The organism is Pseudomonas sp. CC6-YY-74 (genome assembly GCF_002025205.1).
Classification (GTDB): domain Bacteria; phylum Pseudomonadota; class Gammaproteobacteria; order Pseudomonadales; family Pseudomonadaceae; genus Aquipseudomonas; species Aquipseudomonas paeninsulae.
The window spans coordinates 2,188,553-2,245,282 of sequence record NZ_CP019947.1 but is presented as its reverse complement, the minus strand read 5'-3'; the positions used below and the strand labels follow the sequence as shown (position 1 = coordinate 2,245,282).

The 56,730-nt window shown below is 62.4% G+C and carries 52 protein-coding genes and 1 pseudogene (2 of these 53 only partly in view); 26 read left to right on the top strand and 27 right to left on the bottom strand.

The genetic code is table 11. From position 1 onward, the window contains the following. Positions 1-1,073: the 3' portion of an O-succinylhomoserine sulfhydrylase gene (locus B2D37_RS10265; protein WP_079202589.1), read on the top strand. It extends 139 nt beyond the left edge of the window; only the last 1,073 of its 1,212 coding nucleotides appear in the window; its start codon lies beyond the left edge, outside the window; the stop codon is at positions 1,071-1,073. A gap of 438 nt (positions 1,074-1,511) precedes the next feature. Here the strand turns inward: B2D37_RS10265 and B2D37_RS10260 are convergent, their stop codons facing one another. The 6 genes from B2D37_RS10260 to B2D37_RS10235 form a co-directional block, all read right to left on the bottom strand. Then, on the bottom strand, positions 1,512-2,165 hold the full coding sequence (locus tag B2D37_RS10260) for an HAD family phosphatase (RefSeq protein WP_079202588.1): 654 nt from the start codon (positions 2,163-2,165) through the stop codon (positions 1,512-1,514). After that, entirely contained in the window at positions 2,165-3,154 is a 990-nt protein-coding gene (locus tag B2D37_RS10255; protein WP_079202587.1) for an ABC transporter ATP-binding protein, read from the bottom strand. Before B2D37_RS10255 ends, B2D37_RS10260 begins: the two co-directional genes overlap by 1 nt. Further along, on the bottom strand, positions 3,151-3,948 hold the full coding sequence (locus tag B2D37_RS10250; RefSeq protein ID WP_079202586.1) for an ABC transporter permease: 798 nt from the start codon (positions 3,946-3,948) through the stop codon (positions 3,151-3,153). Before B2D37_RS10250 ends, B2D37_RS10255 begins: the two co-directional genes overlap by 4 nt. Beyond that, complete coding sequence (locus tag B2D37_RS10245; RefSeq protein WP_079202585.1) at positions 3,935-4,849, bottom strand: ABC transporter permease subunit; 915 nt, start codon at positions 4,847-4,849, stop codon at positions 3,935-3,937. The genes B2D37_RS10250 and B2D37_RS10245 overlap by 14 nt, the downstream gene beginning before the upstream one ends. Further along, entirely contained in the window at positions 4,846-5,652 is an 807-nt protein-coding gene (locus B2D37_RS10240; protein WP_079202584.1) for an alkaline phosphatase family protein, read from the bottom strand. Before B2D37_RS10240 ends, B2D37_RS10245 begins: the two co-directional genes overlap by 4 nt. Positions 5,653-5,752: 100 nt before the next feature. Next, positions 5,753-6,811, bottom strand: coding sequence for an ABC transporter substrate-binding protein (locus B2D37_RS10235; protein WP_079202583.1), 1,059 nt, complete (start codon positions 6,809-6,811; stop codon positions 5,753-5,755). Positions 6,812-7,136: 325 nt separating this feature from the next. On the opposite strand from B2D37_RS10235, the gene B2D37_RS10230 reads away from it, so the two are divergent. Then, complete coding sequence (locus B2D37_RS10230) at positions 7,137-7,853, top strand: UTRA domain-containing protein (protein WP_079202582.1); 717 nt, start codon at positions 7,137-7,139, stop codon at positions 7,851-7,853. Between the two features lie 5 nt (positions 7,854-7,858). Here B2D37_RS10230 and B2D37_RS10225 read toward each other — a convergent pair whose 3' ends face one another. Continuing rightward, the gene (locus tag B2D37_RS10225) at positions 7,859-8,656 is read right to left on the bottom strand and encodes an MBL fold metallo-hydrolase (protein WP_079204959.1); all 798 of its coding nucleotides are present in this window, start codon (positions 8,654-8,656) and stop codon (positions 7,859-7,861) included. 84 nt (positions 8,657-8,740) lie between these two features. Here B2D37_RS10225 and B2D37_RS10220 point away from each other — a divergent pair, with 84 nt between their 5' ends. Beyond that, a complete protein-coding gene (locus B2D37_RS10220; protein WP_079202581.1) occupies positions 8,741-9,703 on the top strand; it encodes a GlxA family transcriptional regulator in 963 nt (320 codons plus the stop codon). Positions 9,704-9,735: 32 nt separating this feature from the next. Here B2D37_RS10220 and B2D37_RS10215 read toward each other — a convergent pair whose 3' ends face one another. The 4 genes from B2D37_RS10215 to B2D37_RS10200 form a co-directional block, all read right to left on the bottom strand. Beyond that, positions 9,736-11,025, bottom strand: coding sequence for a M18 family aminopeptidase (locus tag B2D37_RS10215; RefSeq protein WP_079202580.1), 1,290 nt, complete (start codon positions 11,023-11,025; stop codon positions 9,736-9,738). A gap of 72 nt (positions 11,026-11,097) precedes the next feature. Further along, positions 11,098-11,808 carry a 4'-phosphopantetheinyl transferase gene (locus B2D37_RS10210; protein ID WP_079204958.1) on the bottom strand — a complete coding sequence of 237 codons (711 nt, stop codon included), beginning with the start codon at positions 11,806-11,808 and terminating at the stop codon, positions 11,098-11,100. 434 nt (positions 11,809-12,242) lie between these two features. Beyond that, the gene (locus B2D37_RS10205; protein ID WP_079202579.1) at positions 12,243-13,280 is read right to left on the bottom strand and encodes an AraC family transcriptional regulator; all 1,038 of its coding nucleotides are present in this window, start codon (positions 13,278-13,280) and stop codon (positions 12,243-12,245) included. Then, on the bottom strand, positions 13,277-14,221 hold the full coding sequence (locus tag B2D37_RS10200) for a hydrolase (protein ID WP_154067073.1): 945 nt from the start codon (positions 14,219-14,221) through the stop codon (positions 13,277-13,279). The genes B2D37_RS10205 and B2D37_RS10200 overlap by 4 nt, the downstream gene beginning before the upstream one ends. 183 nt (positions 14,222-14,404) lie before the next feature. Here B2D37_RS10200 and B2D37_RS10195 point away from each other — a divergent pair, with 183 nt between their 5' ends. From B2D37_RS10195 to B2D37_RS10175, 5 genes are all read left to right on the top strand, one after another. After that, positions 14,405-16,438, top strand: coding sequence for an NADPH-dependent 2,4-dienoyl-CoA reductase (locus tag B2D37_RS10195; RefSeq protein WP_079202578.1), 2,034 nt, complete (start codon positions 14,405-14,407; stop codon positions 16,436-16,438). Further along, positions 16,435-16,884, top strand: coding sequence for a nuclear transport factor 2 family protein (locus B2D37_RS10190; RefSeq protein ID WP_079202577.1), 450 nt, complete (start codon positions 16,435-16,437; stop codon positions 16,882-16,884). Before B2D37_RS10195 ends, B2D37_RS10190 begins: the two co-directional genes overlap by 4 nt. Positions 16,885-17,150: 266 nt before the next feature. Next, positions 17,151-18,521: a chromosome partitioning protein ParA gene (locus B2D37_RS10185; protein ID WP_079202576.1), complete on the top strand. Its 1,371-nt coding sequence runs from the start codon at positions 17,151-17,153 to the stop codon at positions 18,519-18,521. Between the two features lie 3 nt (positions 18,522-18,524). Next, entirely contained in the window at positions 18,525-19,472 is a 948-nt protein-coding gene (locus B2D37_RS10180) for a 1-aminocyclopropane-1-carboxylate deaminase/D-cysteine desulfhydrase (RefSeq protein ID WP_079202575.1), read from the top strand. A 95-nt stretch (positions 19,473-19,567) separates the two neighbouring features. After that, positions 19,568-20,650 (top strand): cyclic nucleotide-binding domain-containing protein, encoded by a 1,083-nt coding sequence (locus B2D37_RS10175; protein ID WP_256573168.1) that lies wholly within the window; start codon positions 19,568-19,570, stop codon positions 20,648-20,650. Positions 20,651-20,724: 74 nt separating this feature from the next. Here the strand turns inward: B2D37_RS10175 and B2D37_RS10170 are convergent, their stop codons facing one another. Beyond that, positions 20,725-21,684 (bottom strand): DUF1853 family protein, encoded by a 960-nt coding sequence (locus B2D37_RS10170; RefSeq protein WP_079202573.1) that lies wholly within the window; start codon positions 21,682-21,684, stop codon positions 20,725-20,727. A 142-nt stretch (positions 21,685-21,826) separates the two neighbouring features. On the opposite strand from B2D37_RS10170, the gene B2D37_RS10165 reads away from it, so the two are divergent. The 8 genes from B2D37_RS10165 to B2D37_RS10130 all read left to right on the top strand — a co-directional run bounded on the left by B2D37_RS10165 (position 21,827) and on the right by B2D37_RS10130 (position 32,500). After that, positions 21,827-22,717 carry an NAD(+) kinase gene (locus B2D37_RS10165; RefSeq protein ID WP_079202572.1) on the top strand — a complete coding sequence of 297 codons (891 nt, stop codon included), beginning with the start codon at positions 21,827-21,829 and terminating at the stop codon, positions 22,715-22,717. Then, a complete protein-coding gene (locus tag B2D37_RS10160; protein WP_079202571.1) occupies positions 22,718-23,692 on the top strand; it encodes a metallophosphoesterase in 975 nt (324 codons plus the stop codon). Further along, on the top strand, positions 23,689-24,549 hold the full coding sequence (locus B2D37_RS10155; protein WP_079202570.1) for a rhomboid family intramembrane serine protease: 861 nt from the start codon (positions 23,689-23,691) through the stop codon (positions 24,547-24,549). The genes B2D37_RS10160 and B2D37_RS10155 overlap by 4 nt, the downstream gene beginning before the upstream one ends. A gap of 76 nt (positions 24,550-24,625) precedes the next feature. Then, on the top strand, positions 24,626-24,889 hold the full coding sequence (locus B2D37_RS10150) for a YeaC family protein (RefSeq protein WP_079202569.1): 264 nt from the start codon (positions 24,626-24,628) through the stop codon (positions 24,887-24,889). After that, entirely contained in the window at positions 24,889-25,725 is an 837-nt protein-coding gene (locus B2D37_RS10145; RefSeq protein ID WP_079202568.1) for a DUF2797 domain-containing protein, read from the top strand. Before B2D37_RS10150 ends, B2D37_RS10145 begins: the two co-directional genes overlap by 1 nt. Before the next feature lie 46 nt (positions 25,726-25,771). Beyond that, the gene (pepN, locus tag B2D37_RS10140; RefSeq protein ID WP_079202567.1) at positions 25,772-28,432 is read left to right on the top strand and encodes an aminopeptidase N; all 2,661 of its coding nucleotides are present in this window, start codon (positions 25,772-25,774) and stop codon (positions 28,430-28,432) included. 615 nt (positions 28,433-29,047) lie between these two features. Beyond that, the gene (locus B2D37_RS10135) at positions 29,048-30,127 is read left to right on the top strand and encodes a YCF48-related protein (protein ID WP_079202566.1); all 1,080 of its coding nucleotides are present in this window, start codon (positions 29,048-29,050) and stop codon (positions 30,125-30,127) included. An 18-nt stretch (positions 30,128-30,145) separates the two neighbouring features. Further along, positions 30,146-32,500 carry an RND family transporter gene (locus B2D37_RS10130; protein ID WP_079202565.1) on the top strand — a complete coding sequence of 785 codons (2,355 nt, stop codon included), beginning with the start codon at positions 30,146-30,148 and terminating at the stop codon, positions 32,498-32,500. A 169-nt stretch (positions 32,501-32,669) separates the two neighbouring features. Here B2D37_RS10130 and B2D37_RS10125 read toward each other — a convergent pair whose 3' ends face one another. From B2D37_RS10125 to B2D37_RS10095, 7 genes are all read right to left on the bottom strand, one after another. Further along, positions 32,670-33,494: an NAD(P)-dependent oxidoreductase gene (locus B2D37_RS10125; protein ID WP_079202564.1), complete on the bottom strand. Its 825-nt coding sequence runs from the start codon at positions 33,492-33,494 to the stop codon at positions 32,670-32,672. Positions 33,495-33,586: 92 nt separating this feature from the next. After that, positions 33,587-35,575, bottom strand: a complete 1,989-nt coding sequence (locus B2D37_RS10120; protein ID WP_079202563.1) for an acetyl/propionyl/methylcrotonyl-CoA carboxylase subunit alpha — start codon at positions 35,573-35,575, stop codon at positions 33,587-33,589. Between the two features lie 120 nt (positions 35,576-35,695). Next, positions 35,696-36,496, bottom strand: a complete 801-nt coding sequence (locus B2D37_RS10115; protein ID WP_079202562.1) for an enoyl-CoA hydratase/isomerase family protein — start codon at positions 36,494-36,496, stop codon at positions 35,696-35,698. Between the two features lie 124 nt (positions 36,497-36,620). Then, on the bottom strand, positions 36,621-37,781 hold the full coding sequence (atuD, locus tag B2D37_RS10110; protein ID WP_079202561.1) for a citronellyl-CoA dehydrogenase: 1,161 nt from the start codon (positions 37,779-37,781) through the stop codon (positions 36,621-36,623). A gap of 90 nt (positions 37,782-37,871) precedes the next feature. Continuing rightward, the gene (gene atuC / locus B2D37_RS10105; protein ID WP_079202560.1) at positions 37,872-39,488 is read right to left on the bottom strand and encodes a geranyl-CoA carboxylase subunit beta; all 1,617 of its coding nucleotides are present in this window, start codon (positions 39,486-39,488) and stop codon (positions 37,872-37,874) included. Positions 39,489-39,493: 5 nt separating this feature from the next. Continuing rightward, the gene (locus B2D37_RS10100) at positions 39,494-40,363 is read right to left on the bottom strand and encodes an SDR family oxidoreductase (protein ID WP_079202559.1); all 870 of its coding nucleotides are present in this window, start codon (positions 40,361-40,363) and stop codon (positions 39,494-39,496) included. Positions 40,364-40,489: 126 nt separating this feature from the next. Further along, the gene (locus B2D37_RS10095; protein ID WP_079202558.1) at positions 40,490-42,277 is read right to left on the bottom strand and encodes an acyclic terpene utilization AtuA family protein; all 1,788 of its coding nucleotides are present in this window, start codon (positions 42,275-42,277) and stop codon (positions 40,490-40,492) included. Positions 42,278-42,497: 220 nt separating this feature from the next. On the opposite strand from B2D37_RS10095, the gene B2D37_RS10090 reads away from it, so the two are divergent. The 3 genes from B2D37_RS10090 to B2D37_RS10080 all read left to right on the top strand — a co-directional run bounded on the left by B2D37_RS10090 (position 42,498) and on the right by B2D37_RS10080 (position 44,912). Continuing rightward, a complete protein-coding gene (locus B2D37_RS10090) occupies positions 42,498-43,121 on the top strand; it encodes a TetR/AcrR family transcriptional regulator (RefSeq protein WP_079202557.1) in 624 nt (207 codons plus the stop codon). 172 nt (positions 43,122-43,293) lie between these two features. Next, the gene (locus tag B2D37_RS10085) at positions 43,294-44,019 is read left to right on the top strand and encodes an ABC transporter substrate-binding protein (RefSeq protein ID WP_079204956.1); all 726 of its coding nucleotides are present in this window, start codon (positions 43,294-43,296) and stop codon (positions 44,017-44,019) included. A gap of 98 nt (positions 44,020-44,117) precedes the next feature. Beyond that, positions 44,118-44,912 (top strand): transporter substrate-binding domain-containing protein, encoded by a 795-nt coding sequence (locus B2D37_RS10080; RefSeq protein ID WP_256573199.1) that lies wholly within the window; start codon positions 44,118-44,120, stop codon positions 44,910-44,912. Here the strand turns inward: B2D37_RS10080 and B2D37_RS10075 are convergent. From B2D37_RS10075 to B2D37_RS10065, 3 genes are all read right to left on the bottom strand, one after another. Beyond that, positions 44,863-45,621 carry a CPBP family intramembrane glutamic endopeptidase gene (locus B2D37_RS10075; RefSeq protein ID WP_079202556.1) on the bottom strand — a complete coding sequence of 253 codons (759 nt, stop codon included), beginning with the start codon at positions 45,619-45,621 and terminating at the stop codon, positions 44,863-44,865. The genes B2D37_RS10080 and B2D37_RS10075 overlap by 50 nt on opposite strands. Before the next feature lie 49 nt (positions 45,622-45,670). After that, positions 45,671-46,969 (bottom strand): hypothetical protein, encoded by a 1,299-nt coding sequence (locus B2D37_RS10070; protein ID WP_079202555.1) that lies wholly within the window; start codon positions 46,967-46,969, stop codon positions 45,671-45,673. Positions 46,970-47,036: 67 nt separating this feature from the next. Continuing rightward, positions 47,037-47,213 carry a DUF2897 family protein gene (locus B2D37_RS10065; RefSeq protein ID WP_079202554.1) on the bottom strand — a complete coding sequence of 59 codons (177 nt, stop codon included), beginning with the start codon at positions 47,211-47,213 and terminating at the stop codon, positions 47,037-47,039. A 297-nt stretch (positions 47,214-47,510) separates the two neighbouring features. Between B2D37_RS10065 and B2D37_RS23640 the strand changes: the two genes are divergently transcribed. From B2D37_RS23640 to B2D37_RS23625, 4 genes and pseudogenes are all read left to right on the top strand, one after another. Then, entirely contained in the window at positions 47,511-47,822 is a 312-nt protein-coding gene (locus tag B2D37_RS23640) for a CBS domain-containing protein (protein ID WP_079202553.1), read from the top strand. A gap of 69 nt (positions 47,823-47,891) precedes the next feature. Beyond that, on the top strand, positions 47,892-48,071 hold the full coding sequence (locus B2D37_RS23635) for a hypothetical protein (protein WP_079202552.1): 180 nt from the start codon (positions 47,892-47,894) through the stop codon (positions 48,069-48,071). After that, positions 48,068-48,418 carry a hypothetical protein gene (locus B2D37_RS23630; RefSeq protein ID WP_079202551.1) on the top strand — a complete coding sequence of 117 codons (351 nt, stop codon included), beginning with the start codon at positions 48,068-48,070 and terminating at the stop codon, positions 48,416-48,418. The genes B2D37_RS23635 and B2D37_RS23630 overlap by 4 nt, the downstream gene beginning before the upstream one ends. A gap of 63 nt (positions 48,419-48,481) precedes the next feature. Further along, positions 48,482-48,721: pseudogene (locus tag B2D37_RS23625) on the top strand (response regulator); the annotation flags it as partial. A 22-nt stretch (positions 48,722-48,743) separates the two neighbouring features. On the opposite strand, the gene B2D37_RS10040 reads toward B2D37_RS23625, so the two are convergent. Beyond that, on the bottom strand, positions 48,744-50,090 hold the full coding sequence (locus B2D37_RS10040) for a class II 3-deoxy-7-phosphoheptulonate synthase (RefSeq protein WP_079202550.1): 1,347 nt from the start codon (positions 50,088-50,090) through the stop codon (positions 48,744-48,746). A gap of 261 nt (positions 50,091-50,351) precedes the next feature. Here B2D37_RS10040 and B2D37_RS10035 point away from each other — a divergent pair, with 261 nt between their 5' ends. Further along, complete coding sequence (locus B2D37_RS10035; protein WP_371915437.1) at positions 50,352-51,125, top strand: spermidine synthase; 774 nt, start codon at positions 50,352-50,354, stop codon at positions 51,123-51,125. A 6-nt stretch (positions 51,126-51,131) separates the two neighbouring features. Here B2D37_RS10035 and B2D37_RS10030 read toward each other — a convergent pair whose 3' ends face one another. Then, on the bottom strand, positions 51,132-51,923 hold the full coding sequence (locus tag B2D37_RS10030; RefSeq protein WP_079202549.1) for a crotonase/enoyl-CoA hydratase family protein: 792 nt from the start codon (positions 51,921-51,923) through the stop codon (positions 51,132-51,134). Positions 51,924-52,353: 430 nt separating this feature from the next. Between B2D37_RS10030 and B2D37_RS10025 the strand changes: the two genes are divergently transcribed. After that, positions 52,354-54,051, top strand: coding sequence for a DEAD/DEAH box helicase (locus tag B2D37_RS10025; RefSeq protein WP_177345208.1), 1,698 nt, complete (start codon positions 52,354-52,356; stop codon positions 54,049-54,051). A gap of 92 nt (positions 54,052-54,143) precedes the next feature. Here the strand turns inward: B2D37_RS10025 and B2D37_RS10020 are convergent, their stop codons facing one another. Together B2D37_RS10020 and B2D37_RS10015 are read right to left on the bottom strand one after the other, a co-directional pair. Further along, positions 54,144-54,365 (bottom strand): hypothetical protein, encoded by a 222-nt coding sequence (locus tag B2D37_RS10020; protein WP_079204953.1) that lies wholly within the window; start codon positions 54,363-54,365, stop codon positions 54,144-54,146. Positions 54,366-54,529: 164 nt separating this feature from the next. Then, positions 54,530-55,297, bottom strand: coding sequence for a class III extradiol ring-cleavage dioxygenase (locus B2D37_RS10015; RefSeq protein WP_079202547.1), 768 nt, complete (start codon positions 55,295-55,297; stop codon positions 54,530-54,532). 102 nt (positions 55,298-55,399) lie between these two features. Here B2D37_RS10015 and B2D37_RS10010 point away from each other — a divergent pair, with 102 nt between their 5' ends. After that, positions 55,400-56,056 carry a thiopurine S-methyltransferase gene (locus tag B2D37_RS10010; RefSeq protein WP_079202546.1) on the top strand — a complete coding sequence of 219 codons (657 nt, stop codon included), beginning with the start codon at positions 55,400-55,402 and terminating at the stop codon, positions 56,054-56,056. 132 nt (positions 56,057-56,188) lie between these two features. On the opposite strand, the gene htpX is transcribed toward B2D37_RS10010, so the two are convergent. Then, positions 56,189-56,730, bottom strand: the 3' portion of a protein-coding gene (gene htpX, locus B2D37_RS10005) for a protease HtpX (protein ID WP_079202545.1). Its footprint extends 331 nt past the window's final position; the window shows 542 of its 873 coding nt (coding positions 332-873); the start codon falls outside the window, past its right edge; it ends in the stop codon at positions 56,189-56,191.

The window sequence follows — 56,730 nt, the reverse complement described above, 5'->3', positions numbered from 1 at the left end:
TGTTCCGCACCGCTGCCGATGCTGCCGCCCGCTTTGCCGGGGAAGTACCGGGCAACGTCTACTCGCGTTACACCAACCCCACGGTGCGCGCCTTCGAGGAGCGCATCGCCGCGCTGGAAGGTGCCGAGCAAGCCGTGGCGACCTCGTCCGGCATGTCGGCGATCCTGGCCATGGTCATGAGCTTATGCAGTGCTGGGGACCATGTCCTGGTCTCGCGCAGTGTATTTGGCTCGACCATCAGTCTGTTCGAGAAATACCTCAAGCGTTTCGGTGTGCAGGTCGATTATGTGCCGCTGGCCGATTTGCACGCCTGGAGCGCTGCGTTCAAGCCCAACACCAAGCTGCTGTTCGTCGAGTCACCATCCAATCCGCTGGCCGAACTGGTGGATATCCGCGCGCTGGCGGAAATAGCCCACAGCAAGGGCGCTCTGCTAGCGGTGGATAACTGCTTTTGCACACCAGCGCTGCAGCAGCCGCTCAAGCTGGGGGCGGATATTGTCATGCATTCGGCGACCAAGTACATCGATGGCCAAGGCCGCAGCATGGGTGGCGTGGTGGCAGGCAAGGCGGAGTTGATGAAGGAGATGGTCGGATTTCTGCGTACCGCAGGGCCGACCCTCAGCCCGTTCAACGCCTGGATCTTTCTCAAGGGATTGGAAACGCTGCGTGTGCGTATGCAGGCGCATTGCGCCAGCTCTCAGCAGTTGGCCGAGTGGCTGGAACAGCAGCCGGGTATCGAGCATGTCTACTACTCGGGGCTGCCCAGCCACCCGCAGCATGAGTTGGCCAAGCGCCAGCAGAGCGGCTTCGGCGCGGTGGTCAGTTTCGAAGTCAAGGGCGGCAAGGATGCGGCCTGGCGCTTTATCGATGCGACGCGGGTGATATCGATCACCACCAATCTGGGCGATACCAAAACCACCATCGCTCACCCCGCGACCACTTCCCATGGTCGTCTGTCGCCGGCCGAGCGCGCCAGCGCCGGTATCCGCGACAATCTGATTCGGGTGGCCGTGGGTCTGGAGGACATCGTCGACCTCAAGGCCGATCTGGCTCGCGGGCTGGCGGCGCTCTAACCGGCCGTAGATAGGGCCAGAGCGCTTTGGTTCTGGCCAAATGCCGATCATGTTCTTCCTGCAGGCCTCAGCGCTGGTGAAGAAACCAATTCCTCTCGCAGTTAGGCGAAAATAGCCGCTTCGGCTGTGGGTGGCGATTTCGGCAAGCAATGGCGAGGCGTTCCGGCAGTTGTAGCGGAACCTCCGGGCTCGCCCAAGGCCAGCGCGACATCGAGTTCGGCGGATGCACCGCCAGGCCTCCACCGAGAAGAGCGCCGATGCGCTCAACCTCGGCGGCAATAGCACCCGTGCCGAAGCCGTTATCCTTGGTTTCGACGGCCGCTTGATCACGACCTGACCGACAGCCTCAGCGCCTAGCTCAGGCTGACTACGACCTGATCAACGATCAGGCCAATAGCATTGCGCTGCACTTGGCCGCAAGGCGGGCTCGGCAGTTAGTCAGTGCCAGCTCAGAATCGGCCAGCCGACCTGTTCGGCATGCTGGCGCAGCACCAGGTCCGGGTTGACCGCGTGCGGTTTGCTGACCAGTTGTAGCAGCGGCAGGTCATTGCGCGAGTCGGAGTAGAAGTAGGCGCCGTCCAGGCTTTCACCCTGTTGTTCGAGCCAGACCTGCAGGCGCGTGACTTTGCCCTCGCGGTAGGTCAGCACCCCTTGGGTGCGGCCGCTGTAGGTGCCGTGTTGCTCTTCGAGGTCGATGGCCAGCACATCCTTGACCTTGAGGCGCGCGGCGATGGCGCTGACCAAAAAGTGCGCGGAAGCAGAGATGATCAGAATGCGGTCACCGGCGGCGCGGTGGTTGGCCAGGCAGCGGGTGGCGTCGCTGTAGAGCAGCGGTTCGATCACATCCTCGACATAGGGCTCGACGACGAAGGCGACTTCCTCGGCGCTGCGCCCGACCAGGGGCGAGAGGCTGAAGGTCATGTAATCCTCCATGGCCAGTTTACCTTCGGCATAGAGCGCCATCAGTTCATGGTCTTTCTGGATAAAACTCTCGCCGTCAACCCAGCCGAGCTTGGCCATTTCCGCGCTCCACAGGCTGGCGCAGTCACCGTGAATCAGGGTTTCGTCCAGATCGAAGATTGCCAGGGCCATTACGCCACCTCCCGGATCGCGTCGGCTTCGATGGTCAGCGCAATACGTTGGCCGCGGCCGTGCATGTCCTCGATCGAGCGGTTCAATACATCGACCAGCAACTCGACGCCACGTGCTTCGACACGGTAACGGATGACGTTGCCGAGCAGGCTGTGGCTGCGGATGTGCCCTTCGATGACGCCTTCGCCGCCGAGGCGGATAGCCTCCGGGCGAATGGCGATGCGACTGCCGATCGGCCGGCCGAGCAGGCGGCTGGCGGCATCGGCGTCAAGCAGGTTGTAGTTGCCGATAAAGCCGGCGGCGAAGGCATCGATTGGCGCGGTGTAGAGGGTTTCCGCATCGCCGCTCTGGACGATCTTGCCGGCATTCATCAGAAAGATCCGGTCAGACATGACCAAGGCTTCTTCCTGGTCGTGGGTGACGAAGATGGTGGTTAGGCCGAGGTCCTGCTGGATGGCGCGGATCTGTTCGCGCAGGTGTTTGCGGATGCGTGCATCCAGGGCTGACAAAGGTTCGTCGAGCAGCAACAGGCGCGGGCGGGTCACCAGGGAGCGGGCCAGGGCCACACGTTGGCATTGGCCGCCGGACAGCTGATGCGGGTAGCGCGCGGCAAAGTCGCCGAGTTCGACCATGTCCAGGGCTTCCTGCACACGCTGGACGCTTTCCTCCTTGCCGACCTTCTGCATGCGTAGGCCGAAGGCGACGTTCTGCTGCACGGTCATATTGGGGAACAGCGCGTAGCTCTGGAATACCATGCCGATGCCGCGCTTCTGCGGCGCTTGCGGCACCAGGTCTTCGTCATCGAGGAGGATCTGCCCACCACCCACTTCAGTGAGACCGGCGATGCAGCGCAGCAGGGTGGACTTGCCGCAGCCGGAGGGGCCGAGCAGGGTGACGAATTCGCCCTTGTCGATTTCGCAGTTGATATCGCTGAAGATCGAGATATCGCCATAGCTTTTGTGCAGGCTCTGGATGCTCAGGTAACTCATGACTTGTCCTTGTTCAGGCGGTTGGCGGCCCAGGTGAAGAGCAGCACGAAGAAGAAGTAGGAAATCACCAGGGCGCTGTTGAAGTGGCCGCTGCTGTTTTTCATGTTGTTGAGGTAGACCTGCAGGGTTTCATAGCGGGTGCCGACCAGCATGTTGGCGAACACGAACTCGCCGAACAGGAAGCTGAAGGAGAGGAACAGCGACACCATCAGGCCCTTGCGCAGGTTGGGCAGTACCACCAGAAATGCCGCCTTCCAAGTGCTGGCGCCGAGCAGGTGGGCGGCGTCCATCAGGTCCGGCAGGTTGATCGCCTGCAGGTTGTTGGTGATCGCCCGGTACATGAAGGGCAGGGCGATGGTGAAGTAGCAGCCGACCAGAATCCACGGTGTGCCGGTCATCGCCAGCGGCCCCGAGCCATACAGCTGCAACAGGCCCACCGAGGACACCACCGGCGGCACGGCGAAGGGCAGCAGGATCAGGATATTCATCAGCCCGTCGAGCTTGGGGAAGTGGTAATGCACCACGAACAGCAGCGGCAGAATCAACACCACCGACAGCGCCAGGGCGCCAAAGCACACCAGCAGCGACCGGCCGAAGGCGTTGAGGAAACGCTGATCGCTCCACAGCGCCAGGTACCACTTGAAGGTCAGGCCATCGGGCAGGATGCTCGCCGACCAACTGGTGGACAACGAATAGAGCAGGGTGCCGGCCAGCGGCGTCAGCAGAATCAGAAACAGCAGCCAGACCACTATGCGGTGGTAAAGCGCCGCTGGCGCAGGGTTAGCGCGAGACATGCTTGCTCCTCTTCAGCAACAGTTGATGGGCCACGGTGATCACTGCCATCAGGCCGACCAATATCATCGCCAGGGCGCTGGCCAGGTTCGGGTCGAGGGAAATGTCGCCCGAAACCAGGCCGGCGATGCGGATCGGCATCACGTTGAAGTTACCGGTGGTCAGGTAGTACACGGTGGCGTAGGCGCCCAAGGCATTGGCCAGGAGGATGACGAAGGTGCCGAGCAGCGCCGGGGTCAGCACCGGCAGGCCGATATGCCGCCAGAAGTCCCAGGTGTTGGCGCCGAGCAGTGCGGCCGATTCGCGCCAGTCCTCGCGCAGGGCGTCGAAGGCCGGGTACAGCAGCAATACGCCGAGGGGGATCTGGAAGTAGGTGTAGAGCACGATCAGGCCGTCCTTCGAGTAGAGGTTGAAGCTCTCGATTAGGCCGATCTTGATCAGTAGCAGGGTCAGCGCGCCGTTGAAACCGAGCAGAATGATGAAGGCGAAGGCCAGCGGTACGCCGGCAAAGTTGCTGGTCATGTTGGAGAAGGCCATGACGAAATCGCGCAGCTTGGAATCCACCTGATGCAGTGAATAGCTGCCGAGGATGGCAATGCTCATGCCGAACAGGCTCGACCAGAAGGAAATCTGCAGGCTGTGTTTGATCGCCTGCAGGTAGAACCTGGAATTGAACACCTTGGCGAAATTGGCCAGGCCCCAGCCTTCGGCGCTGTTCAGGCTGTTGACCGCCACCCACACCAGCGGCGCGATCTGGAATAGCAGAAAAAACCCGGCGAAGGGCAGCAGGCACAGTGCCGCCAACCATTTGCCCTTGAGCCGTGGCGATAGTCGAGCGCGCGGCGCGGCTATCGGCTGCGCTGCGCCGGGTAGCTTGGCGCTTCGTTCGAGTGAGGCGCTCATTTCAATAGTTCTCTGCAAACGGGTTTGTCGTGGGCCGCGCCGAGCAGCTCACAGATGGTGCCGCACAGCTCGGTCTGCTTCGGCCGGGCGTCGAGGTTCAGGCTGAAGGCGGAGCCCAGCACGAACAGCGGCACTTCGCGTTCCTCGACGAGCAGGCCGTTGTGCGAGCGGTCGTTGTTCATGCCGTGGTCGGCGGTGACCAACACCTGGTAGCCGGCATCGAGCCAGCCTTGCAGGTAGTCGGCGAGCAGGATGTCGGCGACCCGCGCGCTGTTGCGGTATTGCGCGCTGTCGAGGCCGTGCTTGTGGCCGGCATCGTCGATGTTCATCGGGTGCACCAGGAGCAAGTTCGGGCTGTGGCGCCGGCGCAGGCTTTCCGCGTCGGCGAACAGATGGGAATCGGGGTAGTGATCGGCGTAATAGAAATGGCCGTGCTGGATCGGCAGGTCGAGGTTATCGGTATGGCGGTCGCGGACGGCGTCGAAGGGCGCGCGGTTATACAGCTCGCTGACCCAGTGATAGGCCGCCGCGGCGGTGCTCAGGCCGGCAGCGCGGGCGTAGTGGAACAGGCTGCGCTGATTGGACAGGCGTACCACCTGATTGTGCACCACGCCACTGTCGATTGGCCTGACGCCGGTGAGGATGCATTCGTACAGCGGACGGGACAGTGAGGGCAGCTCGCATTCGAGCTTGTACAAGGCTGCGCGTTCGGCGCCGCAGTAGGCCTGCAGATGCCCCAGCGCATGCCGGGCCACCTCGTAATTCAGGCCATCCAGTACCACCAGGATGACGTTGTGCTTCATGGCAATCTCGATGGTTGCGTAGGATGGGTTGAGCTTGCGATACCCATCAAGGTGCGTGAAACATGGGTATCGCCGGCTCAACCCATCCTACGGCTGCTTATTACTCCATATTGATGATGACGTTTTCCTGCCATTGTTGCGGCAAGGCCTTGGAAGTGGCTTCCCAGGCGGCGGCATCCTTGATCGGCTGGACCTTGGCGTATTGCTCGTTAGGCAGCAGCTTGGCCTGAACCTCGGCCGGCAGGGTCAGGTGCTCGGCGCGGATCGGCCGGGCGTTGCCCTTGGCCAGGTTGATCTGGCCGGCGTCGCTGAGGATGTACTCGCGCGCCAGTTTGGCGGCGTTGGGGTTCTTCGCGTACTTGTTGATGATGGTGGTGTAGCCGGAGATCACCGAGCCGTCGGACGGAATCAGCACCTCGAAGCGACTCGGGTCGATCTGGTCGCGATAGCTCAGACCGTTGAAGTCCCAGACCACGCCGACTTCCACTTCGCCTTTTTCCAGGGTCTGGATGGTCGGGTTGGCCAGCGACAAGCGGCCCTGCTCGGCGATGGCGGCGAAGAAGTCCAGGCCCGGCTGAATGTTAGTCTCGTCACCGCCGTTGGCGATGGCCGCGGCCAGTACGCCATTGACCGCTTGGGCGGCGGCGCTGACGTCGCCGATGGCGATACGGTACTTACCGGTTTTCAGGTCGGCCCAGCTTTTCGGCACATCCTTGACCAGCTGCTTGTTGACGATAAAGGCGATGGAACCGGTGTAGGCGAGCATCCAGTGGCCGTCGGCGTCCTTGGCCCAGCTCGGAATCTGTTCCCATGTGCTCGGTTTGTAGGCTTGGGTAACACCTTGCTGTACCGCAATGGGGCCGAACGCCGCACCAACGTCGCCGATATCGGCACTGGCGTTATCTTTCTCGGCGGCGAATTTGGCGATCTCCTGGGCCGAGCTCATGTCGGTGTCCATGTGCTTGAGGCCGTAGAGCTTCTCCAGGTCCACCCAGGTGTCTTTCCAGTTGGCCCAGCTGTCCGGCATGCCCACGCTGTTTACCGCTCCTTCTGCGCGTGCGGCTTGTTCCAGCGCTTGCAGATCCGTGTCGGCAGCCATGGCCGAGGTTGCCAGGGCAATGGCCGAGCCCATCAATGAAGCTAGCAGCAATTGTTTCATTGGAAACTCCTTTGCGGTGAGAGTGTTGGTCTAGATCAGCAAGACCCACGCCAATGTAGGCCCGACAAATGACAGTTTTATGATTGCCGGTTCCTCGCGGATGTCCAGGTGCTTGGCGAGTCCGTGCAGAACAAGCGTAGACCATGAATAAGTGGCTGATTTTGTAGTGCACGTTGTGGTTTTCTGCTGGTATGGGGGGGCTTGCTAGTCTGCTGTCATCGGCCGGTCATCTAGACTGCCTAGCCTTGCAACATGATTGCTGTGGGTTAACGCGCTAGTTCATGCCCTGGAGTGGGGCTGGACTAGTCCAAAAGGGGAAGTATTGATGCGCGATGCAGCGCCGCGTGCGGTCACCACCATCTGTCGGGCCTTGCAAGAACAGATCGAGCATGGCTTGTTGGCGTCCGGCAGCCAGTTGCCGGCCGAGCGCAAGCTCAGTGAGGTCTTCGATACCACACGGATTACCCTGCGTGAGGCGCTCGGTCAGTTGGAGGCTCAGGGGCTGGTGTACCGCGAGGAGCGGCGCGGCTGGTTCGTCTCGCCGCCGCGGCTGGCCTACAACCCGCTGGTGCGCTCGCATTTTCATGCGATGGTCGCCGGGCAGAGGCGGGTGCCGGCCACCGAGGTGCTCTCGGCGCGGCTGATGCCGGCGTCGGTGGAAATCTGCGAGCTGCTGGAATTGCCGGCGTTGTCCAGCGTGATCCAGATTCGCCGGGCACGGCGCATCGACGGACGCCTGGTGCTGTATGTCGAGCACTACCTCAATCCGAGCTATTTCCCCGGCGTACTCGACTTCGACCTGACCCTGTCGCTGACCGAACTGTATGCCAGCGAATACGCCATTCATTACGGCCGGGTGCGTTTTGACATGGTACCCACCGCTCTGCACAGCGAAGCCGCGGCCGCGCTGAAAGTGGCGGTGGGTAGCCCGGCGTTGCGCATCGTACGGATCAACCGCGATCAGCACGGCCGTCTGATCGATTGCGATCTGGAGTTCTGGCGCCACGACGCCCTGCACGTCAGCGTCGAGGTGCCGGAGTGAGCCGGCTATACCGCGACCCGCTGTTGTACCTGCGCCGAGAACTCCAGGGTTTGCCCATCCAGCGGCACCCGTAAACGCTTGCCAAGGCCTTGCTCAACAGCCGCTTGCAACAGCCCGATGCGGGTCACCGGGCAATGGTCGAGGGCTTCCAGATGGTTGGCAATGACAATACCCTTGCTCAGGTGCAGCGCCGCGAGGATGTCCGCCTGGCCCATGATGATCTCGCCGCCGACATCAAAACACGCCCCGCCGGCCGGCAGCACGCTGACCGCCGGTGCCAGCTCGGCCAGGCATTGGCGCACCATGGGGGTGAGCAGGGTGTCGCCGGCTATATAAAGGCTGGGTTCTCCGGGTATCTGGATGAAGTAACCGTAACCATGGGCCATCAGGCGACCGATCCAGCCCTCGCCATGCAGGCAAGGGATCGCCTGGATGCTGCCATTGAAGAAGGCGCCGCCTGCTTGGCCAGGTAGCACCTGCACATTCAGCCGGCGTTTGTGCAGGTAGTCCGCATCCTCCGCCATGCACAGCACGGGGATATCGCCAGTGCGTAACCAGTGGATGGCGGCGCGGTCGAGATGGTCGAAATGGCCTTTCTGGCAATGGGTGATCAGGCAGTGGGTCACGCGTTGCAATTGTTCGTCGGCATTGTCCGGCAGTTCGACCAGCGGGTTGCGCCGATGTCGCGCGAGGTACTTGAGGGTTGGCAATTGTCCCTTGGCTGCCAGCATGGGGTCGACCAGCAGGCGCACCTCGCCAAACTCGACGATTAGGGTGGCATTACGCAGTTGAGTGATTTTCATGGCGAACTCCGGCATAGGAGTTGTCATTGTAAAAATCGCGGCGCGAGATAAAGATGGCGAGGATTGCCATAAAGCGGACATTTCATGCCTATTCAGAAAGTCGGTCTGTTGCTGTATCCCGGTTGCATGCCCGCGGGCCTGTTCGCCTTCGCCGACCTGCTGGTGGCCGCCAATCGGCGTGTTGGCCAGCCGCGTTTTCAGCTGTGCTGGGTGGGGCTGGATAGCCAGCCGGTGGATTGCGCCCAGGGCATGCGCTTGCAGCCGGAAAGCAGCCTGACGGAGGCGGCTTGTACAGCGGTGCTGATCCCCGGGCTCTGGGCGGATTCGCAGGCGGCGATCGTCCGGGCGCTGGAAACCAATAGCGGCTTGATTCGCGCCCTGGCTCAGTTACCGCGCACGACACAACTGTGGAGCTACTGCACCGGCGTATGCCTGCTGGCGCAGAGCGGGCGTTTGAATGGCGAGCCGGCGACTGCCACCTGGTGGCTGGCGCCGAGCCTGCAAACGTGCTTTCCCAAGGTGGATTGGCAATTCGAGCGGAGCCAGGTCGGCAATCGCCTGAGCATGACGGCATCCGGCGTCAGCGGTTACTTGCCGATTGCCCGAGCGCTGATAGAGCAGCAGATGGGCGAGGCGATCTATCGCGATATCGCCAGGCTGATGGTGTTGCCACGGCCCGAACCGGCCACCTCGGTGTTGCGCCGCATCGATTTGATGGAGAACGCCGACCCCTTGTTACGCCGATTGCACCTGTTGGTGGAGCGCTTGCCGGTGCAGCAACTGAGCGTGCAGCGCCTCGCCGACGAACTCGCGGTTTCCGCGCGTACGCTGGCGCGCAAAGTCCAGACGCTGACGGGCAATGCGGTGTCGGATCAGGTGCGCCTGATAAAGCTCAATCAGGCTGGGGAGCGGCTGATCGTGACGAGCGAGTCGATCAGCCGCATCAGCGATGCACTGGGCTACAGCGACGAATCCAGTTTCCGCCGGACCTTCAAACAGGTCACCGGGATGACCCCGGCGGCCTACCGGCAGCAGTTCAAGCACTAGCAGGTAGTTTTGCAACAGCCTGCTAGCAGTGTTCAGGGCAGCTCGGCGCTGGCGTAGAAGGCCGTCAGCACCTTGACCAGGTGCGCCAGGTCGTGGCTGCCGGCCAGTTCGCGGATCGAGTGCATGGCGAAGGTCGGCAGGCCGATATCCACGGTGCGCACGCCCAGCTGGCTGGCTGTGATCGGGCCGATGGTCGAGCCGCAGCCCATATCGCTGCGGGTCACGAAGCTTTGCACCGGCACTTCGTTTTCCAGGCACAGATGGCGGAAGAAACCGGCGGTTTCGCTGCTGGTGGCGTAGCGCTGGTTGCTGTTGATCTTGATCACCGGGCCGGCGTTGAGCTTGGGGCCGTGGTTGTCGTCGTGCTTGTCCGGGTAGTTGGGGTGCACCGCGTGGGCATTGTCGGCGGAGACCAGCAGCGAGCGTTGGAGGCTGCGCACGAAACCGTCGCCCTCCGGCAGTACGCGGCGCAGCACCTGTTCGAGCATCGGCCCGTCGGCGCCGCAGGCCGAGCTGGAACCGACCTCTTCATGGTCGGTACACACCAGCACGCAGCTTTCTTGTTCCGGGGCGGCAAGCAGGGCTTGCAGGCCGGCGTAGCAGGACAGCAGGTTATCCAGGCGCGCACCGGCGATGAAGTCGCCGTTCAGGCCGATCACCGCGGCGCTCTGGGTGTCGTAGAAGCTCAGCTCGAAGTCGAGCACCGCATCGGCACTGAAGTCGTGCTCGCGCGCCAGTTGCTCGGTGAGCAAGGCGCGGAAGTCCGCCGCCTCGCTGCCGGCGAGCTGGGCCAGAATCGGCGGCAGTTCGTTCTGCGGGTTGATCGCCCAGCCCTGATTGGCCTCGCGGTTGAGGTGGATGGCCAGATTGGGGATCACCGCGATCGGCAGTTGGAAATCGATCAGCTGGCTTTCCACCTTGCCGTCACGCCGGTAGGTCACCCGTCCGGCCAGGGACAGGTCGCGGTCAAACCAGGGCGCGAGCAATGCGCCGCCGTAGATTTCCACGCCGAGCTGGAAGAAGCCCTGGCGCTGCAGTTCCGGCTGCGGCTTGACCCGCAGGCAGGGGCTGTCGGTGTGGGCGCCAACCAGGCGAATACCGCCTTCCAGCGGTGAGCGCTGGCCCAGCTTGAAGGCGATCAGCGAGGAGTCGTTGCGGGTGACGTAATAACGCCCGCCGGCTTCGGTATGCCAGGGCTCTCGTTCGTCGAGGTGCAGGTAGCCGGCAGCTTCCAGGCGCTGGGCCAGGCTCGCGGTGGCATGAAAGGGGGTGGGCGAGGCCTTGAGAAAGTCGATCAGGCCTTGATTGAGTTCTTTGCGCATGGGGCACTCCTGGCGGCAATGGCTGGAGTTTATCGGATTTGCCCGGCGGATTGGGCCGGGCTCTGCAAGGGATCAGGCGGGGATGGCAACCAGACTGAGCAGATAACCGTCGAACTCGACGAACTGGCCATCCAGTTCGCTGCCCGCCGGCCAGTCGCCGCTCAGCTCGATCAGCAGGCGCAGTCGCGCGCTGCCGTCGGCGTGGCAACTCAGCAGCTCGGCGTCCTGGAAGTAGAAACGCTGTAAGACCAAGGGGTAGAGCGCCTTGAACAGGCTTTCCTTGAACGAGAAGGTCAGGCTGATGCGTTCTGCGCGCTGCTCGGGGGTCAGGCCCTGCAACTGCTGCAATTCGCCGGGGGTGAGGATTTCTCCGGCCAGGCGTTCGGCGCGTGCCGGCGCCAGCCTGCGCTCCACATCCAGGCCCAGGCCGCGCCAGGCGCTGGCGTGCGCAACCATGGCGGCGGCCCAACCGCTGCCGTGGGTGATCGAGCCGCTAATCTCGGCGGGCCACTGTGGCGCGCGGTCGGCGCCGACCGCCGGCACCGCGGCTATGCCGGTCACCCGGCGCAGGGCTTCGCGTGCGCACAGGCGGCCGGCGAGGTATTCGGCCTGGCGTTTGGCCACGCCGTTGACGGCCGCGATGCCGCTGCGGTCGAAGTCGCCGGCGTCGAGCCGCGCGGGATCGAAGCGCGTACTGATCAGCTGTACGCCGGGCAGCGCCCGGGGCAGAGGCCAGTGATCGCTCAGCGTGGTGCAGCAGGGGGGCAAGTAGAGGTCGCTCATGCCGGCATTCTGCCGGTTGCCGTGGCGGCCTGCCAGCGGCATGCGGGTTACATTTCTTTGCACGGCGACAACAAAGCTACACCCATGGCTACGTGGATCTTTGTCAGACTGGCGGCTGCGTTGCTTCGGCAGCGCTGGTGAGGTTGTTGTTGCGCGCGGCGTGGGCCGGGTGCGACTTTTCTCTGAGAATGAGCACGGGAGCCCGATTGGGCTCCCGTTTTTTTTATTGCCTGCGACCAACTGTCATCTTGTCTTCATCTTTCCTCTTTAGCTTGATTGGCCTGTGCCTTTATCGGCCAAAGCATCAAGCGGGAGGAACCACCAATGGATGACTATCAAGAAGAGCTGCTCGAGTCTCGCGCCTTTGACCAGGACGACGCCGAACCGGTTGAAGACGCCACCGAGATTTAATCCCAGTCGCCTGTCACAGGCGGTTAACCGGCCTGGCGTTGGGCGCGGCGGAATTCGCCCGGGGTCTGCTGGTTCCAGCGTTTGAAGGCGCGCTGGAAAGCCTCGGCCGAGGCGAAACCGAGTAGGTAGGCGATTTCGCCGAAGGCCAGTTCGGTGTCGCGGATATAGGCCATGGCCAGGTCGCGGCGGGTTTCGTTGAGGATGGTGCGAAATTGCGTGCCTTCCTCGGCCAGCTTGCGCCGCAGGGTCCAGGTTGGCAGTTGCAGATTCGCGGCGACTTCCTGCAGGTCGGGCTCGCGTCCGTGCAGCAGCGGTCCGAGCATGCGGGTGATGCGCTCGCGCAGGCTGCGGGTGCGGGTCAGGTGCTCAAGTTCGCGTTCACAGATTGCCAGCAACTGGTGCCAGGTACTCGGGCAGTGCTCGGAATTGCGCAGGTTGAGCGTGGCCTGCTGCAGGCGCAGTTGGTTGTGCTCGCCAGCAAACTCCACCGGACAGTCGAACAGCTCGCTGTACTGCGCGCTGTAACTGGGTGCGGGAAACTCGATCTGAACTTTTTCCACGAGCAGGCGCTGATTGGCCAGGCTGCCCAGTTGCTGGGCCCAGCCGGCCAGCACCGAGTCGATGACGAAGCGGTTGTAGGCGTTGTACGGGCTGATCGAATAGAAGCGCAGCCAGGCCCCCTGGGCGTCTTCGTGGAGGCTGGACTGACCGCGATAATTGGACGCATACAGTGGCTCGAAGCGGATCAGCGCCCGGGCTGCTTCACGCACGGTTGGTGCCTGGGCTGCGGTGACGCCGGCCAAGCCCACCTGGCTGAGGCGGCTCAGTTGGCCCATCAGCAAGCCGAGGCCGGGTTCGCCGGTCAGTTGAATGGCCGCATGACCCAGGCGCATGTAGCGCGGAATTGACAGGCGCGCCCTGGGCTCGGCCAGTCTGGCCGGGTCGAGGCCATAGTTGTCGAGCAGTGGTTGTGGATCCCGGCCAAGCTGGCGCACGGCATCGTCCAGACTGTGGATGAAGCCGACCGAGAGGTCGCCGAGGCGAACTCGCTGCGGTTTCACTCGTGGGCTATCCAGATGTTCAACAGATGACTGCCTGGCGCCGGACTGGCTTGCTCGACCTCGCGGGGGATCAGCAGGATGTTCCGCGAGGCCCCGCCAATCGGCCAGTCCAGCTTGCCGCGCAGGAACAGCGCTGGGCTGCTCATGTCGCCGTCGACCAGGTGCACAGTGCTCTGCGGATAGCCGGGGCGCCAGTCGCGCTCGACCCGGTAATGCACGGCGCCGACGCTGAGGCGTTGCGCCGCAGTGGCGTCGGCTCGCCAAGGCCAGGGCTCAAGGTGGGGGCTGCCCTGGATCGTGCCTTGTGGGGAAAACACCAGGCTGAGGTTGCGCAGCGGACCTTCGCCGCTGCGCAGTCGGCCGTCTTCCACGCGCGGCTCGGGCAGCAGGATCGAGCCGGCCAGCAGGGTAACCTGGTACTCGCGGGCGAGACCGGCGAACAGTTGCTGGTAGTCATCGGCCATCTGCTCGGCTTTCATCCGCAGTAGGGCTTCGTCCAGGCGCTCGGCATCCAGATTCAACAGCAGCGCCTTGATGGCCAACAGCGGGTTACCGAGCAGCAGCCAGTCGCGCACTTCCTGGCGACTGCGGGCCTGGTAGAACTCGACTTTCTCGCCGCGTGCCAGCAACCAGGTGCCGATATGCTCGGGCAGTACCACCAGGGTGTCGGGGCCGAGCAGGCCGGCGTCGCGAGCGTTATCCAGGGCGGCGGCGAGTTTCAGGCGCAGGTGGGCTGGGCTCTGGTAATCCATCGGGTAGAGCTGCGGGCGGATCAACAGCAGATTGCCGCGCGCCTGCGCCGGAGCTGGCTCGCTGCTGATCGAGCTGCGCAGGTCGGACAGGTAGTGGGCGTCGGGACGCCGTTCGGCCCAGAGCAGGAATGCCAGCAGGCAGCCAGCGACGAACAGGGTGACGAGCAATATCGATAGTTTACGGATCATGGCTACAGGGTAGGTCGATGAGTGGGGGGCTGCCAAGTGGCGGAGTTAATTTTGATCATCATTTTGTAATTTTTGGTCATTGAGGCGCCGGAGCCAGCTCTTTATTGTCTGGTTCATACCGACCGTGGTCCAGTTGAAACCACGGCATTCCGTGAAATGCACACGCTCGATGTGGAGACTTCCATGACTGCACGCTATCCGAACCTGCTGGCCCCGCTGGATCTGGGCTTCACCACCCTGCGTAACCGCACCCTGATGGGCTCCATGCACACCGGTCTGGAAGAGAAGCCGGGTGGCTTCGAGCGGATGGCCGCCTATTTCGCCGAACGTGCCCGTGGCGGCGTCGGCCTGATGGTCACCGGCGGCATCGGCCCCAACGAGGAAGGTGGCGTTTACTCCGGGGCGGCCAAGCTGACCACCGCCGAAGAGGCGCACAAGCACAGGATCGTCACCCAGGCCGTGCACGAGGCGGGCGGCAAGATCTGCATGCAGATCCTGCATGCCGGGCGCTATGCCTACAGCCCCAAGTCGGTGGCGCCGAGCGCCATCCAGGCGCCGATCAATCCGTTCAAGCCCAAAGAGCTGGACGAAGAGGGCATCGAGAAGCAGATCCAGGACTTCGTCACCTGCTCGCTGCTGGCCCAGCAGGCCGAGTATGACGGCGTCGAGATCATGGGGTCGGAAGGCTACTTCATCAACCAGTTCCTTGCCGCCCACACCAACCACCGCAGCGACCGCTGGGGCGGCAGCTACGCCAACCGCATGCGCCTGGCGGTGGAGATCGTCCGCCGCGTGCGCGAGGCGGTGGGGGCGAATTTCATTATTATTTATCGCTTGTCGATGCTCGACCTGGTCGAAGGCGGCAGCAGCTGGGACGAGATCGTTTTGCTGGCCAAGGCCGTCGAGCAGGCTGGCGCAACCCTGATCAACACCGGCATCGGCTGGCATGAAGCGCGCATTCCGACCATCGCCACCAAGGTGCCGCGTGCAGCCTTCACCAAGGTCACCGCCAAGCTGCGCGGCGAGGTCAAGATCCCGCTGATCACCACCAACCGCATCAATACCCCGGAAATTGCCGAGCAGGTGCTGGCCGAAGGCGACGCCGACATGGTCTCCATGGCCCGCCCGTTCCTCGCCGACCCGGAGTTCGTTAACAAGGCCGCCGCCGGCCGCGCGGACGAGATCAACACCTGCATCGGCTGCAATCAGGCCTGCCTGGATCACACCTTCGGCGGCAAGCTGACCAGTTGCCTGGTTAACCCGCGCGCCTGTCACGAGACCGAACTCAATTACATTGCCACTACCCAGGTGAAGAAGATCGCCGTGGTCGGTGCCGGCCCTGCTGGCCTGGCTGCCGCCACCGTGGCCGCCGAGCGTGGCCACAGCGTGACCCTGTTCGATTCGGCCAGCGAAATCGGCGGCCAGTTCAACGTAGCCAAGCGCGTGCCGGGCAAGGAAGAGTTCTTCGAAACCCTGCGCTATTTCAAGCGCAAGCTGGAAACCACGGGCGTCGATCTGCACCTGAATACCCGGGTCAGTGCCGAGGAATTGGCCAAGGGCGGTTTCGACGAGGTCATCCTGGCCACCGGCATTGCCCCGCGCACGCCGGCGATTAGCGGTGTGGATCACCCCAAGGTGATCAACTACCTGGATGCCATTCTCGAGCGCAAGCCGGTTGGCCAGCAGGTCGCAGTAATCGGGGCCGGTGGTATCGGCTTCGACGTCTCAGAATTCATCACCCATCAGGGCGAGGCCACTAGCCTCAATCGCGAGGCCTTCTGGAAGGAGTGGGGGATCGACACCCAACTGCAAGCCCGTGGCGGCGTCGCCGGGATCCAGGCTCAGCCCCATGCCGCGGCGCGTCAGGTATTCCTGCTGCAGCGCAAGAAGTCCAAAGTCGGCGACGGCCTGGGCAAGACCACTGGCTGGATTCACCGTGCCGGTCTGAAGAACAAGAACGTGCAGATGCTCAATTCTGTCGAGTACCTCAAGGTCGATGACGAGGGGCTGCACATCCGTATTGGCGAGGGCGAACCGCAGGTGCTGGCGGTGGATACCGTGATCCTGTGCGCAGGCCAGGATCCGCTGCGCGAGTTGCAGGACGGGCTGGTCGCAACCGGGCAACGCGTGCACCTGATCGGCGGTGCCGATGTGGCTAGCGAGTTGGACGCCAAACGGGCGATCGATCAGGGCTCGCGTCTGGCTGCGCAGCTATGACCGGCGCGGCGAACACGACTGCAGCGCTGGCCGTGCAACCGGCGGTGGCCGAGGCACTGGATAAATGGCATGCCATGATTGCTGCCGCTGATCTGAGTGAGTTGCCGACGCTGCTGCATCCGCAGGCGGTATTTCGTTCGCCCATGGCCTTCAAACCCTATCTGGGCGCTCCGCTGGTGAGCTTGATTCTCGGCACGGTAGTCAAGGTCTTCGAAGACTTCCATTACCATCGCCAACTGGTCAGCGTCGATGGCCTCGATGTGGTGCTGGAGTTCGCTGCCAAGGTGGGTGGCCGCGAGCTTAAGGGTATAGATATGATCCGCTTCGATGAGCAGGGAAAGATTGTCGAATTCGAGGTGATGATCCGGCCAATGAGCGGCTTGCAAGTGTTGGGCGATGAAATGGGCAGACGTTTGGCGCCATTGTTGTCCGGCCAAACGTCCTAACCGATTGCACCAAACCCATCACAGTTTTGCTCTGCCGCAGGCTCGTTCGAGCTTGGCGGCCGAGCGACTGCCAACCCAGTCACATTGCTGGTGTCGGCTTTTCCCCTAGACTTGCCTGAATATAGGAATAGCGGCTGTATAGTGGGTTTCTTCTTGCTTGTCAGGCATCTCGCGAAAGCTTGGCAAACGGTTGTGAGCAGAGCGTTCGTGTGATTGCTCGTTACCTGCGTTAGCTGATTCCAGCGTATTGGCCTAGAGGGGAACCGATGAGCATGCAGAACAAGCCGCAGATGGTTGAGGCCGTGATGTTCTTCAGTGAGCGCGGTGATATCTGCAAGCAGATGTTCTTTGCCGAGTTCGAGGCCTTGCTCGATGGTGTGGTCAATATGCCGGCGTTCGCCGATCAGCAGCTGCGTATTGCCTATGTGGCGATCAATTCGCGCCTGTTGATCCGTGCGGCGGTGTTCTTCTATCTGGACTTTGACGAAAAAGGCGCGCCAGACTCGGGCTGGAATATTCCCCTGCAGCATCTGTCCGAGCGTGCCGGGCGTGGCCCCGACCTCGGTGCCGGACCGATTCGGCTGGCCTGCCGCAGTCAGTGTCCGGTGTCCTGGCACCAAATGCACCTGTGGGATCCGAATCTGGCACCTGGGCACAATGACCTGGTGCTGCTACGTGACGCCGTCAAGCGCAACAACCTGGGCTTACTGGTCGAGGATGACAGCGCCTTGGCGATTGCACCCGAGCGCCTGCACATGGCGTCGGAAGACAAGTGGTATGCACCCGATGCTGCCGCGGAAGTGGCCAATAAAGTCGCCGAGACGATGGAGCAGGAGCACCGACTGAAGACCGCCCAGCTGATCAAGCAGCAGCGGTTGCGCATCAGCAGCCTGAGCCAGCAACGCGAAGAGGAAGTGGCCAAGCTCAAGTTGGCCAATGAACAACAATGCGAAAGTCTTCAGGCGCAGGCGAGCGAGCTGCGCCAGGCGTTGCGCCAACAGCAAGAGTTGAACGCTACTCTCAAGGCGCAATTGACGGTTCAGGCGGCCAGCATGCAGTCGGTCCGCGAGGAAATGACCGAGAAAATGCGCGGGCTGGAGCGTCATGGCCGGACTGAGGGCGAGATTTTGCGGGTGCAGTTCGAGAATGAACTGCAAGCCAAAATCGCCTCTGCGGTGGCCGAATACAAAGAGCAAGTCGCCATTCGCGATGTCGAACTCGCCTACCGCAATGAGCAGGACGCGCAGTCGCGTGAGGAGGTCGAGCGGCTCAAGCGTCAGTACGACGAACTGGTCGGCCAGGGCGGCGAGCAGATTCTCGAGCGCCTGGCCATGCTCGGTGTGGTCTTCGTGGTCTATCACCCTGGCGCCGGGCACCTGACCATTCCCTTGCAGGACATCGGCAGCTATCGGGACAATCCCATGGCCTATGCCGCGGCCAAGTGTTTCGTTTCCGAAGTGCAGTACCGCCAGTGGCTGGCGCACTACCAGCAACCGAGTTGCGAGGCCGCACTGCCCAGTGGTCAGCGTTGCGCCATCCCGATCGATCGGATCGACACCCCGAGCCGCTTCACCGTCGGTAATTCCAACTGCTGCGAGCGGCATAAGGCCGGTAGCCGCTTGCGCACAGTCGGTTAGGTCTTGCCACTCGTTGACCCCGACTGGGCGCCCAAGGTAGCGCTCGAGCCCTTGCATCTGGATTGGCTGGCGGCAGCCGAGGTCGAGCTGGCAGTGTTGCGCCTGGATCTGATCGATCCGCTGATCAGTGGCAACAAATGGTTCAAGCTGGCGCCCTACCTGCAAGCAGCCAGCGCGGTCGGTGCCGAAGGGCTGATCAGTCTCGGCGGCGCACATTCCAACCATCTGCACGCGCTGGCCGCTGCGGGCAAACGCTTCGACTTTCCCACGGTTGGTTTGCTCCGCGGCACGCCGCAGGACACGCCTACCGTGCGCGATCTGCAGCGCTTCGGCATGCAGCTGCACTGGCTCGGCTATGGTGGCTATCGCGCCCGCCATCAGCCAGGTTTCTGGGAACCCTGGCGTGAGCGTTATTGCACCCTGTATCCGGTGCCTGAGGGCGGCGGTGGTTTGCCGGGGGCCATGGGTTGTAGTGGTTTGGTGAGCCAGGCGCAGGAACAACTGAGTGTGCTCGGTTGGGCGGATTATCACGGCTGGTGGCTGGCTGCGGGTACGGGAACGACCCTGGCGGGCCTGGTGCTGGGCGAGGCTGGTGCTCATCCGGTCTACGGCGCCGTGGCGGTGCCTGCCGATCATGGCGTGGCGCAAAACGTGCGGGCGCTTCTCGACGAGGCGAGTGCAGCGGATGGCGGCTATCAGTTGCTGGATGCCAGTCGCGGTGGTTTTGCCAAGGTCGATGCGGCGTTGCTGGAATTTCTTCGAGCCAGTGAAGCGGCCAGTGGGATGGTGTTGGAACCGCTGTATACCGCCAAGGCGCTAATGGCGTTGCGCCAGCGCGTCGAGGCCGGTTACTTTGAGCGCGGCAGTCGTCTGCTGTTCGTGCATACCGGCGGCTTGCAAGGGCGCGCCGCGGCGTTGCGCCAGCCTGAGACGGAGCATGCAAATCGGTGAAAAAACCCTCGCTACGAAGTTGGCAATTTGCGCACCCTCAGAGTCTTGACCAGCGGAGCCTGGATACCCATGAGTAGCCCCTGAAGCCTGAACAGTTGCGCAGTTTTACGCCGCTTAATGTGCTGTCCGAACAGCAGTGGCGGGAGCTGCGCAGTCAGTTGCTACCGCAGCCGCTGCTGGCCGGGCAGCTGCTCTTTCGCCACGGCGACCAGGCGGCCCTGACTTACTATCTGCTCGCTGGAGAGTTGCTGCTGCAGACGCCCAATGGTCAGCAGCAACGTCTGATCGCCGGCAGTGAGGCCAGTTGTCACCCGCTGTCGCCCAGCTTGCCGCGTCTGCATGAAGCGCGTGCCGTAACCGATGCCAGCCTGCTGGCGGTAGACACGGCAACGCTCAACCGGCTGCTGACCTGGCGGCTGGCCTATCAGGATTTGCTCCTCGAACTTGGCCAGAACCATGCCGATGTGGAGTGGCTGGAGCGTCTTCTGCAGAATCCCATATTTGCCAAGGTGCCGCCGAGCAACGTGCGCACCATGCTTGGACGTCTACAGCGCATCGAGCTGGCGGCGGGCACGACCCTGTTGCGTGAGGGGGAGCCTGGCGATTGCTGTTATTTCCTCGAAAGCGGTCGCGCCGAAGTGATTCGCGGTGCCGCTAGCGAGCAGCAGGTGTTGGCCGAGCTGGAAGTGGGTGCTTGTTTTGGTGAAGAAGCCCTGCTCGCCGATCGCCCACGCAATGCCACAGTGACCCTGCTCGACGATGGCGTGGTGTTGCGCCTCTATCGCCAGGACTTCTTCTCGTTGCTCAAGGCCCCGGTGGTCGATGAAGTCTCGCTGGGCGAAGCGGCACGCCTGCTGGCGGCCGGTGCACAGTGGCTGGATGTGCGCCTGCAAGAGGAATACGAGCAGGCCCATGCCTTGGAATCCCTGCATATGCCCTTGCAGCTCCTGCGCCTGAAGGCGCGGCTGCTGGATAAAGCGCGTACCTATCTGTGCTATTGCGACAGTGGTAAACGCAGCGCCAGTGCGGTGTTCTTGCTGGCGCAGCTGGGCTTCAGTGCCTACGCGCTGCGCGCGGGCTTGGATGTGCTGCCGGCGGTGCAGCGCGATGCCTTGATGTGCGAAAGCGGTTCGGGTTACCTGGCACGTTCCGGCGGACGTACCGAACGCAGCCGCTAATCAGGATTGACGCGGGACGCCGCCGGCACCCGGCTCGGCGTCAGTGGTTGACGATTGCCCTGGAGTCGCGCGGGCTATTTTCCAGCAGCGTCAAGGGTTGCTGACGGCCAGTCATCGCTGACCAGAAACACCCGCTCTACCTCCTGCCAGTCGCCCTGTGGGCTGCGCTGCAGCCCTACCAGTAATTGCGCCTTGGCCTGCGGCTGCAGGGCGTGCAGCCAGTCTTGCAGGGTCTCGGCGGACCACCGCTCGGCACGCTCGACTCGCGCAGGTGCCAGCCAGGCTGCGCGTGGCAAAGGCTGCCAGCAGCCGTCGGTGTTCTGTGCGGCGAAACCAGGCCAGTCACGCCGGTGCAGCCAGCGGCCAGTCAAGTGCTGCGGGTTGGCGTCCAGAGGTGGCGCGCAGGGTTTTTCCCAGGGGTAGAACAAGTACCCGCCGAGCCAGAGCGCCGCCTGGGCAGTGCACAGGTTGAGTTCCGCCAGCGCCGGGCGTGCTGCGCCGCGTGCCGACATGGGCAGCTGGTGCTGGCTGAGATGGTCGAGCTTGATATCCAGGCGATCATGGCAGCCTGGACCAATCCAGTGAGCGAGTTCGGCGCCGCTTTGCCGTTGCGGGCCGAGATAGAATTTGATCGCCAGTTCCAGGTGGTGCACGCCTTCCTCATCGCGCAACAGCAAGTCGAGTTCGCCGAGGGTCTGCCCGTTTTCGCGGATCGGCAGGTTGGCCGCCAGCACTTCGATGCCGGGGGCGGCGTGCAGGGCGAATTGCCAGAGACGTTCGTAATACAGGCCCAGGCGTCGCACCGAACTCTGCGCCAGCCAGTTGAGCAAACTGCCAGGGTCGCGGTCGAGGCGGGTCAGCCAGTCGGCCAGCGCTCCAGGCGCGCGGCTCCATGGGCTGGCGCTGAGTGGGTGGCGTTGCGGCCATGGTAGGCTGCTCAGCAGCGGCGGTGACAGCAGCACCCAGGCCAAATCCCGCACCACGGGTTGGCGCAATTGCTGCTGCAGGTCGGTCAACGCGGGAAAAGGCATCATCACCCGAGCATAGCGCCAAATCCATGCGTGGCGGTGGTTAAGCGTGCGCGGGTTGGCTTGGCGCAAATGCCGCGAGTTTGCCGCTGCCGCAGGCTTTCGCCCATAATCGAGACTGTCTAGATCCAGAGCCTGCGGGAGCACCATGGAGCAATTTCGTAATATCGGCATCATCGGCCGTCTGGGTAGCACCCAGGTGCTGGAGACCGTGCGCCGGCTGAAGAGGTTTCTGATCGACCGTCATCTGCATGTGATTCTCGAAGACACCATTGCCGAAGTGCTGCCAGGTCATGGCTTGCAAACCTCCTCGCGGAAAATTCTTGGTGAGGTCTGCGATCTGGTTATCGTCGTCGGCGGCGATGGCAGCATGCTCGGCGCCGCCCGTGCACTGGCGCGGCACAAGGTGCCGGTGCTGGGGGTAAACCGCGGCAGCCTGGGCTTTCTCACCGATATCCGTCCGGATGAACTGGAACTCAAGGTCGCCCAGGTGCTGGAAGGCAACTACCTGACCGAGAACCGTTTCTTGCTGGAGGCTGAGGTGCGTCGCCATGGCGAAGCGATCGGTCAGGGCGATGCGCTCAACGACGTGGTGCTGCACCCGGGTAAATCGACGCGGATGATCGAGTTCGAGTTGTTCATCGATGGCCAGTTCGTCTGCAGTCAGAAAGCCGATGGCCTGATCGTCGCCACGCCGACCGGCTCCACGGCCTATGCGCTGTCCGCCGGCGGGCCAATCATGCACCCCAAGCTGGATGCCATGGTCATCGTGCCGATGTACCCGCATACGTTGTCCAGCCGGCCGATTGTGGTGGATGGCAACAGCGAGCTGAAAATCGTCGTGTCCAAGGATATGCAGATCTACCCGCAGGTTTCCTGCGATGGGCAGAATCACTTCACCTGCGCCCCCGGCGATACTGTCACGGTAAGCAAGAAGCCGCAGAAGCTGTGTCTGATCCATCCGCTCGATCACAACTACTACGAGGTCTGCCGCAACAAGTTGGGTTGGGGCAGTCGGCTCGGGGGCGGGGGAGGCTGAATGCACCTTGATCCCGCACGTGGCTATGACCTGATTGGTGACATTCACGGTTGTGCGCTTACCCTTGAACGCCTGCTCGATACCCTCGGTTATCGGCGCCAGGGCGGTGTCTGGCGACATCCGCAGCGCATGGCGATTTTTCTCGGTGATCTGGTCGATCGCGGTCCGCGTATCCGTGAAGCCCTGCATCTGGTCCATGACATGGTGCAGGCCGGCGAGGCGCTGTGCATCATGGGCAATCATGAATTCTATGCCCTCGGCTGGAGCACCCTGGCCGCGCCCGGCAGTGGTCAGCACTATGTGCGCGAGCATACGCCGCGGCATGCCCGGCTGATCAAGGAGACCCTGGAGCAGTTCGCGGCCTATCCCGCGGAGTGGTCCGAGTTTCTTGCCTGGTTCTACGAGTTGCCGTTGTTCATCGATGCCGGACATTTTCGCGTGGTGCATGCCTGCTGGGACGCCGGCCTGATCGAGCCGTTGCGCGCACAGTTTCCCGACGCGTGCATCGACGAGCATTTCCTGCAGGCCTCGGCCGTGCCGGGTAGTTTTGCCAATACCGCCCTGGATCGTCTGCTGCGCGGCACCGACATGCGCCTGCCGCACGGCCTGACCTTGACCAGCGGTGAGGGCTTCACCCGTGCGCATTTTCGCACCAAATTCTGGGAGGAAGATCCGCAGACCTACGGCGATATCGTCTTCCAGCCCGATGCCTTGCCGGCGTTGGCCGCACAAACGCCGCTGAGCGAACTGCAAAAAAACGAGTTGCTGCGCTATGGCGCCGATCAGCCACTGCTGTTCGTCGGTCACTATTGGCGCAGCGGCAAGCCGGCACCGATCCGTCCCAACCTGGTCTGTCTGGATTACAGCGCGGTGTTGAACGGCAAGCTGGTGGCTTACCGGCTGGATCAGGAAACGCGCCTGGATCCGCACAAGTTCGTCTCGGTCGACGTACAGCGCTCGCAGGCGCCGCGATGAGCCCGGTTGCCGTCTTGCGTCTGCCGATCCAGACCGATCTCAGTGGTTTCATCGTCCTGTTGCGGCGTTTGCAGGTGCCGCACCGGGTCTCCGAGGAAGCTGGCGAACAGGTGTTGTGGGTGCCGGGCGAGTTGGACGAACAGGTGCGCGATCTGTATCTGCGCTACCCGCAGGGCGATGCGGCGCTGCAGGCGCCTGCAGCGCCGCAGGCTGCGGCGGGGGTTGTCGAGCAGTTGCGCGACAGCCCGCTGACGGCCGGCATGCTGGGGCTGACCCTGCTGGTGGCCGCGCTGACCGCGCTAGGCGACAACTTCGCGGCGATCCGCTGGTTGAGCTTCGTCGATTTCCGCATTCAGGGCGATTACATCTATTTCAGTTACCTGGCCGAAATGCTCGAAACGCGGCAGTGGTGGCGCCTGATCACGCCGATGCTGATCCATTTCGGCCTGCTGCACCTGACGATGAACGCGCTCTGGTACTGGGTGCTGGGGCGGCGCATCGAGGCGCGCCAGGGGCCGTGGATGCTGCTCGGGCTGACGCTGCTGTTCAGCCTGGCATCCAACCTTGCCCAGTACAGCTTTTCCGGACCGGCCTTGTTTGGCGGCTTGTCCGGCGTGCTCTACGGCCTGTTGGGGCACTGCTGGCTGTTTCAGCTGCTGGCGCCGAATGCCGAGTATCGCCTGCCGCGTGGCGTGCTGGTGATGATGCTGGCCTGGCTGCTGATCTGCATGACGGGCATCTTCGAACTGCTGCAGTTTGGCGCGATTGCCAATGCCGCCCATGTTGGCGGCTTGCTCGCCGGTTGCGCTACCGGTCTGCTCGGTGGAGTGCTGGCGCGTCAGCGCGCTGACAGATGATTGCACTGGCCTGCGCCAAGCGCTCGCGGGCGCCTGGCGCAGCCGGTAAACTGCGGCTTTGTATTCGGAGGTATCCATGTCGTCCTTTCTCCAAGCAATTGAAAATATCACCCCGCAAATTCATCAGAGCCTGAAGTTGGCCCTGGAAATCGGCAAGTGGCCCGATGGGCGCAAGCTGACCCTGGAGCAAAAGGAACTGACTCTGCAGGCGCTGATCGCCTGGGAAGCCCGTAATCTCCCCGAGGATCAACGTATCGGTTACATGGGCGAGCAGGCCTGCGGCTCCAAATCCGAGCCGGCACCTAACCTGCTGTTCAAGTCCGCGGATGCCCTGCACTGATGGCTGAGTTGGCACGCGGTGCCCTGAGCAAGATGGCGGTGCGTCTGGATGCGCCTGTGCAGTACGTCTTTCGTCTGGACGATCAAGAGGTGGCGGTCAATCCATTGATCGGCAAGACCTTGCGCCTCGAGTACCTGGGCGCTATCCATTGCAGCCACTGCGGGCGCAAGACCAAGACCAGTTTCAGCCAGGGCTACTGCTACCCCTGCATGAAGAAGCTGGCGCAGTGCGATATCTGCATCATGAGTCCGGAGCGCTGCCACTACGACGCCGGCACCTGCCGCGAGCCGAGCTGGGGCGAGCAGTTCTGCATGACCGATCATGTGGTCTACCTGGCCAATTCCTCGGGCGTGAAGGTCGGGATCACCCGTGCCACGCAGATTCCGACCCGTTGGATGGACCAGGGCGCGAGCCAGGCATTGCCGATTTTTCGGGTGGCAACCCGTCAGCAGTCGGGCTTCGTCGAGGATCTGCTGCGCACACAGGTCGCGGACAAGACCAACTGGCGCGCCTTGCTCAAGGGCGACGCCGCGCCGGTCGATCTGCCGGCGATTCGTGATCAGCTGTTCGCCAGTTGTGGCGCGGGGCTTACCGAGTTGCAGCAGCGCTTCGGCATTCAGGCGATTCAGCCACTGAGCGATCAACAGCCGGTGGACATCCGTTACCCGATCGAGGCCTACCCGGCCAAGATCAGCAGCTTCAACCTGGACAAGAATCCGCTTGCCGAAGGTACCCTGCTCGGCATCAAGGGCCAGTACCTGATGTTCGACACCGGCGTGATCAATATCCGCAAATACACCAGCTATCAGTTGGCCGTCCACCAACTGGCCGACTGACCACCACTTGCAGCTTGCAGCTTGCGGCTGCCTCGAAGAGGCCACCATGCGCACCGAACAACCGAAGATGATTTACCTCAAGGACTATCAGGCGCCTGACTACCTGATCGACGAGACGCACCTGACCTTCGAGTTGTTCGAGGATCACACGCTGGTGCATGCGCAGCTGGTGATGCGGCGCAATCCGGCCTGTGCGGTCGGCGACCTGCCGGCGCTGATACTGGACGGCCAGGAGCTGGAGCTGCTCAGCCTGTCCCTCGATGGTAAAACGCTGGCTGCTGGCGATTACCAGCTCAGCGCCAGCCACCTGAGCCTGCAGCCCAGGAGTGCCAGTTTCGTCATCGACAGCAGCGTGCGCATCCACCCAGAGCGCAATACCGCCCTGGAGGGGCTGTACAAGTCCGGCAGCATGTTCTGCACCCAATGCGAGGCCGAGGGCTTCCGCAAGATCACTTACTACCTCGATCGCCCAGACGTGATGAGCAAGTTCACCACCACCCTGAGCGCCGAGCAGCATAGCTACCCGGTGCTGTTGTCCAACGGCAACCCGATTGCCAGCGGCCCGGAAGAGGGCGGTAGGCACTGGGCGACCTGGCAGGATCCGTTCATGAAGCCGGCCTACCTGTTCGCCCTGGTGGCCGGCGACCTCTGGTGCGTGGAAGACAGCTTCACCACCCTGAGTGCGCGCGAGGTGGCGCTGCGCATCTATGTCGAGCCGGAAAACGTCGACAAGGTGCAGCACGCCATGGACAGCCTGAAGAAGGCGATGAAGTGGGACGAGCAGGTCTATGGCCGCGAGTACGACCTGGACATCTTCATGATCGTCGCGGTCAACGACTTCAACATGGGCGCCATGGAGAACAAGGGCCTCAACATCTTCAACTCCAGCTGCGTGCTGGCCAAGGCCGATACCGCCACCGACGGCGCCCATCAGCGGGTCGAGGCGGTGGTGGCGCACGAGTATTTCCACAACTGGTCGGGCAACCGGGTGACCTGTCGCGACTGGTTCCAGCTGTCGCTCAAGGAAGGCTTTACCGTGTTCCGTGACGCCGAGTTCAGTGCCGACATGAACTCGCACACGGTCAAGCGCATCGAGGACGTGGCCTACCTGCGCACCCATCAGTTCGCCGAGGATGCCGGCCCCATGGCCCATCCGGTGCGGCCCGAGGCCTTCATGGAGATTTCCAACTTCTACACCCTGACCGTTTACGAGAAGGGTTCGGAAGTGGTGCGCATGATCCGCACCCTGGTCGGCGCCGAGGGCTTCCGCCAGGGCAGCGACCTGTACTTCGAGCGCCACGATGGCCAGGCCGTGACCTGCGATGACTTCATCAAGGCCATGGAAGATGCCAATGCTGTCGATCTGAGTCAGTTCAAACGCTGGTACAGCCAGGGTGGTACGCCGCGTTTGGCCGTCAGCGAGGCTTACGATGCCGCCGCCAAGACCTACAGCTTGACCTTCCGCCAGAGCTGTCCGGCCACGCCGGGGCAGCGCGACAAACAGCCCTTCGTGATCCCCGTGGAACTGGGACTGCTCGGCGCACAGGGCCAGGCATTGCCGCTGCGTCTGGCCGGTGAAGCCGGCGCCGGCGCGGCGTCGCGGGTGATCTCGATCACCGCGGCCGAGCAGGTGGTGACCTTTGTCGATGTTGCCGAGCACCCGCTGCCCTCGTTGCTGCGTGGTTTCTCCGCGCCGGTCAAACTGAGTTTCCCTTACAGCCGCGATCAGTTGATGTTCCTCATGCAGCACGACACCGACGGCTTCAACCGCTGGGAAGCCGGTCAGCAGTTGTCCGTGCAGGTGTTGCAGGAGTTGATCGGCCAGCATCAGCGCGGCGAGCCTTTGCAGCTGGACCAGCGTCTGGTCAGCGCACTGCGCAGCGTGTTGGAGAACGATCGGCTGGATCAGGCCATGGTCGCCGAGCTGCTCTCGTTGCCGGGGGCGGCTTACCTCAGCGAAATCAGCGAAGTGGCCGATGTCGATGCCATCCATGGCGCCCGCGAATTCGCCCGCAAGCAACTGGCCGACGCATTGTTCGATCTGCTGTGGCTGCGTTACCAGGCCAATCGCGAGCTTTCGCGCAGCACTGCCTACGTCGCCGAGGCCGAGCACTTCGCCCGCCGCAGCCTGCAGAACATTGCGCTGTCCTACCTGATGCTCAGCGGCAAGCCCGAGGTGCTGGCGGTTTGTCTGGAACAGTTGGAGGTGTGCGACAACATGACCGAGCGCCTGGCGGCTGTGGCGGTGCTGGTCAATTCGCCGTTCGAGGAGGAAAAAGCCAAGGCGCTGGCCAGCTTCGCCGACTTCTTCAAGGACAACCCGTTGGTCATGGATCAGTGGTTCAGTGTCCAGGCTGCCTGCAGCCTGCCGGGCGCCTTGGCGCGGGTGCAGCAACTGATGGAACACCCAGCCTTTACCCTGAAAAACCCGAACAAGGTGCGCGCCCTGATCGGGGCATTCACTGGGCAGAACCCGGTCAATTTTCATCAGGTCGACGGCAGCGGCTACCGCTTCCTGGCCGATCAGGTGATTACCCTGAATGCCCTCAACCCGCAGATCGCCGCGCGGCTGCTCGGGCCGTTAACCCGCTGGGGTAAATACGACGACGCTCGTCAGGCCTTGATGAAGGCCGAGTTGCAGAGGGTTCTCGCCTCTGGCGAGCTGTCCAGCGATGTGTTCGAGGTGGTCAGCAAGAGCCTCGCTTAATACCTGCGCTAGCGCCCTGAAAGTCTTATCGGTCGCTGACCGGTAAGACTTTTTAGATGAAATATCCGCACGTCCAGCTTTTGCGCAGTAGAACAGCGTTAAGTCCGGCAGGCTCCTAGGTATTGGCTTAATCGAACGCGTCGGCCGGCACTTGGCTGTAATTGATGTTTTGCCGTGTTTTGTTCATGGCCGATGGGCTATTTGCGGAAAAAGGCCACAAAAGCAGCACAGATCTGTCTACGGTGTAGCGCCGACGACACCGAACTGTTCAGTGGCACCCCAGGTCTCTACGACTGGGCGCGGCCCTTACCACAGCAACAAGGTCACCAGTCCCGAGGTCGGCTGCAGGTCGGACATTTGAAATCGGCGGTCACGCGCAACGAGTTACACCGGCCCTGCGTCGTCGCAGTACACGCTGATGTTCGTGTAGTGTTGGCAAAAGGCCGCTACAGTGATGGCGGCCTTTGTGCATCAGTCAGTCGAATAAACTGTCAATCACGCGGGCTGGCCTTAACAAAACATAACGTCACGCCGATTGTCAGGCCTTTCGAAAGCTCGCTAGCATAGGCGGTCTGTTAAAAAGCAGTACCACAATAACAACAAGGGGGAAGGTATATGAGTGAGCCCGTCAAGCGGCGCACCCGGACCGGTCTGTTCAACGCACCGGCGTTGTGCTTCTACTCGCCGCTGGCTAAAGCGCTCTCGCTCTGCAGTGTGCTGTCCATGCTGATTTTCGCTGCCGCGCCATTGCAGGCGCAAACCGCCACCGATGCCGCCGTCCGTTACTCGATCGAATCGCCGAAAGCCCAGGAAAAACTGCTGCTGGATGTCACCCGCGTTGGTCAGCGGCTGGTGGCTGTGGGTGATCGCGGTCATATCCTCTACTCCGACGACAACGCCGTCAGCTGGATCCAGGCCAAGGTGCCGACCCGGCAGATGCTTACTGCGGTGTTCTTTGTCGATGACCAGTACGGTTGGGCGGTTGGCCACGACGCACAGATTCTCGCCAGTAACGATGGCGGCGCTACCTGGGTCAAACAATTCGAGAACCTGAAGCGCGAGGCGCCGTTGCTTGATGTCTGGTTCAAGGACCGCAACAACGGTTATGCCGTAGGTGCCTACGGCGCGATGCTGGAAACCACCAATGGTGGGGCGAACTGGGAAGATGTCAGCGAGCGCATTGATAACGAAGGCGGTTATCACCTGAACGCCATAGTCGCGGTCAAGGGTGCCGGGTTGTTCGTCGTTGGCGAACTGGGTGGCATGTTCCGTTCAGCCGATTGGGGGCAAACCTGGGAAACCATCGAGGGTCCCTATGAGGGCTCACTGTTTGGCGCTCTTGATACCAGCGAAGCCGGTAGCCTGCTGGTCTACGGTCTGCGTGGCCATCTGTTCCGCTCCGCCGATTTCGGTGATAGCTGGCAACGAATCGAGCTGAATACCCCGAATAACGGCCCGCTGGAGTTCGGCCTGGCCGACGGCAATCGACTTGCCGACGGCTCTATCGTGGTGGTTGGGCATGGCGGTACCGTGCTGAAAAGCAGCGATGACGGGCGCACCTTCAGTTTGCTCAATCGCGTCGACCGGCTCTCGCTAGCGGGCATCACTGCACTGGATAACGGCAACCTGATTCTGGTGGGGCAGGGCGGCGTCCACGTCGCTTCGCCGACTGGCGCCGATCTGGGCCAACAATAATAAGCCGGGAGAGTTTGCATGAGTAAGCATCAACAACAACCTGCGTCTGTCCTCGAGCGGTTGATCTTCAACAATCGTCCGGCCGTCATTGTGCTGTGCCTGCTGATCAGTGTTTTTCTGTTCTATCAAGCTGCCCAGGTGCGCCCACAAACCAGCTTCGAGAAGATGATCCCGCTGGGCCATCCCTATATCCAGAAGATGCTCGAGCATCGCAACGACCTGGCGAACCTGGGTAATACCGTGCGCATTTCGGTGGAGGCGGTCGATGGCGACATCTTCAGCAAGGAATACATGGAGACGCTGCGTCAGATCAACGACGAAGTGTTCTACATTTCCGGTGTCGATCGTTCCGGCCTGAAATCGCTGTGGAGCCCGAGCGTACGCTGGACCGAGGTGACCGAAGAAGGCTTCGCCGGCGGCGAAGTGATTCCGCAGACCTACGACGGCTCCAGCGACAGCCTGGAAGATTTGCGCAGCAATATCCTCAAGTCCGGGCAGGTTGGCCGGCTGGTGTCGAACAACTTCAAGTCGAGCATCGTCGATGTGCCGCTGCTGGAGGCCTACCCTGACCCTGAGGATCAGAGCCAGCTGGTCCCGCTGGACTACCAGAAATTCTCCCACGAGCTGGAAGAGAAGATTCGCGATAAGTACCAGGCGCAAAATCCTAATGTGAAAGTGCACATCATCGGGTTTGCCAAGAAAGTTGGCGATCTGATCGATGGGCTGGTTGGCGTGGCCTTGTTCTTTGCCGTGGCCATTGCCATCACCTTCGCCCTGCTGTTGTGGTTCACCCATTGCTTCAAGAGCACCATGGCGGTGGTCGTAACCACCCTGATCGCGGTTGTCTGGCAGTTGGGTTTGCTGCATACCCTGGGCTTCGGTCTGGATCCCTATTCGATGCTGGTGCCGTTTCTGGTCTTCGCCATCGGTATCTCTCATGGGGTGCAAAAGATCAACGGAATCGCCATCGCCTCGGGGGAGGCGACGAGCCCGTTGGTTGCCGCGCGCATGGCGTTCCGCCAGCTGTTTATTCCCGGCTTGGTCGCCTTGCTGTCGGATGCAGTCGGCTTCATCACCTTGCTGCTGATTGATATCGGCGTGATCCGTGAGCTGGCCATCGGCGCGTCGATGGGTGTGGCGGTGATCATCCTGACCAACCTGATCCTGCTGCCGGTGATGATTTCCTACATCGGCATCAGCAAGAAGGCCGTCAGAATCAGCCGTGAAGAGGCGGCCAAGGATCACCCGCTCTGGCGTCTGCTTTCCAACTTCGCCCACCCGATGGTGGCGCCGGTGTCCGTGCTGGTTGCCGTGGTGGCCTTGGCCGGTGGCGTCTGGTATGGCCAGAACCTGAAGATCGGCGACCTCGATCAGGGCGCGCCCGAGTTGCACCCGGACTCGCGCTACAACCTGGATAACGACTTCGTCATCCGCAACTACTCGACCAGCTCCGACGTGCTGGTGGTGATGGTCAAGACTGGATCGGAAGGCTGTTCGACCTACCAGACCCTGTCAGCCATGGACGAGCTGATGTGGACGATGGAAAACACCGCGGGCGTGCAGTCGGCCATCTCCATGGTCACGGTGTCGCGTCAGGTGATCAAGGGCATGAACGAGGGCAACCTGAAATGGGAAACCCTGTCGCGTAACCAGGACGTGCTGAACAACTCGATTGCGCGTGCCGACGGTCTGTACAACGCCGATTGCTCGGTAGCACCGGTGCTGGTGTTCCTCAACGACCACAAGGCGGAAACCCTGGAGCGTGCGGTCGCGGTGGTCGAAGACTTCGCCAAGGAAACCAACAAGGAAGGTCTTGAGTTCATCCTGGCTGCCGGTAACGCCGGTATCGAAGCGGCCACCAACGAGGTGATCGCCGCGTCGGAGACCACCATGCTGGTGGCGGTTTATGCCGCCGTGAGCTTCATGTGCCTGCTCACCTTCCGCTCGATTGCCGCCACCCTGTGCGTGATTCTGCCGCTGGTGTTGACCTCGGTACTGGGCAACGCGCTGATGGCCTACATGGGCATCGGGGTCAAGGTGGCGACCCTGCCGGTGATCGCGCTGGGCGTAGGCATCGGTGTCGACTACGGCATCTATATCTACAGTCGCCTGGAAACCTACCTGCGCCAAGGGCTGTCGTTGCAGGAGGCCTACTACGAGACCCTCAAGTCGACGGGTAAGGCCGTGCTGTTCACCGGTGTATGCCTGGCGATCGGTGTGGCGACCTGGATCTTCTCGGCGATCAAGTTCCAGGCCGACATGGGCCTGATGCTGACCTTCATGTTCCTCTGGAACATGATCGGCGCGATCTGGCTGCTGCCAGCACTGGCCCGTTTCCTGATCAACCCGGAGAAGCTGCGTAACAAAGCCTGATAGACAGGTGCAGCACTAAAAAAACCGCGGCCTTTGGGTCGCGGTTTTTTTATGTGCTTCGCGCTGTCAGTGGCAAATGCCCCCCTAGCAGGGGTCAAGGCAAGGCGCACAGGCAATGCGCGTACCGTCGAATCCCCAAGCGCTGCATGCTATCGCCTGGGGATTGTGGTCAGTCGACAAACAGATCAGGGATCAGCGTGCCGCCAGCGGGATCGAAACGGTACTGCTCGAATTCGCTTTGGCCCTGTTCGCGGAGGATTTCCTCGTCGATCAACAGGCGTCCGCTGATGCTGCGCCCGGTACTGGTCAGGATGGCGTGGGCGGCGTCGGCCATGATCGCCGGGGTGCGCGCGCGTTTGAAGGCGTCGCGGCTGCCCAGCTCGAACTCGATGGCGGCGGTGGCGATCATGGTCTTGGGCCACAGTGAATTGACGCTGATGGCGTACTTCTTGAACTCCTCGCTCATGCCCAGGGTCAGCATGCTCATGCCGTACTTGGTCACGGTGTAGGGGCCGTGTTGGGCGAACCACTTGCTGTCCATACTCAGCGGCGGCGACAGGTTGAGGATATGCCCGTTGCTACTCTTTTTCAGGTACGGCAGCGCGGCCTGACTGCAGACCATCACCGCCCGGGTGTTGATCTGGAACATCAGGTCGAAGCGCTTGGGCTCCAGGTGCTCGACGCCGACCAGCTTGATCGCGCCGGCGTTATTGATCAGCCCATCGATGCCGCCAAAATGCTCGGCAGCCTTGGCCATGGCGGTTTTTACTGCCTGTTCGTCGCGCACATCCAGTTGCAGGGCCAGGGCCTTGCCGCCGGCGGCTTCGACCTCGGCCGCCACCGAATGGATGGTGCCCGGCAGCTTGGCATGGGGTTCGGCACTTTTTGCCGCGATGACGATGTTGGCGCCGTCGCGTGCTGCGCGCAGGGCGAACTCGCGGCCGATACCGCGGCTGGCGCCGGTGATGAACAGGGTTTTGCCTTGCAGTGACATATGCGTTCTCCCGAAATGTTATGGGTTTGGTGGGAGGGGCTTTAGCCGCGACACGCTGCGAATCCGTCGCGGCTAAAGCCCCTCCCACGGGGTTATGTGCCCAACGCTTCGATTTCAACCAACAGTTGGCGGTTCTTCACCTGGTCGCCCTGGTTGACGCCAACACGCCGGACCACGCCGTCGATGCTGGCTTTGAGTGAGTGCTCCATCTTCATCGCCTCCAGCACCACCAGCAGTTGACCCTTGCTGACCGGGCTGCCTTCCGCGACCAGCACCTCGACAATCGCCCCGTCCATTGGCGCCTTGACGCTGCCGGAACCGGCATCTGCGGCGCTGCTGACCGGCAGGTGGGTAATGTCAGTGAATTGCAGATTGCCGTTGTGGCCATATAGGCAGAGCTTGCCGTCCAGCAAATGATAGGCCAGGCGCTGGCGAATACCGTCCAGTTGCAGAGTAGCCCAGCGGCCGTCGCAAGCCAGTAGCTTGAGGCTGATCGACTGCTCGCCGACCTTGGCCAGCAGGCTGGGTTGTGCGCCGTCCGTCAGCACCTCCAGCTCGACGTTATGCTGCTGTTCGCCTTGTTCCAGAACAAAACGCCAGGGCGCGCTGCCGGCATTGCGCCAACCGGCCAGGCCGCTCTGGTGGGCGCGGGCATTGGCCGATTGCTGATAGAGCAGGGCGGCGGCCACGGCCAGCTCGCTGGCGGCCGGCGGCTGCGGGCTCAGGCTCGGGTCTGCGGCGAAATGCTCGGCAATAAAGGCGGTGGTGGCGTTGCCGGCGGCAAATTCGGGGTGCTTCAACAGGTTGGCGAGGAAGCGCTGATTGCCATTGACTCCCAGCAGCACGCAGTCTTCCACCGCGCGCAGCAGTTTGCGCCGGGCTTCGTCGCGGGTCGCGCCATAGGCGATGACCTTGGCCAGCATCGGGTCGTAGAACGGGCTGATGGTCTGGCCTTCGAGCAGGCCGTGGTCGATGCGGATGCCGTCGAGCAATGCCGGCTCCCAGCGCAGCACCTGGCCGGTCTGCGGCAGGAAGTTACGGCTCGCATCTTCGGCATACAGGCGCACTTCCATGGCGTGGCCGGTGAGGCGAATCTCCTCCTGCTTGAGCGGCAGCGGCTGGCCTTCGGCGACGCGGATCTGCCAAGCCACCAGGTCTTGCCCGGTGATCAGCTCGGTGACCGGGTGTTCGACCTGCAGGCGGGTGTTCATCTCCAGGAAGAAGAACTCGCCACTCTGATCGAGCAGGAATTCCACGGTGCCGGCGCCGACATAGTCGACCGAGGCCGCCGCCTTCACCGCGGCCTCGCCCATGGCCTGGCGCAGTTGGGGCGTCATCAGCGGGCAGGGCGCTTCCTCGACCACCTTCTGGTGGCGGCGCTGCACCGAGCAGTCACGCTCACCGAGGTAGACGATATTGCCGTGCTGGTCGCCGAACACCTGGATTTCCACATGGCGCGGCTGAAGCACCGCGCGTTCGAGGATCAGCTCGCCGCAGCCGAAGGCGTTCTGCGCCTCGGAGCGGGCGGTGCGGATCTGCGCCAGCAACTCGGACGCGTCATGGACCAGGCGCATACCGCGGCCACCGCCGCCGGCGCTGGCCTTGATCATCAGCGGGTAGCCGATGCGCTGGGCTTCGCGGCTCAGGGTATGGTCGTCCTGCTCGGCGCCTTCGTAGCCCGGGATGCAGGGCACGCCGGCTGTGAGCATGGCGATCTTTGACAGGCGTTTGCTGCCCATCAGGTGGATGGCCTCGACGGTAGGGCCGATAAACACGATACCGGCCACCTCGCAGGCGCGGGCGAAATCGGCATTCTCCGAGAGAAAACCGTAGCCGGGGTGAATCGCCTCGGCGCCGGTTTTCTGTGCTGCCACGATGATGTTATCGATCAGCAGATAGGACTGGTTTACCTGGGCCGGGCCGATACACACCGCCTGGTCGGCCAGTTGCACATGGCGCGCGTCGGCATCGGCCTCGGAATACACAGCAACGGTGCGGTAGCCCAGAGCATGGGCGGTGCGCATCACCCGGCAGGCGATTTCGCCGCGGTTGGCGATCAGAATCTTGTTGAAGGCGGGCATCTGTGTGCTCCTGCTGCGTGTAAGTGTGGCGATCAGGTTGTGTGTGGGAGGGGCCGGGCGGCGATCCGCTTTAGCCGCGAGACAGCAATGACCGTCGCGGCTAAAGCCCCTCCCACAGGGTTATTCAGCGGCCCATTTCGGCGCGCGTTTCTGCACAAAAGCCATGGTGCCCTCTATGCCTTCAGCACCGGTTACCGCCGCAGCGAACTGGCCGGCGGCGCGGTCCAGCAGCGGGCCAAGGGCTTCGTCCTGACTAGCCAGCAGCAGCGCCTTGGTCTGCGCGTTGGCCTGCGGTGCACAGCTACGTACTTGGCTAAGCACTTGTTGCAGACGAGCGTCGATGGCTTCGCTACTGACCTCGCTGAAGTGCACCAGGCCTAGGCGCTCGGCTTCGCTGCCATTGAAACGGGCGGCGGTCAGCGCTAGGCGCCGGGTCTGGGTCAAACCGATGCGTTTAACCACAAAGGGCGCGATCTGTGCGGGCAGAATACCCAGGGTGGTTTCCGGCAGGCCGAACTTGGCATCTTGGTGGCAGATGGCAATATCCGAGACGCAGGCCAGGCCGAAGCCGCCGCCGAGCACTGCGCCTTCCAGCACGGCAATCAGTACCTGGGGGGTGTGTTGTGCTTCTTCCAGCAGGCTGCCGAAGGCGCGGTTCAGGGCGCGGTAGGCGTCAGCCCCGGTAGCGCGAGCACTGGCCATGTCCTTGATGTCGCCGCCGGCACAGAAATGCCCGCCGGCGCCGCGCAGCACGATGGCGCGCACGCTCAGGTCATCGCGCACGGCGGCCAGCACCGCGCGCAAGTCGCCGACCATGGCCAGGCTCATGGCATTGCGACTGTCCGGCCGGTTGAGGGTGACGTGCAGCACGCCCTCGGCCCGTTCCAGCAACAGGGTTTCCGTGTTTGGTAGTTCAGCCATCACCGGCTCCTCGTGATCGTTCCTACGCTCTGCGTGGGAATGTGCTTTGCGGCGCTCTGCGTCGCTGGGACGCGGAACGTCCCGTTATGGGTTCCCACGCCGAGCGTGGGAACCCTCGACGACTTCAGGCTTTTTTCTTGCCGGGCAGGATGCCCATCAACTTGCAGATGATGCCCAGCATGATTTCGTCGGCACCGCCGCCAATGGAGACCAGGCGTACGTCGCGGTAGGCGCGGGCCACCGGGTTGTCCCACATGTAGCCCATGCCGCCCCAGTACTGCAGGCAGCTGTCGGTGACTTCGCGACCCAGGCGACCGGCCTTGAGCTTGGCCATCGAGGCCAGGTTGGTCACGTCCTTGCCGCGGATATATTGCTCGGTGGCCTGGTAGACCAGGGCGCGCAGGCACTCGACTTCGGTCTGCAACTCGGCCATGCGGAAGTGGATGACCTGGTTGTCGATCAGCGCGTTGCCGAAGGTCTTGCGCTCCTTGCAGTAGTCGATGGTGGCGTCGATGCAATGCTCCAGGCCCTTGATCATGTTGGCCGCGCCGAACAGGCGTTCTTCCTGGAACTGCAGCATCTGCATCATGAAACCGGCGCCTTCGTGGCCGATGCGGTAGCGCTGCGGCACGCGCACATCGTCGAAGAACACCTGGGCGGTCTCCGAGCTGCGCATACCGAGCTTGTCCAGGTGCGGGCTGACGCTGATGCCTGGGGTGTTCATCGGCACCATGATCAGTGACTTGTTAACGTGGGGCTTGTCGCCTGAGGTATTGGCCAGCAGGCAGATAAAGTCGGCGGATGGCGAGTTGGTGATCCACATTTTGCTGCCGTTGATCACATAGTCGTCGCCGTCTTTCTTGGCGGTGGTTTTCAGTCCGGCCACATCGGAACCGGCGCCAACTTCGGACACGCCGATACAGCCGACCATTTCGCCGCTGATGGCCGGGCGCAGAAACTCGTCACGCAGCTCGTCGGAGCCGAAACGCGCCAGGGCAGGGGTGCACATGTCGGTCTGCACGCCGATGGACATGGGGATGCCGCCGCAAATGATGGTGCCGAACTCTTCGGCGGCGACGATCGAGTAGCTGTAGTCGAGGCCCATGCCGCCGAATTTTTCCGGCTTGGAGATACCCAGCAGGCCGAGGTCGCCGGCTTTCTTGAAGATGTCGTGGATCGGGAAGCGGCCGTCCTTTTCCCACTGCTCGACATGCGGGTTGATTTCCCGCTCGACAAAATTACGCACCGTGCGACGCAGCTCTTCGTGTTCCTGGGTAAAGATCATTTTTCTTGTTCTCCGTATCGACTGGGCTCGGTAGGGCGGGTGAAACCCGCCAATCATGTGGCGGGTTTCACCCGCCTACGGTGTATAGATTCAGAATCTCGCAACGCCAAAGCTGTTGGATTTCAGTGGCCGCACGGCGGCATCGGCGCAAATATCCAGCAGGTAACCGAGCAGCTTGCGCGTGTCGCGTGGGTCAATCAGGCCGTCATCCCACAGGCTGGCGGTGCCGTACAGCGCGGTGGATTGGCTGTCGAGTTTCTGCGCGGTGACCTGTTCGAGCAGGTCGAGCATCTGCGGGTCGGCCTGCTTGCCTAGCTTGGCGTGCTTGTCCTCGGTGACGATGCGCAGCACCTTGCCGGCCTGGGCGCCGCCCATGACAGCGGTCTTGCTGTTGGGCCAGGCGAAGATAAAGCGCGGGTCCAATCCGCGGCCGCACATGGCGTAGTTGCCGGCGCCGTAGGAGCCGCCGACCACTATGGTCAGCTTGGGCACAGTGGCGTTGGCCACGGCCTGGATCATTTTCGAGCCGTGCTTGATCACGCCCTGCTGTTCGGCCTCGGTGCCGACCATAAAGCCGGTGGTGTTGTGAAAGAACAGGATTGGCGTGTTGCTCTGCTCGCACAGCTGGATAAATTGCGCCGCCTTGGCCGCGCCTTGCGGGGTGATCGGGCCGTTGTTGCCGATAAAGCCGCAGGGCTGGCCTTCGATCTGCAGATGGCCGCAGACGGTCTGGTTATCGAACTCGTTCTTGAAGTCGAGAAACGCCGAGCCATCGGCGATGCGGGCGATGATTTCGCGTACGTCGTAGGGCTTCTTCGCATCGGCTGGCACCAGGCCGAGCAGTTCGTCGACCGGGTACAGCGGTTCGCGGTAGCTCTTCAGCGTCCGCGCCGGCAGCTGGGCGTTCCACGGCAGCATGCTGACAATTTCGCGGGCGATGCGCACGCCGTCGGCGTCGTTTTCCGCCAGGTATTCGGCGGTGCCGGCGACCTGGGCGTGCATCTCGGCACCGCCCAGTTGTTCATCGGTGGCGATCTCGCCGGTCGCGGCTTTCAGCAGCGGCGGACCGGCGAGGAACATCTTGGCCTTGCCACGCACCACCACCACATAATCTGACAGCCCCGGCTGGTAGGCCCCGCCAGCGGTGCTGGAGCCGTGCACCACAGTGATCTGCGGCAGGCCCATGGCCGACATACGCGCCTGGTTGGCGAAACCGCGCGCGCCCTCGACGAAGATGTCGGCGGCGTAGTTGAGGTTGGCGCCGCCGCTTTCGGTCAGCGCCACCACTGGCAGTTTGTTCTCGAAGGCGATCTGCTGCAGGCGTAGGGTCTTCTTCAGCCCGCTGGGGCTAATGGTGCCGCCCTTGATCGCGCTGTTGCTGGCGCTGATCAGGCAGCGCACCCCGGCGATATAGCCGATCCCGGAGATAATCCCGCCGCCGGCCTGGCTGCCGTCCTTGTCATCGTGCAGCTTGTAGCCGGCCAGCGAGCACAGTTCGAGAAACGGCGCGCCGGGGTCGAGTAACAGATTCAGGCGCTCGCGCGGCAGTAACTGGCCGCGGTTTTCGAACTTGGCCTTGGCTTCAGCCGCCTTGTTCAGGCAGTTCTGTTCGATCTCGCGAAAGCTCGCCACGGCGGCGAGCATGGCTTCACGGTTGTTGGCGAAGTCTTCGCCGTGCACGTCGATGTCGGACTGGATAACCGGCATAGGAGTTACTCCTCGCCTTTGAGTACATCGGGGACATAGGCCCGATGGAAACCGTCGTAGGCGACGCTGTTCTTCGCCTTGCCCAAGGTCCAGGCGCGGCTGCCCTGGCTGGCGGCGCCGTCGATGCGGATGGTATTGCCGCTGATAAAGTTGGCACCCGGCGTGAGCAGAAAGACGATGGCGGATGCCACTTCCGATTCGCTGCCGATGCGTTGCAGCGGCACGTGATCCTTGAGCGAGCGGATCATGCTCTTCATCGATTCGGGGTAGGTGTCCATGCCGCTGGAGGCGATCCAGCCCGGTGCCACGGCATTCACCCGCACCCCGGCGTGGCCCCACTCGACAGCGGCGGTCTTGGTGAAATTCTCCATGCCGGCCCGCGCCGCGCCCGAGTGACCCATGCCGGGCATGCCGCCCCACATGTCGGCGAGCATGTTGACGATGCTGCCGCCATGTTTGCTCATGCTTTGTAGGAAGACTTCCTTGGCGATCAGAAACCCGCCGACCAGGTTGGTGCGCACCACGGTCTCGAAGCCTTTCTGGTTGATGCCGATCAGTGGCGCGGGAAACTGGCCACCGGCATTGTTGACCAGGTGATGGATCTGTCCGCGTTCGGCCACCACGGTTTTGACCATGGCCTTAACCGCTTCCTCGTCACGGATGTCGCAGACCTGCAAGCTGGCACTGCCGCCGTCTTCGCCGATTTCAGCGCAGGTGGCTTCGAGCTTTTCCAGCTTGCGCCCCACCAGCACTACATGGGCACCCAGGTGGGCCAGTTCATGGGCGGTGCAACGGCCGATGCCGCTACCGCCTCCGGTGACCATGATGGTCTGGCCGCTGAACAGGCCGGGTTTGTACACGGAGTTGTAGGTCATTGCTCATCCTCTTGCCGATGGTTCCCATGCTCTGCGTGGGGACCGCTCTTGCTCTGTGTCCCATGCGCCGCTGAGCGTCGCGGGATGCGTTCCCACGCGGAGCGTGGGAATGATCTGTGTTCCGAATTACAGTAAATCGGCCAATGCTTTGGGCACCGGCACCGGGAATTCCAGCAGCTGCTGGGCAAAGGCCTTGCCTTGCGGGTCGATGCGCAAGCTGGCGATGCCGCCGCCGCCCAGGGCGTTTTCCAGCAGGAAGTTCAGGCTATGGCTGCCGGGCAGGTACCAGCGAGTCACCTTGCCGGTTTGCGGGTCCAGCGTGTGCCGCATCCATTCGGCCACGGCACCCTCGCTCAGCGCAGCGGCGATCCAGGCCAAGTATTCGGGCTTTCTGGCCATTACCCCGATATTGCTGTGATTGCCCTTGTCGCCAGAGCGCGCTACGGCCAGCTTGATCAGCGGCACGCGGGTGTCGGCCTGGCCGACTGGGGTCGGGGCGGCGATATCGCTGGCGATCTGTGAGCTATCCAGTGTCGTGATCTGCGGCATGGCCACCGCTGTACGGTCACCGTCTATCTCCACTTCCAGCGCGCAGGCGTTCTTGTCGGCGAGGAAGCTGAACAGGCGAATCACCGGATACACCGTGGGGCGGCCGCCGACGATGCCGGTCAGGCCAGGCGCCATGCCGGTGGCGGCCTGGGCGATCTCGCGGGAGAACAACACCAAGGCTTCTTTCTTGGCGTGGCGCACGGCGATCTTGATCACGATTTCGCGGGTATCTTGCCGCTGGCCGTGAGCGCCGTAAGTGGCCTCGGAACCCAGCAGTTCGATGCTGACTTCCTTGTAGGGACCCCAGCCGCGCTCGGCGAACAGCTCTGCGGTCTTGTTGATGATCGCCTGGCTGACCCGCTGGGCCTTGTTAACCGCATCGATGCCGGCCATCAGGCAGCTGGCGGTGCAGCGGAAACCATCCGGGTAGGTAGCGCTGACCTTGTATTGCGCGGTGGGCGGCAGGCCGCGCGCACCTTTGAGTTCGACCCGGTCTTTGCCAACCTGAGCCAGGGTGACCTGGGTGAAATCGCAGACCACATCGGGCAGGTAATAGGCACGCGGGTCGCCAATCTCGTAGAGCATCTGCTCGCCGACGGTAAAAGGCGTGACCAAGCCGCCGGAACCCTGCGGCTTGGTCACGACAAAGCTGCCGTCGGCTGCCACTTCCACCACCGGGAAGCCGATGTGCTCGTAGTCCGGCACGCTTTGCCAGTCGGTGAAGTTGCCGCCGCTGCACTGCGCGCCGCATTCGATGATATGCCCGGCCAGCGCGGCCTGGGCCAGCTGGTCGTAATCGCTCCAAGCCCAGCCGAACTCATGCACCAGGGCGGCGCTGACCACCGCGCTGTCGACCACGCGGCCGGTGATGACGATATCCGCACCGAGCTTCAAGGCCTCGACTATGCCCGGTGCACCGAGGTAAGCGTTGACCGAGACGCAGAACGGCGGCAATGGCGCGCCGCTGAACATTTCCACGGTGCCGGCTTTGCCCAGTTCGCCGAGCTTGGGTTGCAGGTTGTCGCCATGCAGCACGGCAATCTTCAGGTTCACCCCAGCCTGTTCGCAGGCCGCAGCCAGGGCGGCGGCGCAGGCGCTGGGGTTGACCCCGCCGGCATTGCTGATCACGCGGATGTTGTTCTGCGCGATGTCGGCCAGCAGCGGCGCGAGGGTTTCCACGAAGTCGCTGGCGTAGCCGGCGTCCGGCTGCTTCATCCGCGCTCCGGCCATGATCGACATGGTCACTTCGGCCAGGTAATCGAACACCAGGTAATCCAGTTCGCTGCCCTTTACCAGCTGGGCGGCGGCGGTGCAGGTGTCGCCCCAGAAGGCGGAGGCGCAGCCGATGCGTACGGTTTTAGTCATTGGAGGATCCGCAACACATGAATAAGGTGAACTGAAGGCTACCAAGCAAGCGCTTGGTTGAAAAGCCCCGGGGTCGATATTTCTCAAGCAAAGTGCGGCCAAGCGCTTGCTTGGGTAGCCCGCGCAGCATAAGTTTCACCAATAACGACAAACACTTGGGCAAATAGCCGGAAAATGGCCGTTTTGTCCAAGTCATATAGAAGGCTGGAGAGTATTAAGCGTGGATGACCAACAAGCTCAGGCGGTGATGCGGGACCTGATGACCCGTGGGCAGATCACCGATCCGGACAGCGCCCGCGGCAAACTGCTGCAGACCGCGGCGCACCTGTTTCGCAGCAAGGGTTACGAACGCACCACGGTGCGCGACCTGGCCAGCGCGGTGGGTATCCAATCGGGCAGCATCTTTCATCACTTCAAGAGCAAGGACGAGATCCTGCGCTCGGTGATGGAGGAAACCATTCGCTACAACACCGCCTTGATGCAGGCTTCGTTGGCCGAGGCGAGCAACTTGCGTGAGCGCGTGCTGGCGCTGATCCGCTGCGAACTGCAGTCGATCATGGGCGGCACCGGCGAGGCCATGGCGGTGTTGGTCTACGAATGGCGTTCGCTCTCGGAGCCCAGCCAGCAATTTATCCTCGAATTGCGCGATACCTATGAGCAACTGTGGCTGGACGTCCTGAGCGAGGCCCAGGCAGAGGGATACTTCAAGGCCGATCCCTTCATCCTCCGACGTTTCCTCACCGGCGCCTTGAGTTGGACCACTACCTGGTTCCGTCCTGAAGGGCCGATGAGCCTGGATCAACTGGCCGAAGAGGCGCTTTCGCTGGTACTCAAAGAGGTTTGAGCGTTCAATAGCTGACAATGGCCTTTTGGCACTATTGCAGCGGTTAGGGAATATCCGCCCAGCTAACACAAGGAGCCGCTCGCGGCCTGGTGTCGCTTTCGAGGTGTGTGATTTGCGCGTGGTGTTCAGGGGGCTGCTGATTACGCTGGGTCTGTCTATCGCTTTAGCGGCGATGGCCACCGAGCAGGTGCGGGTTGGCGCCTACCACTTCCCTCCTTATGCGATTAAACCGGAAAGCGCCGCGCCCGGCGGGGTGCTACCGGAATTACTGGCGGCCCTGAATGATTTGCAGAGCACCTATCAATTCAGTCTGGTGCCAACCTCGGTGGCCCGCCGTTACCGCGATCTGGAAAGTGGCCGCTTCGATCTGATTCTGTTCGAGTCGCCGGGGTGGGGTTGGCAGAATACGGCGCATACCGCACTGAATCTGCATATCGAAGATGCTGAAGTCTATGTCGCCCTGGTCGAGCCGGGACGCGACCAGGGCTATTTCGATCAGCTCAAGGGTAAGCGGCTGGCGCTATACAGTGGTTATCACTACGGCTTCGCTGGCTTCAATGCGGATCAGCAATTCCTCCGTGACAACTTTGCTGCGGTGCTTACCTACTCGCATGACAGCAACCTGCTGATGCTGCTGCGCGATCGGGCCGATATTGTAGTGATTACCCGCTCTTATCTGCAGAACTACCAGGGTCGTCACCCCAAGCGCAGTAAGGCGTTGCTGGTATCGCAGCGGGTCGATCAGTATTACCAGCACCATGCGTTGTTCCGTGTGCAAGCCCCGTTGATGCCAGAGACTTTCGCCGGGTTGCTGCTGGAGCTGAATCGTAATGGGCAGCTGGACGTCCTGCTCCAGCGTTATCATCTGGTGGTGCCGGAACCTCTGCCGAATGACTGAAATCACTCTATTCGGTCAGTTTTTCCTGGAGTAGGCTGTTTTCGAGCGCAAATATGGATATTGGGGTGCATATGTCGCGGTTGCTGCGCAGGCTGGTCATGGGGTGTGCACTGTGTGTGGCGATACTGGCTACGGGGCCGCTTGCAGCCCAGCAAGTGGTGCATGTGGGCGGTGCTTTTTTCCCGCCTTATGTACTTAAGGCGGAGCAGTCGCAGCGTGCCGGCTTGCTGCCGCAATTGCTCGATGCACTCAACCGGGCGCAAAACGATTTTAACTTCATAGTGCGCCCGACCTCGATTCCCCGGCGTTTCCGGGATTTCGAACAGGGGCGGATTGACATGTCGATGTTCGAAAACTCGGCCTGGGGTTGGCAGGAGATTGCCCACACCGCCGTCGACATGGGGCTGGAAGATGCTGAAGTGTTTGTCGCACGGGTCGAGCCGGAGCGCGGGCAGGGGTATTTCAAGCGGCTCAGAGGCAAGCGTCTGGCGCTGTTCAATGGCTACCATTATGGTTTCGCCGACTTCAATGCCGAGCCGCAATTCCTCGCGAAGAACTTCAATGCGACCCTGAGCTATTCCCACGACAGTAACTTGCTCATGGTGCTGCATGGACGAGCGGATATCGCCCTGGTCACGCGTTCCTATGTCAGCGATTTTCTCGAGCGTCATCGGCAATACACCGGGCAGTTGCTGATTTCCCAGCGGGTCGACCAACGCTATCAACATCAGGTGCTGCTGCGCCCCGCAGCACCAATCAGTGCGGTGCAACTTGGCCGGTTATTCGAGCAAATACGCAGCAATGGCCAATTGGCCGCCATCTTCGAACCCTACCGGATCGCAGTCAGGCCAGGCGCAGCGGATAGCTCAGTAACAGCAGGTGTGACAGATTGACCGCAGCGTGCAGGGCAACCGCCACGCTCAGTCGGCCGCTGTAGTGAAATGCCAGGCCGTAACCCAAGCCGGCGATACCCGCAACCACGGCAAATAACGGACTGAAGGGCGCATGCACGGCGCCGAACAGCACGGCAGTCAGCAGGATTCCCGGACAGATACCCAGCCAGCTGACCAGGTGAGTCTGCAGCAGGCCGCGAAACAGCAGCTCTTCGGCCAGGACCGCCACGCCCAGGTTGACCGCCAGCCACAGCCACAACTCCGCCGGCCATTTTGGCTGCCAGTCAACCAGGCTCAGGGTCAAGGCCAGCAGTGGTATGCCGACCAAAGTCAGCAGCGCCACTGTCCCGGCTCGTTGCGCTTGGGTGCGACGTGCGTGGGGTTGGCCCAGCCACCACGCCAGCAAGGTCAAGCCAACCAGCAATTTGTCCCAGGACAGGCGCGCGGCGTAAGGCGCCGCATCGCTGCTGATCTGCCGTGGCGGCGTCAGTGGCCAGGGCGCGAAACCCGGTATCAGGTGGGCGGCTAGGGCAAGGCTGGCGAGCAGGCTGAGGCGCCACCACAGGCGCTTGGGCAGTGCTTGGTCGGCAGCCAGCAGGAGGGCGATGAAGAGCAGGCCGGCGGCCAGCCCGATGGGTTGGATAAAGCCCAGGCCAAAGCCCAGCCCCAGGCCCAGGGTTGGTAGCAGCAGGCGAAGATGTAGCGGCACGGCAGCTCCTGGTAAGGAGCCGCAGTTTAGCGGCGCAGCCCGCTCAGCGTTACTCGAAATAACGCCCGAGCAAGTGCGGGTCGTCGAAGTGGGCACGGCCGATAAAGGCCGTGGCATGCGTGCCCCACTGCCGTATAGCACCCGGCGAAACGACACCGGATGGCCACAGCAGCCAGCGCTCCAGGCGCTCGCTGCCGGGTACTAGGCCGTCTTTGCCGTACAGGCTGCGCTGGCCTTGTGGGTGAGGCAATTGGCGCAACTGATCGAGCGGCATGCGTTGGTAGAGCAGAGTGGGGTAGGGCGAACGGCGGGCATCGATCCAGTGCAGGCGATGCTCGCCTGCACTCAACCACAAGGTCGGCGGCGTATCACCATTGAAGCTCAGACGTTGGCTCAGGCGTGCTTCTTCATCGGCATTCTGGCGCACTTGCAGGGGCGAGTCCGCCGGCAGGTAAAAACTGTGCCAGCAGCCACAGGGATGGATGCTGTCATAGAGCAGGGCCTTGCCTTGCTGGTCGAGGGTGACGCGCCAGAGCAAACCGTCCAGCTCGCCACCGTACAGATCCACGGCGTTGGGCTTGGGTCGCTGGCTGAACCAGAGCTGGTAGATCAATTGCAGGTGCCAGCGGCCATTCAACTGGCTCCAACTGCTGTGCTGGTAAAGACGTGCCTGCAGCGGATTAAACGCTCGGCTGCCATCAGGGCGGTAATACGGGCTGCCGATACGGTCGCTGCGGCCGGCTTGGGCGATCTTCAGCCAGGGCGCGTGGCGGGCGAACAGCGCGTCGAGTTGCTGTGCATCCGCCTGCGGCAGGCCCAGGCCATCTTCATGCAACATCAGCGGCAGTGGCTGCGCCGCTGGCGGAATTGGCTGGTAGCTTAGCCACTGCGCGCCGTCCTCGGGCGCAGTGGCTTGGCCGGCAGCTTGCTGCCAAGCGGCAATGCCGTGGCGGAAGATCGGCTTGAACAGCGGATAGAGGCCCAGGGTGCGTGCCCAGTCACGATAGTCGTCGGGCACTTGCGCGGCTTCGACTGCGCGGGCAAACGCCTTGGGGTCGGCGCTCAGGCGTTCGACCTGGCGGGCGCGGCAGGCACCGAGCGCCTCTTGCCGGGCTGGGCTGCTCCAGTCGTGGCGCTGGGTCGCTGGTAATTGGCCAATTTCGATCCTGCTGGACTCGGTGTCGCGTGCGGCCAGGTGTTGCAGCCACAGACGGCGCTGCGCCGGGCTATCTGCGTTTGCGCCGAGGGCAGCGAGGACTCTATCGCTGCGTAGGCCGATAAAGCCGGGCAAACGGTGGTACTGCGCATCCTGATAAGCCTGGGTGGCCAGCGGCAATTGCGTGAACAACGCCGCACAGGTTTCAGTCGATGCGGGTTGCCATTGTGCACAGCCCGCCAATAGGCCGGCCAGCAGACTAACGCTTGCGAGCGTCCTCGGCGTCCTGGGCTTCCATCTCGATTTTTCGTTCACGGACTTTCTGCAGTTGTTCGTCGGTTAGCGGCAGGGGTTTGGCAGTACGCAGCAGCACCATCAAGCCGGCCACGATAGAGCCTAGAACGAGAACTATCAGTAACCAGATATACCAAGGCATGGTCGTCTCTTCGGCGGCGGGGTGGAGTCCTCACCATATCGCGCCTGGGCGGGCTTGTCAGGTTGGTAATTGCGCCACGGCCTGCAGGTTGCTGTCGTCTTTAGGCGTTACGCCGGAGAGTTGCAGTCGCAGGTCTTGCACGTCTGCAGCTCAACGCGACTGACGACACTGACCTAGGCCAAGATGACAGGGTGATGACTGAGGGCAGGGTATTCGGTTGCCGCGTGAGAAGTGTCACACGACGGCAACTTGGCGCTGATTGACTGGCGACTTTCCAGCGACAGGGAGTCTTTGCCAATGACCCCCACCAGCGCTCTGGTGCGCCTGCTCAAATCTGTCACGCCATTGGCGCCGGCGATGAGCATCGCGGATGTTGCGGATCGCTTGCTGACCCCGGAACACAAGACTTTCCTGTCCTTGCCGATCGTCGATGCAGCGGGCTATCCGCTGGGGTTGGTCAGCCGCAGCGCCTTGCAGGATATTTTCATGCAGCGCTTCGGCCGCGACCTGTGCGGTCGTCATCCGGTGCATGAGGTGATGAATCCGGCGCCGCTGATGGTCAGCCTGGCCACCAGCCTGGAGGCGGCGGCCAGGCAGATCACCGGGTAGCTGTAATACCCGATCACCAAAGGCTTCATCCTGGTCGATGCGCAGGGCCAGTATCGCGGTCTTGGTACCGTGCTCGATCTGCTCAAGGCCATGCAGGCGCGCATTGCCCAGCGCAATGCAGTGCTGCGCAAGGCGCTGGTTGATCTCAAGGAATCACCGGCGCAACTGCTGCAGTCGGAGAAGATGGCCTCGCTCGGGCAGATGGTCGCCGGCGTCGCCCATGACTTGAATACCCGCTGGGCTACGTGAAGAACAATGTGCAATTGCTGCGTGGGCTGAGCGCGCCGCTGTTCGAGTTGGCCGAGGTGCAGGCGACCTTGGCCGATTGCCTGACTGACCCGAACTGCGACGAAGCGCGCCTAGCCATCGCTCTGGACAGCGCGGCCAACGCACGTGAACGGGCCGCGCCGGAGCGGCTGGTCGACGATCTTAACCAGCTGTTCGACGACACCCTCTATGGGCTGGAGCCGATCGCCGAACGGGCGGTCGGGCTTCAAGGACTTTGCCCGCCTGGATCGCGCCATGAGCGAGGAGGTCGACCTCAAGGACTGTATTTGCAGCGCCCTGCTGATTGCGCGCAACAGCATCAAGGATAAGGCCGAGGCGGTTCTACAGCTCGGTGAACGCCGCGGATTCCCTGTGCGCCCGCGCAGATCAATCAGGTACTGCTCAAGCTGATCAACGAGGCGCAGATATTCCGCTACCTACCCAAGCCGATCCGCCGTGGTCTGTTCGGGAAAGGTTTGCAGGCTGCCGCCGAGCAGGCGTTGCTGTGGCGCGCTCAGCCGGCGCAGGTAGTTACGCGCCTGGCGCAGGTACCGCGCGAGGCGCGTGAGCGGGAGAAGGTGGGGAGCCTGATGGGGATGTTGGGCCGCCTGCGCGAACGCCTGACGGCGTAGGGCGGCCCAGGCGGCGAGCGGCTTAGCGGCGCACCTGCTTGAGTGTCTCGGCGATCAGGAAGGCCAGTTCCAGCGATTGGTCGGCGTTCATCCGCGGGTCGCAGTGAGTGTGGTAACGGTCCGATAACCCTGCTTCGGTGATCGGTCGCGCACCGCCGATGCATTCGGTGACGTTCTGTCCGGTCATCTCGATATGGATGCCGCCGGCGTAGCTGCCCTCGGCCTGGTGCACGGCGAAGAACTGCTTCACTTCGGCGAGGATCTGCGCGAAGTCGCGGGTCTTGTAGCCGCTGCTGGCCTTGATGGTGTTGCCGTGCATGGGGTCGGAACTCCACAGCACCTGCTTGCCTTCGCCCTGCACTTTGCGCACCAGGGCCGGCATGTGGGTTTCGACCTTGTCCGCGCCCATGCGCACGATCAGGTTGAGGCGGCCGGGGTCGTTATCCGGGTTGAGGATGTCGATCAGGCGGATCAGCTCGTCCGGGTCCATGCTCGGGCCGACCTTGACCCCGATCGGGTTGCCGACACCGCGCAGGAACTCGACATGGGCGCCATCCAGCTGGCGGGTACGGTCGCCGATCCAGAGCATGTGCGCCGAGCAGGCGTAGGCGCCGCCGGTGAGGCTGTCCTTGCGCACGAAGGCTTCTTCGTAGTTGAGCAGCAGCGCCTCGTGGGCGGTGAAAAAGCTGGTTTCGCGCAGTTGCGGCGAAGTGTCCATGCCACAGGCGCGCATGAAGGCCAGGGTTTCGTCGATGCGGTCAGCCAGCAGGCTATATTTCTCGGCCAGCGCCGAATTGGCGATGAAGTCGAGGTTCCACTGGTGGACCTGATGCAGGTCGGCGAAGCCGCCCTGGGCGAATGCGCGCAGCAGATTCAGGCTGGCGGTGGATTGGTGATAAGCCTGCAGCAGGCGCTCCGGGTCCGGCACCCTGCTCTTGGTGTCGAAGCCGATACCGTTGACGATGTCGCCGCGGTAAGCAGGCAGGGTGGTATCGCCGATGGTTTCATCGTTGGCTGAGCGCGGTTTGGCGAACTGCCCGGCCATGCGCCCGACTTTCACCACCGGGCAACCGGCGGCGAAGGTCATGACGATGGCCATCTGCAGCAGCACCTTGAAGGTGTCGCGGATCTTCGCCGCGCTGAATTCGGCAAAACTCTCGGCGCAGTCGCCACCCTGCAACAGGAATGCACGACCTTGGGTCACCTCGGCGAACTGACGGCGCAACTCTCGAGCTTCACCAGCGAACACCAGCGGCGGATAACCGGCCAGGGTCTGCTCGACCTTGGCCAGGTGGGCGGCGTCGGGGTAGTGCGGCTGTTGCTGGATTGGCTTGCTTCTCCAGCTTTCAGGACTCCAGGGTTGCGACATGATGGTTCTCGGCTTCAGGCGGTTAATTAGGCAGATGGGCATGGTAACCGATCAGCCTGTGCCTTCAAGCCGATAGGCATGATAGAGCCGCTGCATAACCGCCTGGATAGGGGCCTGGCAGGTCTTGCTCTGGGCCAGCCGCAAGACGCGGCAAAGCAGGCAACGGTGAATTATCGCGTGACCCGGCGCGGGTACTTCATTGACAATTGTCGCCTTTACCCTGGTGCGACTGGTCGGGGTTGTCAGGCTGGAGAGCGATCAATGCCAGGTTTACCCCCGGTGGAAGAGTTGCAAGACGAGGTCCTGCTCGCCGAAGTGCAGGATGCGTTCGGCGTGATCCGGGTGGTCGAGATCGGCGAGTACCGCTTTCTCGAATTTGGCGACTCGATTGAGCAGAGTTGTGTGTTCACTGCCGACCCGTGTTGGCTGGAGTACGACTACACCCGTGCCATGTTGCTCGGTAGTTTGTGCCACCCGGCGCCGGAGAGCGCGCTGTTTCTTGGGCTCGGTGCCGGTAACCTGACCCAGGCCTGCCTCAAGTTTCTGCCGCTGGAGGATGTCGAAACCATCGAGCTGCGCCCCGAGGTGCCACGCTTGGCCATGCAGTACCTCGGCCTGGACGATGACCCGCGCCTGACCATCCGTATCGGCGATGCTCTCGATCTGCTGAAAACTGCAGAAAGCGCCGATCTGATCTTCGTCGACCTCTATACCGACCACGGTCCCGGCGTTGGTCACCTGGCCTGGAATTTTCTGGAGGACTGCCAGAAACAGTTGAATCCGGGCGGCTGGCTGATCATCAACCAGTGGGCCGGCAATGACGGTAAGCCGCTGGGGGCACCACTGCTGCGCGGCCTCTACCATCGGCATTATTGGGAATGCCCGGTAAAGGAGGGCAATGTCATCCTGCTGGTGCCAGCCGACCTTGAGCAGCAGCTCGACCTGAACGACCTGAAGGCCAAGGCTGCAGCTCTGGGGCCGCAGCTGGGCTACTCCCTGCAGCCGTTGATCGAGGCGCTGCGTCCGGCCAGTTGACTGTACTCAGCGGCCCTTGAAGTCGCCGGGACGACGTTCGAGCATGGCGCGCACGCCTTCCTTGGCATCTTCGCTGGCCATCAGGCGGGTCACGGTCGGATGCAGATTGGCCGCCGCCGCGGCTTCGCCTTCGCGCACTGCCTGGCGTGCCGAGGCGAGAGTGGCTTGCACGCCAAGCGGTGCCTGGGCGGCAATCCGTGCGGCCAGCTTGAGCGCATGGGGCAGCAGTTCTTCACTGGCCAGCACTTCCTGCACCAGGCCCAAGCGGTAGGCTTCGTGAGCATCGAACTCATCACCAGTGAGCAGCCAGCGCATGGCATTGCCCCAGCCGGCGTTCTGGTGCATGCGCAGGGTGGCTCCGCCGAACGGGAAAATACCGCGCTGCACCTCCATCTGGGCGAAGCGGGTATTGCTGGCGCACAGGTTGATGTCCGAGGCGAGCATCAGTTCGATGCCGATGGTGTAGCAATAGCCCTGGGCCGCCACTATTACCGGTTTGCTCACCCGTGGGCCGCCAAACACGCCCCAGGGGTCGCAGCCACCGGCAGGGATCTGCCAGCCAGCAGCAAAGCTGGCGGCGACATTGGCCAGGTCCAGCCCGGCGGTGAAGTGCTCGCCATGAGCGAAGAGCAAGGCTACGCGAGCCTCACCGTCGCGCTCGAACTCGCCATAGGCCAGGCACAGGTCATTGAGCATGTCCAGGTCGACGGCGTTGCGCTTGCTCGTTCGATCCAGGCCGATCAGCATGATCTGGCCGCGTTTCTCACGACTGACGCGACCGCTGGTGCTTTGAGTCATGGCAGAAATCCTTGCGCAGAGAATGTCGTGCAACAGGGTATAGCAGGGCTACTGCAATCCGCACGTGGTGGGTTGCATTGGCAGCAATGAGTGTTGATGCGGCGTCGACACATCAATGGCCTGCATATGGCCCTGTGTCCCGAGCATTGAATGATCTGCGTTCAATCCCGCTCAGGACGACCGTTTGGCGGTGTAGCTGATTTAATTGTGGGAAAACCATCACAGCTTCCCGCTTTTCCGGTATAGTGCGCGCCGGTCAATTCATGGCCACGTTCAGGTTACACAACTCGCCCGGAGGTCACCTTCGGCAGTTAGTCTGCGTAGCGGACTATCCTTGACGATTCATTTACAACCACGTTTTCGCAAATCCCCGCCGACACGGCTGCCAGGGTGACTTTAGAGTCTTACACGGCATGCGCAGCTTTGGAGCATGGGTCTTTGCGGATGCACTAGAGGCAGACCCATGACCCAAGTACTCGAAGGCTTCGCCGCACTCGATCTTCACCCTAATATTCTCGCCGCAGTGATCGCGACTGGCTACGAAGAGCCTTCGGCGATTCAGTTGCAGGCCATTCCAGTGATTCTCGCTGGCCACGACATGATTGGTCAGGCGCAGACCGGCACCGGTAAAACCGCTGCCTTTGCCCTGCCAATCCTTAGCCGCATCGATCCGACCAAGCGCCAGCCGCAGGCGCTGATTCTCGCGCCGACCCGTGAGCTGGCTCTGCAGGTCGCGACCGCCTTCGAAACCTACGCCAAGCAAATGCCGGGGCTGAACGTCATCGCCGTATACGGCGGCGCGCCCATGGGCCCGCAACTGAAAGCCATTCGTAATGGCGCACAGGTTGTAGTCGCCACTCCGGGTCGTCTGGTCGATCACCTGCGTCGTGACGAGAAGGTGTTGTCGACCATTCAGCACCTGGTGCTCGATGAAGCGGACGAAATGCTCAAGCTGGGCTTCATGGACGACCTTGAAGTGATCTTCAAGGCCATGCCAGAAACTCGCCAGACCGTCCTGTTCTCGGCCACCTTGCCGCATTCGATTCGCACCATTGCCGAAAAGCACCTGCGTGATCCAAAGCACGTCAGGATCGAAACCAAGACCCAGACCGTGACCGCCATCGAGCAGGCTCACTTGCTGGTCCACGCCGATCAGAAGCACGCCGCCGTACTGCGTCTGCTGGAAGTCGAAGAGTTCGATGCGCTGATCGCCTTCGTGCGTACCAAGCAAGCCACTCTGGATCTGGCTGCTGTGCTCGAGGCGCGTGGCTACAAGGCCGCGGCCTTGAACGGCGACATCGCCCAGAACCAGCGTGAGCGGGTGATCGAGTCGCTTAAAGATGGTCGCCTGGACATCGTCGTCGCCACCGACGTCGCTGCCCGTGGTCTGGATGTGCCGCGCATCACCCACGTGATGAACGTCGACATGCCGTACGACCCAGAATCCTATGTACACCGTATCGGTCGTACCGGCCGTGCCGGTCGTACCGGTCGCGCGCTGTTGCTGGTCACTCCGCGTGAGCGCCGCATGCTGCAGGTAATCGAGCGTGTCACCGGGCAAAAAGTCACGGAAGTACGCCTGCCCGACGGCCAGCAAGTGCTGGACGCGCGGATCAAGAAGCTGACCTCGAGCCTGGCACCCCTGGTGGCCGACGCCGAAGCCAGCCATGGCGAACTGCTCGATCGACTGACCGCGCAAATCGGTTGCACCCCGCGTGCCCTGGCTGCCGCGCTGCTGCGCAAGGCCACCAACGGTCAGGCCCTGACCCTGGCTGAAGTCGAGCGCGAGCAACCGCTGGTGCCGACCAGTGCGCCGCGTGAGCGCAGCAATGAGCGTTCGGATCGCGGTGACAGCCGTGAGCGTCGTGCGCCAGTGCCCTTGGCTGAAGGTCGTGCCCGTTGCCGTACTGCGCTGGGCGCGCGTGACGGTATCGCCGCGAAGAACCTGCTGGGCGCCATCCTCAATGAGGGCGGCCTGATTCGCGAAGCCATCGGTCGCATCCAGGTGCGCGAGAGCTTCAGTCTGGTCGAGCTGCCGGAAGACGGTCTTGAGAGTTTGCTCAGCAAGCTGAAAGACACCCGCGTCGGTGGTAAGCCGTTGAAGCTGCGTCGCTATCGCGAAGATTGATTCGCGTTAAGCGCTAAACAAGAAGCCCCGCATTGTTGAGATGCGGGGCTTTTTTGTATCCGTCCACCCGGCAGGCCAGGCCTACAGCGGCGCTATGACCGCTTGCTGCCAACTACGAGCATAAGGCCGCCGGCCACTATGGCGGCAATCCCAGCCCACATGGGGACGTTGACCGTTTCCTTCTCTTTCACGGAAAGCTCGAGCGGACCAAGTTTGACCGCGGTGGTGTCCTTGGTATAACTGAAACCACCGTAAATCAGCGCCAGGGTACCGGCGACCACAAGTGCTATGGCTGCAAGCCTGATTGAGTTCATATCGTCCACACCTTCTGCGTGACACCTGAGCCTCGTGGCCGACGGTTCCAAGGGCAGGGTCATGCAGATGATTGAAGCACAGATTGCTGTTGTTCCGTGATCGATGACCTTGGTAGAGGGGGCGCAGCTGGCGCATGCCGCAGTTTGGCAGCGCCTTGGGTTTATCAGGCAAAGCTATAGATATCCATGCCCAGGGCGCCGAGCGTGAAACCGCTGTGCTCGACCTTGAACTGACCGCCAGCGCCGCGGGCGAAGAACAGGGGCAATAGATGTTCGTCGCTCGGGTGATTGCGTACGGCCGCCGGGGCGCGTTGGCGATAGTCGTGCAATGCAGCCTCGTCGTCGGCGGCGAGTCGGGCCACTATCCAGTCGCGGAAGTCCTGGGCCCAGGGCTCAATTACCTCGGGGCCGGCGTGCCAGTCGAGTTCACCGAGGTTGTGGGTGATGCTGCCGGAGCCGATCAGCAGTACGCCTTGCTCGCGCAGGCCGGCCAAGGCGCGCCCGATGCGGGTCTGTACTTCAGGACCCTGGCGACTGGGCAGCGAGAGCTGCACGAGCGGGATGTCGGCGGCCGGGTACATGAGTGACAGTGGCACCCAGGCGCCGTGATCGAATGGGCGTTCGGGGTCGAGTTGGACGCGGAGACCGGCAGCACCGAGTAATTGCACGATGTCTGCGGCGAGCTGCGGATTGCCGGGCGCCGGGTATTGCAGCTGATACAGCGCTGGGGGGAAGCCGCCAAAGTCATGCCAGGTTTCAGGTTGGGCGGCGCTGGTGACGCGCAGTGCAGGGCTTTCCCAGTGTGCGGACACCAGCAGGATGGCCCGTGGTCTGGGCAGCGCCGCGGCCAGGTGGGCCAAGGCCGGACCGCTGGCGCCGGGTTCCAGGGCGAGCATGGGTGAGCCGTGGGAGATAAATAGCGAAGGCAGCATGGGGTCGGTTCCTGCAGTAGGATATTGCTATCTTCGCGGCTGCTATTATCGAACTCCAGTATAAATAATTGAGCTATTTGATCGAATTTTTAGGGGGGTAGAGTGGACGAGGCATTTTGGCAGACGCGCTGGGCGCGCGATCAGATCGGTTTCCATCTGGATCAGGTCAATCCTTATCTACAGCGCCACTGCTCGGCGCTCGAGCTGCAGCCGGGCGCACGGGTGCTGGTGCCGTTGTGCGGCAAGAGTCTGGATCTGGTCTGGCTGGCGGGGCAGGGCTATCGGGTGCTGGGCGTCGAGCTGGCGCAGAAGGCGGTCGAAGATTTCTTCGCGGAACACGACTTGAGCGTAGAGATCAGCCAGGAAGGCGCGTTCAAGGTCTATCGCGCCGGAGCGGTGGAGCTCTGGTGCGGCGATTTCTTCGCCCTGACGGCAGGGCAGCTCGGCGATTGCCAGGCGCTCTACGATCGCGCGGCATTGATCGCCTTGCCGGTCGAGCTGCGGAAACGCTACGTGGCGCATCTGCAGGCCATTTTGCCGGCGGCATGCCGGGGCCTGTTGATTACCCTGGATTACCAGCAGAGTCAGATGGACGGCCCACCCTTCGCGGTGGCGGATGGCGAAGTGCATGAGTTGTTCGGCGCCGGCTGGCAGATCGAGACGCTGGAGCGGCTGGATGTGCTGCAGGGCAACTGGAAGTTCATTAAGCACAATCTGCAAGCGCTGGACGAGGTGGTGTATCGCTTGATCAAGCGCTGATAATGCGGCGCGCCAGTCTGGTTGGTTTGCTGCCGCTCACCGAACGCGTCGCCTGGTCCGGCCTATAGTTGGGCTGGCGTGAACAGCATGAAAAAGGGCGACCCGAGGGCCGCCCTTTTTCATGCTTGCTGGTTAGCGCAGCTGGCGCAGGGCTTCGATGCGATCTTCCAGGGGCGGGTGGGTCATCAGCAGGCCGGCCAAGCCATGCTTCAGGCCGCCGTTGATGCCGAAGGCGGTCAGGCTGTCGGGCATGTTCACCGGCACGCCCTGTTCGGCGCGCAGGCGCTGCAGGGCGGCGATCATGGCGCCGGTACCGGCCAGGCGGGCGCCGGCTTCGTCGGCCTTGAACTCGCGTTTGCGCGAGAACCACATGACGATGATGCTGGCCAGGATGCCCAGTACCAGTTCGGCGAAGATGGTCGCGACGAAGTAACCGATGCCGTGGTTGCCTTCGTTTTTCAGGATGGCTTTGTCGACGAAGTTGCCGAAGATCCGCGCAAAGAACATCACGAAGGTGTTCACCACGCCCTGAATCAGCGCCAGGGTGACCATGTCGCCGTTGGCTACGTGGCCGATTTCGTGGGCCAGAACGGCTTTCACCTCATCGGGCGAAAAGCGTTCCAGCAGGCCCTGGCTGACCGCCACCAAGGCATCGTTCTTATTCCAGCCGGTGG

Coding starts and splice junctions, on each gene's coding strand:
- B2D37_RS10185 (WP_079202576.1), top strand. CDS start 17,151: ATGAGCATGCAGAACAAGCCGCAGATGGTTGAGGCCGTGATGTTCTTC.
- B2D37_RS10215 (WP_079202580.1), bottom strand. CDS start 11,025: ATGCGCAAAGAACTCAATCAAGGCCTGATCGACTTTCTCAAGGCCTCG.
- B2D37_RS10030 (WP_079202549.1), bottom strand. CDS start 51,923: ATGACTCAAAGCACCAGCGGTCGCGTCAGTCGTGAGAAACGCGGCCAG.
- B2D37_RS10130 (WP_079202565.1), top strand. CDS start 30,146: ATGAGTAAGCATCAACAACAACCTGCGTCTGTCCTCGAGCGGTTGATC.
- B2D37_RS10190 (WP_079202577.1), top strand. CDS start 16,435: ATGACCGGCGCGGCGAACACGACTGCAGCGCTGGCCGTGCAACCGGCG.
- B2D37_RS10260 (WP_079202588.1), bottom strand. CDS start 2,165: ATGGCCCTGGCAATCTTCGATCTGGACGAAACCCTGATTCACGGTGAC.
- B2D37_RS10080 (WP_256573199.1), top strand. CDS start 44,118: ATGGGGTGTGCACTGTGTGTGGCGATACTGGCTACGGGGCCGCTTGCA.
- atuD (WP_079202561.1), bottom strand. CDS start 37,781: ATGATCTTTACCCAGGAACACGAAGAGCTGCGTCGCACGGTGCGTAAT.
- B2D37_RS10125 (WP_079202564.1), bottom strand. CDS start 33,494: ATGTCACTGCAAGGCAAAACCCTGTTCATCACCGGCGCCAGCCGCGGT.
- B2D37_RS10255 (WP_079202587.1), bottom strand. CDS start 3,154: ATGAGTTACCTGAGCATCCAGAGCCTGCACAAAAGCTATGGCGATATC.
- B2D37_RS10120 (WP_079202563.1), bottom strand. CDS start 35,575: ATGCCCGCCTTCAACAAGATTCTGATCGCCAACCGCGGCGAAATCGCC.
- B2D37_RS10200 (WP_154067073.1), bottom strand. CDS start 14,221: ATGATCCGTAAACTATCGATATTGCTCGTCACCCTGTTCGTCGCTGGC.
- pepN (WP_079202567.1), top strand. CDS start 25,772: ATGCGCACCGAACAACCGAAGATGATTTACCTCAAGGACTATCAGGCG.
- B2D37_RS10065 (WP_079202554.1), bottom strand. CDS start 47,213: ATGCCTTGGTATATCTGGTTACTGATAGTTCTCGTTCTAGGCTCTATC.
- B2D37_RS10035 (WP_371915437.1), top strand. CDS start 50,352: ATGCCAGGTTTACCCCCGGTGGAAGAGTTGCAAGACGAGGTCCTGCTC.
- B2D37_RS10225 (WP_079204959.1), bottom strand. CDS start 8,656: ATGAAAATCACTCAACTGCGTAATGCCACCCTAATCGTCGAGTTTGGC.
- B2D37_RS10085 (WP_079204956.1), top strand. CDS start 43,294: ATGGCCACCGAGCAGGTGCGGGTTGGCGCCTACCACTTCCCTCCTTAT.
- B2D37_RS10195 (WP_079202578.1), top strand. CDS start 14,405: ATGACTGCACGCTATCCGAACCTGCTGGCCCCGCTGGATCTGGGCTTC.
- B2D37_RS10095 (WP_079202558.1), bottom strand. CDS start 42,277: ATGACTAAAACCGTACGCATCGGCTGCGCCTCCGCCTTCTGGGGCGAC.
- B2D37_RS10115 (WP_079202562.1), bottom strand. CDS start 36,496: ATGGCTGAACTACCAAACACGGAAACCCTGTTGCTGGAACGGGCCGAG.
- B2D37_RS10025 (WP_177345208.1), top strand. CDS start 52,354: ATGGGTCTTTGCGGATGCACTAGAGGCAGACCCATGACCCAAGTACTC.
- B2D37_RS10245 (WP_079202585.1), bottom strand. CDS start 4,849: ATGAGCGCCTCACTCGAACGAAGCGCCAAGCTACCCGGCGCAGCGCAG.
- B2D37_RS10240 (WP_079202584.1), bottom strand. CDS start 5,652: ATGAAGCACAACGTCATCCTGGTGGTACTGGATGGCCTGAATTACGAG.
- B2D37_RS10040 (WP_079202550.1), bottom strand. CDS start 50,090: ATGTCGCAACCCTGGAGTCCTGAAAGCTGGAGAAGCAAGCCAATCCAG.
- B2D37_RS10210 (WP_079204958.1), bottom strand. CDS start 11,808: ATGAGCGACCTCTACTTGCCCCCCTGCTGCACCACGCTGAGCGATCAC.
- B2D37_RS10020 (WP_079204953.1), bottom strand. CDS start 54,365: ATGAACTCAATCAGGCTTGCAGCCATAGCACTTGTGGTCGCCGGTACC.
- B2D37_RS10155 (WP_079202570.1), top strand. CDS start 23,689: ATGAGCCCGGTTGCCGTCTTGCGTCTGCCGATCCAGACCGATCTCAGT.
- B2D37_RS10100 (WP_079202559.1), bottom strand. CDS start 40,363: ATGACCTACAACTCCGTGTACAAACCCGGCCTGTTCAGCGGCCAGACC.
- B2D37_RS10160 (WP_079202571.1), top strand. CDS start 22,718: ATGCACCTTGATCCCGCACGTGGCTATGACCTGATTGGTGACATTCAC.
- B2D37_RS10150 (WP_079202569.1), top strand. CDS start 24,626: ATGTCGTCCTTTCTCCAAGCAATTGAAAATATCACCCCGCAAATTCAT.
- B2D37_RS10165 (WP_079202572.1), top strand. CDS start 21,827: ATGGAGCAATTTCGTAATATCGGCATCATCGGCCGTCTGGGTAGCACC.
- B2D37_RS10135 (WP_079202566.1), top strand. CDS start 29,048: ATGAGTGAGCCCGTCAAGCGGCGCACCCGGACCGGTCTGTTCAACGCA.
- B2D37_RS10015 (WP_079202547.1), bottom strand. CDS start 55,297: ATGCTGCCTTCGCTATTTATCTCCCACGGCTCACCCATGCTCGCCCTG.
- B2D37_RS10235 (WP_079202583.1), bottom strand. CDS start 6,811: ATGAAACAATTGCTGCTAGCTTCATTGATGGGCTCGGCCATTGCCCTG.
- B2D37_RS10145 (WP_079202568.1), top strand. CDS start 24,889: ATGGCTGAGTTGGCACGCGGTGCCCTGAGCAAGATGGCGGTGCGTCTG.
- B2D37_RS10230 (WP_079202582.1), top strand. CDS start 7,137: ATGCGCGATGCAGCGCCGCGTGCGGTCACCACCATCTGTCGGGCCTTG.
- B2D37_RS10250 (WP_079202586.1), bottom strand. CDS start 3,948: ATGTCTCGCGCTAACCCTGCGCCAGCGGCGCTTTACCACCGCATAGTG.
- B2D37_RS23640 (WP_079202553.1), top strand. CDS start 47,511: ATGACCCCCACCAGCGCTCTGGTGCGCCTGCTCAAATCTGTCACGCCA.
- B2D37_RS10170 (WP_079202573.1), bottom strand. CDS start 21,684: ATGATGCCTTTTCCCGCGTTGACCGACCTGCAGCAGCAATTGCGCCAA.
- atuC (WP_079202560.1), bottom strand. CDS start 39,488: ATGCCGGTTATCCAGTCCGACATCGACGTGCACGGCGAAGACTTCGCC.
- B2D37_RS10220 (WP_079202581.1), top strand. CDS start 8,741: ATGCCTATTCAGAAAGTCGGTCTGTTGCTGTATCCCGGTTGCATGCCC.